Origin of the sequence: Stutzerimonas stutzeri, assembly GCF_018138085.1 — a bacterium.
GTDB classification, from domain to species: domain Bacteria; phylum Pseudomonadota; class Gammaproteobacteria; order Pseudomonadales; family Pseudomonadaceae; genus Stutzerimonas; species Stutzerimonas stutzeri_AI.
In genome coordinates, this window is sequence record NZ_CP073105.1 from 280,417 (window position 1) to 335,878 (window position 55,462).

The 55,462-nt window shown below is 63.0% G+C and carries 55 protein-coding genes (2 of these 55 running past the window's edge); 18 read left to right on the forward strand and 37 right to left on the reverse strand.

Annotated features, from left to right (window positions below; translation table 11 throughout):
* From KCX70_RS01370 to ubiE, 10 genes are all read right to left on the reverse strand, one after another.
* On the reverse strand, positions 1–180 hold the beginning of the coding sequence (locus KCX70_RS01370) for a UPF0158 family protein (RefSeq protein ID WP_102846358.1). The gene continues 240 nt to the left of window position 1, outside the view; only the first 180 of its 420 coding nucleotides appear in the window; its start codon is at positions 178–180; the stop codon falls past the left edge of the window.
* A 109-nt stretch (positions 181–289) separates the two neighbouring features.
* Positions 290–997 (reverse strand): 16S rRNA (uracil(1498)-N(3))-methyltransferase, encoded by a 708-nt coding sequence (locus tag KCX70_RS01375; protein WP_212619052.1) that lies wholly within the window; start codon positions 995–997, stop codon positions 290–292.
* A complete protein-coding gene (gene tatC, locus KCX70_RS01380; RefSeq protein WP_102846360.1) occupies positions 994–1,794 on the reverse strand; it encodes a twin-arginine translocase subunit TatC in 801 nt (266 codons plus the stop codon). The genes KCX70_RS01375 and tatC overlap by 4 nt, the downstream gene beginning before the upstream one ends.
* Positions 1,791–2,183, reverse strand: a complete 393-nt coding sequence (tatB, locus tag KCX70_RS01385) for a Sec-independent protein translocase protein TatB (protein WP_212619053.1) — start codon at positions 2,181–2,183, stop codon at positions 1,791–1,793. The genes tatC and tatB overlap by 4 nt, the downstream gene beginning before the upstream one ends.
* A gap of 6 nt (positions 2,184–2,189) precedes the next feature.
* The gene (gene tatA, locus KCX70_RS01390) at positions 2,190–2,420 is read right to left on the reverse strand and encodes a twin-arginine translocase TatA/TatE family subunit (protein WP_021207307.1); all 231 of its coding nucleotides are present in this window, start codon (positions 2,418–2,420) and stop codon (positions 2,190–2,192) included.
* 22 nt (positions 2,421–2,442) lie between these two features.
* Positions 2,443–2,775 (reverse strand): phosphoribosyl-ATP diphosphatase, encoded by a 333-nt coding sequence (locus KCX70_RS01395; protein ID WP_021207306.1) that lies wholly within the window; start codon positions 2,773–2,775, stop codon positions 2,443–2,445.
* Positions 2,768–3,163: a phosphoribosyl-AMP cyclohydrolase gene (gene hisI / locus KCX70_RS01400; protein ID WP_212619054.1), complete on the reverse strand. Its 396-nt coding sequence runs from the start codon at positions 3,161–3,163 to the stop codon at positions 2,768–2,770. Before hisI ends, KCX70_RS01395 begins: the two co-directional genes overlap by 8 nt.
* A 49-nt stretch (positions 3,164–3,212) precedes the next feature.
* Entirely contained in the window at positions 3,213–4,823 is a 1,611-nt protein-coding gene (ubiB, locus tag KCX70_RS01405; RefSeq protein WP_102846364.1) for a ubiquinone biosynthesis regulatory protein kinase UbiB, read from the reverse strand.
* Positions 4,820–5,443: a ubiquinone biosynthesis accessory factor UbiJ gene (locus KCX70_RS01410; RefSeq protein ID WP_212619055.1), complete on the reverse strand. Its 624-nt coding sequence runs from the start codon at positions 5,441–5,443 to the stop codon at positions 4,820–4,822. The genes ubiB and KCX70_RS01410 overlap by 4 nt, the downstream gene beginning before the upstream one ends.
* Positions 5,443–6,213 (reverse strand): bifunctional demethylmenaquinone methyltransferase/2-methoxy-6-polyprenyl-1,4-benzoquinol methylase UbiE, encoded by a 771-nt coding sequence (gene ubiE / locus KCX70_RS01415; RefSeq protein ID WP_102851730.1) that lies wholly within the window; start codon positions 6,211–6,213, stop codon positions 5,443–5,445. The genes KCX70_RS01410 and ubiE overlap by 1 nt, the downstream gene beginning before the upstream one ends.
* A gap of 387 nt (positions 6,214–6,600) precedes the next feature.
* Between ubiE and KCX70_RS01420 the strand changes: the two genes are divergently transcribed.
* The gene (locus KCX70_RS01420) at positions 6,601–6,879 is read left to right on the forward strand and encodes a polyhydroxyalkanoic acid system family protein (RefSeq protein ID WP_021207301.1); all 279 of its coding nucleotides are present in this window, start codon (positions 6,601–6,603) and stop codon (positions 6,877–6,879) included.
* Between the two features lie 21 nt (positions 6,880–6,900).
* Here the strand turns inward: KCX70_RS01420 and KCX70_RS01425 are convergent, their stop codons facing one another.
* The 4 genes from KCX70_RS01425 to trmL form a co-directional block, all read right to left on the reverse strand.
* On the reverse strand, positions 6,901–7,275 hold the full coding sequence (locus KCX70_RS01425) for a gamma-butyrobetaine hydroxylase-like domain-containing protein (protein WP_102846368.1): 375 nt from the start codon (positions 7,273–7,275) through the stop codon (positions 6,901–6,903).
* Positions 7,276–7,360: 85 nt separating this feature from the next.
* Positions 7,361–8,704, reverse strand: a complete 1,344-nt coding sequence (gene hslU, locus KCX70_RS01430; protein ID WP_102851726.1) for an ATP-dependent protease ATPase subunit HslU — start codon at positions 8,702–8,704, stop codon at positions 7,361–7,363.
* Positions 8,705–8,732: 28 nt separating this feature from the next.
* Complete coding sequence (gene hslV / locus KCX70_RS01435) at positions 8,733–9,269, reverse strand: ATP-dependent protease subunit HslV (RefSeq protein ID WP_021207298.1); 537 nt, start codon at positions 9,267–9,269, stop codon at positions 8,733–8,735.
* A 182-nt stretch (positions 9,270–9,451) separates the two neighbouring features.
* Positions 9,452–9,913, reverse strand: coding sequence for a tRNA (uridine(34)/cytosine(34)/5-carboxymethylaminomethyluridine(34)-2'-O)-methyltransferase TrmL (trmL, locus tag KCX70_RS01440; protein WP_021207297.1), 462 nt, complete (start codon positions 9,911–9,913; stop codon positions 9,452–9,454).
* Between trmL and KCX70_RS01445 the strand changes: the two genes are divergently transcribed.
* A complete protein-coding gene (locus KCX70_RS01445; protein ID WP_212619056.1) occupies positions 9,912–10,382 on the forward strand; it encodes a hypothetical protein in 471 nt (156 codons plus the stop codon). The genes trmL and KCX70_RS01445 overlap by 2 nt on opposite strands.
* A 33-nt stretch (positions 10,383–10,415) precedes the next feature.
* Here the strand turns inward: KCX70_RS01445 and ntrC are convergent, their stop codons facing one another.
* The 5 genes from ntrC to glnA all read right to left on the reverse strand — a co-directional run bounded on the left by ntrC (position 10,416) and on the right by glnA (position 15,920).
* Complete coding sequence (ntrC, locus tag KCX70_RS01450) at positions 10,416–11,852, reverse strand: nitrogen regulation protein NR(I) (protein WP_102846371.1); 1,437 nt, start codon at positions 11,850–11,852, stop codon at positions 10,416–10,418.
* Positions 11,849–12,931, reverse strand: coding sequence for a nitrogen regulation protein NR(II) (gene glnL, locus KCX70_RS01455; RefSeq protein ID WP_021207294.1), 1,083 nt, complete (start codon positions 12,929–12,931; stop codon positions 11,849–11,851). Before glnL ends, ntrC begins: the two co-directional genes overlap by 4 nt.
* A gap of 167 nt (positions 12,932–13,098) precedes the next feature.
* On the reverse strand, positions 13,099–13,740 hold the full coding sequence (locus tag KCX70_RS01460; protein ID WP_212619057.1) for a DUF4124 domain-containing protein: 642 nt from the start codon (positions 13,738–13,740) through the stop codon (positions 13,099–13,101).
* On the reverse strand, positions 13,737–14,330 hold the full coding sequence (locus KCX70_RS01465) for a DUF4124 domain-containing protein (RefSeq protein WP_212619058.1): 594 nt from the start codon (positions 14,328–14,330) through the stop codon (positions 13,737–13,739). The genes KCX70_RS01460 and KCX70_RS01465 overlap by 4 nt, the downstream gene beginning before the upstream one ends.
* 183 nt (positions 14,331–14,513) lie before the next feature.
* Positions 14,514–15,920, reverse strand: a complete 1,407-nt coding sequence (gene glnA / locus KCX70_RS01470) for a glutamate--ammonia ligase (RefSeq protein ID WP_021207291.1) — start codon at positions 15,918–15,920, stop codon at positions 14,514–14,516.
* A 341-nt stretch (positions 15,921–16,261) separates the two neighbouring features.
* Between glnA and thiI the strand changes: the two genes are divergently transcribed.
* The 3 genes from thiI (at position 16,262) to KCX70_RS01485 (ending at position 22,049) form a co-directional block, all read left to right on the forward strand.
* Positions 16,262–17,716 (forward strand): tRNA uracil 4-sulfurtransferase ThiI, encoded by a 1,455-nt coding sequence (gene thiI, locus KCX70_RS01475; RefSeq protein ID WP_212619059.1) that lies wholly within the window; start codon positions 16,262–16,264, stop codon positions 17,714–17,716.
* A 156-nt stretch (positions 17,717–17,872) separates the two neighbouring features.
* Positions 17,873–19,693, forward strand: a complete 1,821-nt coding sequence (gene typA, locus KCX70_RS01480) for a translational GTPase TypA (protein WP_212619060.1) — start codon at positions 17,873–17,875, stop codon at positions 19,691–19,693.
* Positions 19,694–20,087: 394 nt separating this feature from the next.
* Positions 20,088–22,049, forward strand: coding sequence for a HAMP domain-containing methyl-accepting chemotaxis protein (locus tag KCX70_RS01485; RefSeq protein ID WP_212619061.1), 1,962 nt, complete (start codon positions 20,088–20,090; stop codon positions 22,047–22,049).
* 63 nt (positions 22,050–22,112) lie between these two features.
* Here the strand turns inward: KCX70_RS01485 and pstB are convergent, their stop codons facing one another.
* The 5 genes from pstB to KCX70_RS01510 form a co-directional block, all read right to left on the reverse strand.
* Positions 22,113–22,886 (reverse strand): phosphate ABC transporter ATP-binding protein PstB, encoded by a 774-nt coding sequence (gene pstB, locus KCX70_RS01490; RefSeq protein WP_212619062.1) that lies wholly within the window; start codon positions 22,884–22,886, stop codon positions 22,113–22,115.
* A complete protein-coding gene (pstA, locus tag KCX70_RS01495) occupies positions 22,886–23,758 on the reverse strand; it encodes a phosphate ABC transporter permease PstA (RefSeq protein ID WP_102846378.1) in 873 nt (290 codons plus the stop codon). The genes pstB and pstA overlap by 1 nt, the downstream gene beginning before the upstream one ends.
* Positions 23,758–24,753, reverse strand: coding sequence for a phosphate ABC transporter permease subunit PstC (gene pstC / locus KCX70_RS01500; protein WP_212619063.1), 996 nt, complete (start codon positions 24,751–24,753; stop codon positions 23,758–23,760). Before pstC ends, pstA begins: the two co-directional genes overlap by 1 nt.
* A gap of 65 nt (positions 24,754–24,818) precedes the next feature.
* Complete coding sequence (gene pstS / locus KCX70_RS01505; RefSeq protein WP_021207284.1) at positions 24,819–25,832, reverse strand: phosphate ABC transporter substrate-binding protein PstS; 1,014 nt, start codon at positions 25,830–25,832, stop codon at positions 24,819–24,821.
* Positions 25,833–26,257: 425 nt separating this feature from the next.
* Positions 26,258–26,704, reverse strand: coding sequence for a DUF2147 domain-containing protein (locus KCX70_RS01510; RefSeq protein ID WP_212619064.1), 447 nt, complete (start codon positions 26,702–26,704; stop codon positions 26,258–26,260).
* A gap of 196 nt (positions 26,705–26,900) precedes the next feature.
* On the opposite strand from KCX70_RS01510, the gene KCX70_RS01515 reads away from it, so the two are divergent.
* The 5 genes from KCX70_RS01515 (at position 26,901) to KCX70_RS01535 (ending at position 31,039) form a co-directional block, all read left to right on the forward strand.
* The gene (locus tag KCX70_RS01515; protein WP_212619065.1) at positions 26,901–27,359 is read left to right on the forward strand and encodes a DUF3859 domain-containing protein; all 459 of its coding nucleotides are present in this window, start codon (positions 26,901–26,903) and stop codon (positions 27,357–27,359) included.
* Positions 27,360–27,490: 131 nt separating this feature from the next.
* Positions 27,491–27,811 carry a hypothetical protein gene (locus tag KCX70_RS01520; RefSeq protein ID WP_212619066.1) on the forward strand — a complete coding sequence of 107 codons (321 nt, stop codon included), beginning with the start codon at positions 27,491–27,493 and terminating at the stop codon, positions 27,809–27,811.
* A gap of 376 nt (positions 27,812–28,187) precedes the next feature.
* Positions 28,188–28,958: a substrate-binding periplasmic protein gene (locus KCX70_RS01525; protein WP_212619067.1), complete on the forward strand. Its 771-nt coding sequence runs from the start codon at positions 28,188–28,190 to the stop codon at positions 28,956–28,958.
* Positions 28,946–30,292, forward strand: a complete 1,347-nt coding sequence (locus tag KCX70_RS01530) for a GGDEF domain-containing protein (protein ID WP_212619068.1) — start codon at positions 28,946–28,948, stop codon at positions 30,290–30,292. The genes KCX70_RS01525 and KCX70_RS01530 overlap by 13 nt, the downstream gene beginning before the upstream one ends.
* A gap of 21 nt (positions 30,293–30,313) precedes the next feature.
* The gene (locus KCX70_RS01535) at positions 30,314–31,039 is read left to right on the forward strand and encodes a substrate-binding periplasmic protein (RefSeq protein WP_212619069.1); all 726 of its coding nucleotides are present in this window, start codon (positions 30,314–30,316) and stop codon (positions 31,037–31,039) included.
* Positions 31,040–31,058: 19 nt separating this feature from the next.
* On the opposite strand, the gene KCX70_RS01540 is transcribed toward KCX70_RS01535, so the two are convergent.
* The 3 genes from KCX70_RS01540 to KCX70_RS01550 form a co-directional block, all read right to left on the reverse strand.
* Complete coding sequence (locus tag KCX70_RS01540) at positions 31,059–33,878, reverse strand: AsmA family protein (protein ID WP_212619070.1); 2,820 nt, start codon at positions 33,876–33,878, stop codon at positions 31,059–31,061.
* A 236-nt stretch (positions 33,879–34,114) separates the two neighbouring features.
* A complete protein-coding gene (locus KCX70_RS01545) occupies positions 34,115–35,734 on the reverse strand; it encodes an NAD(P)/FAD-dependent oxidoreductase (RefSeq protein ID WP_212619071.1) in 1,620 nt (539 codons plus the stop codon).
* A 177-nt stretch (positions 35,735–35,911) separates the two neighbouring features.
* Positions 35,912–36,643 carry a carbonic anhydrase gene (locus KCX70_RS01550; RefSeq protein WP_212619072.1) on the reverse strand — a complete coding sequence of 244 codons (732 nt, stop codon included), beginning with the start codon at positions 36,641–36,643 and terminating at the stop codon, positions 35,912–35,914.
* Between the two features lie 337 nt (positions 36,644–36,980).
* Between KCX70_RS01550 and KCX70_RS01555 the strand changes: the two genes are divergently transcribed.
* Entirely contained in the window at positions 36,981–37,439 is a 459-nt protein-coding gene (locus tag KCX70_RS01555) for a DUF1456 family protein (RefSeq protein ID WP_212619073.1), read from the forward strand.
* Positions 37,440–37,499: 60 nt separating this feature from the next.
* Here KCX70_RS01555 and KCX70_RS01560 read toward each other — a convergent pair whose 3' ends face one another.
* On the reverse strand, positions 37,500–37,892 hold the full coding sequence (locus KCX70_RS01560; protein ID WP_212619074.1) for a DUF4168 domain-containing protein: 393 nt from the start codon (positions 37,890–37,892) through the stop codon (positions 37,500–37,502).
* A gap of 150 nt (positions 37,893–38,042) precedes the next feature.
* On the opposite strand from KCX70_RS01560, the gene KCX70_RS01565 reads away from it, so the two are divergent.
* Entirely contained in the window at positions 38,043–39,530 is a 1,488-nt protein-coding gene (locus tag KCX70_RS01565; protein ID WP_212619075.1) for a sensor histidine kinase, read from the forward strand.
* Entirely contained in the window at positions 39,517–40,917 is a 1,401-nt protein-coding gene (locus KCX70_RS01570; RefSeq protein WP_021207271.1) for a sigma-54-dependent transcriptional regulator, read from the forward strand. The genes KCX70_RS01565 and KCX70_RS01570 overlap by 14 nt, the downstream gene beginning before the upstream one ends.
* Positions 40,918–40,960: 43 nt before the next feature.
* On the opposite strand, the gene KCX70_RS01575 is transcribed toward KCX70_RS01570, so the two are convergent.
* The 3 genes from KCX70_RS01575 to KCX70_RS01585 all read right to left on the reverse strand — a co-directional run bounded on the left by KCX70_RS01575 (position 40,961) and on the right by KCX70_RS01585 (position 45,188).
* On the reverse strand, positions 40,961–43,330 hold the full coding sequence (locus KCX70_RS01575; protein ID WP_212619076.1) for a putative bifunctional diguanylate cyclase/phosphodiesterase: 2,370 nt from the start codon (positions 43,328–43,330) through the stop codon (positions 40,961–40,963).
* The gene (locus tag KCX70_RS01580) at positions 43,317–44,396 is read right to left on the reverse strand and encodes an ABC transporter substrate-binding protein (RefSeq protein ID WP_212620269.1); all 1,080 of its coding nucleotides are present in this window, start codon (positions 44,394–44,396) and stop codon (positions 43,317–43,319) included. Before KCX70_RS01580 ends, KCX70_RS01575 begins: the two co-directional genes overlap by 14 nt.
* Before the next feature lie 216 nt (positions 44,397–44,612).
* Positions 44,613–45,188 carry an antibiotic biosynthesis monooxygenase gene (locus KCX70_RS01585; RefSeq protein WP_212619077.1) on the reverse strand — a complete coding sequence of 192 codons (576 nt, stop codon included), beginning with the start codon at positions 45,186–45,188 and terminating at the stop codon, positions 44,613–44,615.
* Between the two features lie 481 nt (positions 45,189–45,669).
* Here KCX70_RS01585 and KCX70_RS01590 point away from each other — a divergent pair, with 481 nt between their 5' ends.
* The 5 genes from KCX70_RS01590 (at position 45,670) to KCX70_RS01610 (ending at position 50,190) form a co-directional block, all read left to right on the forward strand.
* The gene (locus tag KCX70_RS01590; RefSeq protein ID WP_212619078.1) at positions 45,670–47,220 is read left to right on the forward strand and encodes a T6SS phospholipase effector Tle1-like catalytic domain-containing protein; all 1,551 of its coding nucleotides are present in this window, start codon (positions 45,670–45,672) and stop codon (positions 47,218–47,220) included.
* The gene (locus KCX70_RS01595; RefSeq protein WP_212620270.1) at positions 47,220–47,879 is read left to right on the forward strand and encodes a DUF2931 family protein; all 660 of its coding nucleotides are present in this window, start codon (positions 47,220–47,222) and stop codon (positions 47,877–47,879) included. Before KCX70_RS01590 ends, KCX70_RS01595 begins: the two co-directional genes overlap by 1 nt.
* A 153-nt stretch (positions 47,880–48,032) precedes the next feature.
* On the forward strand, positions 48,033–48,653 hold the full coding sequence (locus tag KCX70_RS01600; RefSeq protein WP_212619079.1) for a CDP-alcohol phosphatidyltransferase family protein: 621 nt from the start codon (positions 48,033–48,035) through the stop codon (positions 48,651–48,653).
* Complete coding sequence (locus KCX70_RS01605) at positions 48,653–49,252, forward strand: lysophospholipid acyltransferase family protein (RefSeq protein WP_212619080.1); 600 nt, start codon at positions 48,653–48,655, stop codon at positions 49,250–49,252. The genes KCX70_RS01600 and KCX70_RS01605 overlap by 1 nt, the downstream gene beginning before the upstream one ends.
* Entirely contained in the window at positions 49,249–50,190 is a 942-nt protein-coding gene (locus KCX70_RS01610; protein ID WP_212619081.1) for a phosphatidate cytidylyltransferase, read from the forward strand. Before KCX70_RS01605 ends, KCX70_RS01610 begins: the two co-directional genes overlap by 4 nt.
* Positions 50,191–50,638: 448 nt before the next feature.
* Here KCX70_RS01610 and KCX70_RS01615 read toward each other — a convergent pair whose 3' ends face one another.
* From KCX70_RS01615 to KCX70_RS01640, 6 genes are all read right to left on the reverse strand, one after another.
* Entirely contained in the window at positions 50,639–51,034 is a 396-nt protein-coding gene (locus tag KCX70_RS01615; protein WP_212619082.1) for a hypothetical protein, read from the reverse strand.
* Between the two features lie 239 nt (positions 51,035–51,273).
* Positions 51,274–51,717 (reverse strand): ketosteroid isomerase-related protein, encoded by a 444-nt coding sequence (locus KCX70_RS01620; protein WP_021207264.1) that lies wholly within the window; start codon positions 51,715–51,717, stop codon positions 51,274–51,276.
* An 85-nt stretch (positions 51,718–51,802) separates the two neighbouring features.
* Positions 51,803–53,200, reverse strand: a complete 1,398-nt coding sequence (locus tag KCX70_RS01625) for an ATP-binding protein (RefSeq protein WP_212619083.1) — start codon at positions 53,198–53,200, stop codon at positions 51,803–51,805.
* Complete coding sequence (locus KCX70_RS01630) at positions 53,197–53,874, reverse strand: response regulator (protein ID WP_212619084.1); 678 nt, start codon at positions 53,872–53,874, stop codon at positions 53,197–53,199. Before KCX70_RS01630 ends, KCX70_RS01625 begins: the two co-directional genes overlap by 4 nt.
* Positions 53,875–53,943: 69 nt before the next feature.
* The gene (locus KCX70_RS01635) at positions 53,944–54,549 is read right to left on the reverse strand and encodes an outer membrane protein (protein WP_212619085.1); all 606 of its coding nucleotides are present in this window, start codon (positions 54,547–54,549) and stop codon (positions 53,944–53,946) included.
* A gap of 134 nt (positions 54,550–54,683) precedes the next feature.
* A protein-coding gene (locus KCX70_RS01640) for an SDR family oxidoreductase (protein ID WP_212619086.1) crosses the window boundary here: on the reverse strand, positions 54,684–55,462 show its 3' portion. Its footprint extends 232 nt past the window's final position; 779 of the gene's 1,011 nt are visible here — the last part of the coding sequence; its start codon lies beyond the right edge, outside the window — the gene reads right to left on this strand; the stop codon is at positions 54,684–54,686.

The following is a 55,462-nucleotide window of genomic DNA, read 5'->3' on the forward strand; positions in this document are numbered from 1 at the left end:
GGGTTCGATATGCAGAAAGCGGTCGTCCTGCACGTCATACTTTTCGTCCGCGCCGGGCACGGTTTCACCTGGGAACACGGCGCGAATTTCACCCGACTCCAGATCGAGATAATGCTCACTGGCGTCGCGGTTTTCCAACGCGTACTCCAGGCGGTGAAGGTCGATGGTCAGAGGTCGCATGGCGGTGACTGCTGTTTTTGGGGTTCAGTAGCTCTGACCGGCCTGCCGCGAATGCGTGCATTACGTTCATCGGTACGTTGCCGCCACGCGACGTGCGTACCGCTGTGGCTCAGAACAGGCGCGCCAGCAGGGCGCTGACCGCCGTTTCCACACGCAAGATGCGCTCGCCCAGTTGCACCGGCTGCAGGCCCGCCTCGGTGAGCTTTTCGACTTCGTAAGGAATCCAGCCGCCTTCCGGTCCGATCGCCAGGGTCACCGGGTCGGTGATCGCGCGCGGGCAGCTCGGATAGTCGCCCGGGTGGCCGACCAGTCCGCGGGTGCCCGCGGCCAGTTGCGGCAGGCGGTCTTCGACGAAGGGTTTGAAGCGCTTTTCGATGCTGACCTCGGGTAGCACCGTGTCACGCGCCTGTTCCAGGCCGAGCAGCAACTGTTCGCGAATCGCCTCCGGTTCCAGAAATGGCGTCTGCCAGAAACTCTTCTCTACCCGGTAGCTGTTGAGCAGGACAAGCCGCGGTACACCCATGCAGGCGACCGTCTGCAGCACGCGACGGAGCATCTTGGGTCTCGGTAGGGCCAGCAGCAAGGTGATCGGCAATTTGGCCGGTGGCGGTTGGGTCAGCACGATTTCCAGTTCGGCTTCGCCGGCCTCCAGGCGCAGCAGGCGGCCCTGGCCCATCGCGCCGCCCAGCAAGCCGACGCGCAGGGTTTCACCTGCTTCGGCGCGGTGCACGTCCTGAATATGGGTGAGGCGGCGGTCGCGCAGGACCACTCGGTCGGCGGTCACGAAATCGGCCGCCTCCAGTAGCAGCAGATTCACGGGCGCGAGGCGGGGGGCTGGTCGCCGCGGTGTGTCTCGTCGTCGGCGTCGCCGCGGAATTGCGCCTCGCGCTTCTGGACCATGCTGCCGCAGATCAGCCCGGCTTCGAACAGCAACCACATGGGCACCGCAAGCAGCGCTTGAGAGAACACGTCAGGAGGCGTGAGCACCATGCCGACCACGAAGCAGCCGACGATCACGTAGGGGCGGCTCTTGCGCAGGGTGGCGACGTCGACGATGCCGACCCAGATCAGCAGGAAAGTCGCTACGGGGATTTCGAAGGCCACGCCGAAAGCGAAGAACAGCGTCAGCACGAAATCCAGGTACTGGCCGATGTCGGTCATCATTGCCACGCCTTCGGGCGTCACGCTGGCGAAGAAGCCGAACATGATCGGGAACACGACGAAATAGGCGAAGGCCATGCCGCCGTAGAACAGGACGATGCTGGAAATCAGCAGCGGTACCGCAACGCGCTTCTCGTGCTTGTACAACCCGGGGGCGATGAAGCTCCATATCTGGTGCAGGATCACCGGCATCGACAGGAACAGCGCCACCATCATGGTCAGCTTGAAGGGCGTCAGGAATGGCGAGGCCACGCCCGTGGCGATCATCGTCGCGCCTTCTGGCAGGTAGGCGCGCAGCGGTGCAGCCACCAGGGCATAGATCTGCTGGGAGAAGTAGAACAGCGCGCCGAACAGCAGAAGGATGGCGACCACGCAACGCAGCAGCCGCTTGCGCAGCTCCGTCAGATGGGCGACCAGCGGCATTTCCTGATCATCGATGGAAGTATTGCTCATGGCTCAGCAGGTCTGTCCGGGCGGGGTACGGGGGGCGTTTCGGTTGGTTTGGCGGTTTCGGTCGGGGCCGGCGCCTCAAGATTGCTGGCGCCGGTTGGCGGCGTGGCCGATTGCGGAGAGCTGTTGCTGCCGGTGCCGGGCGAATTGGGCATGATGCTCTGCTTCATCTCCCGTTCCAGGTCGAGGATTCGCTCGTTATGCAGCTGCCGACGGATCTCGTCGGCGCCGATCTCGCGCTCGACCTCGGCCTTGATATTGGCAAAGCTGCGTTTGGCGCGGCCAATCCACAGCCCGGCCGTGCGCACCGCGCCCGGCAATCGCTCCGGGCCGAGGACGACCAGCGCCACCAGGCCGATCAGCAGCAGTTCGGTGAAGCCGATATCGAACATGGCGCCTCACTGCTTCTTCGTGGGATCTTCGACCTTGCGGGCCTCGGCATCGATGGTGTGGTTCTGCTTCTCTTCGACGCTGGGCTTTTCCTCATCGGTGCCCATGGACTTGCGGAAGCCCTTGATCGCGTCGCCGAGGTCCGAGCCCAGGCCCTTGAGGCGCTTGGTGCCGAAGAGCATGACCACGATGAGCAGAATGATCAGGAGCTGCCAGACGCTGATTCCACCAAAACCCATGCTGCGTTACTCCAGTTGAATGTCAGGATTGTGGACGTGCGGCCTTTTCCGCATGCCCGGAGAGACCGAAACGCCGGTCCAGTTCGTCCAGTACCGCCTGCGGATGCTGATCCAGTGCGGCCAGCATGACCAGGCTGTGAAACCACAGGTCGGCCGTTTCGTAGATGAGCTCGCTGGCGTCGCCACTGACGGCGGCGTCCTTGGCGGCCAGGATGGTTTCCACCGATTCCTCGCCGACTTTCTCGAGGATCTTGTTCAAACCCTTGTGATAGAGGCTGGCTACGTAAGAACTGTCCGCCGCGGCGCCCTTTCGGGCTTCCAGCACTTCAGCCAGGCGGGCAAAGGTGTCACTCATGTGTGTGCTCCCGGTAAATCGCCTGCGGATCCTTGAGGACCGGTTCGACGGTTTTCCAGTCGCCATTCTCGAATACCCTGTAGAAGCAGCTCTCGCGGCCGGTATGGCAGGCGATACCACCGATCTGTTCGACGCTCAGCACGATGACGTCGGCATCGCAATCCAGGCGCAGCTCATGCAGCTTTTGCACGTGTCCGGATTCTTCGCCCTTGCGCCACAGCTTGCCACGCGAACGTGACCAGTAGATGGCGCGGTTTTCCGTTGCGGTCAATGCCAGCGCCTCGCGGTTCATCCAGGCCATCATCAGGATGCGCCCGGTCTGGTGATCCTGGGCGATGGCCGGCACCAGGCCGTCCTCGTTCCAGTTTATTTCGTCCAACCAGTTCATCGAATTCTCCGGTCAATGCGCGCAGTGTGCCAGCCTCTCAGACGGCTGGCTATCGGCGTACCACGATGTAAATTCCGGCGCTCAGCATCAGCCAGGCCGGCCAGGTAGTCACTGCGGTGAAGCTGTCGGCTGCCGCGGCCACGGTCGCACCACCGCCCAGCAGAACGGCGCCAACGAGGCGCAGCGGCCAATGCCGATGATGTTCGCGCCAAGGTGGCGGCGGGTTGTTCGCGTGGGGGTTGGACATGCGTTCGAGCAGCTCGCGCGTCATGCCCGCCAGGTGGGGCAACTGCTCGATCTGCGCCTGGGCATTCTTCAGCAACTGTTTCGGGCTCATGCGCTCGCGCATCCAGCGCTCGAGGTAGGGTTGGCCGGTGGCCCAGAGATCCAGCTCGGGGTAGAGCTCACGGCCCAGCCCCTCGATATTGAGCAACGTCTTCTGCAACAGGACCAGCTGTGGCTGGACTTCCATGTTGAAGCGGCGGGCGACCTGGAACAGACGCACCAGCAACTGGCCGAAGGAGATGTCTTTCAGCGGTTTTTCGAAGATCGGCTCGCAGACGGTGCGAATCGCCGCCTCGAACTCATTCACTTTGGTCTCTGCGGGGACCCAGCCGGAATCGATATGCAGCTGTGCGACCTTGCGGTAGTCGCGCCTGAAGAAGGCCATCAGGTTACGTGCCAGGTAGTCCTGGTCTTCGGGCGTCAGGCTGCCGACGATGCCGAAATCCACCGCGATGTATCGCGGGTTCCACGGCTGGTGCGTGCTGACGAAGATATTGCCGGGATGCATGTCGGCGTGGAAGAAACTGTCGCGGAACACTTGCGTGAAGAAGATCTCGACGCCGCGTTCGGCCAGTTGCTTCATGTCGGTGCGCTGCTCGGCCAGGCGCTTCATGTCGGTGACCGGCACGCCGTAGATGCGCTCCATGACCAGCACCTGCGGGCGGCACAGGTCCCAGTAGACCTGGGGAATGTACAGCAGCGGCGAGCCCTGGAAATTGCGCCTGAGCTGACTGGCGTTAGCGGCCTCACGCAGCAGGTCGAGCTCGTCGTAGATGGTCTTGGCGTAATCGTCGACGACTTCGACCAAGTGCAGGCGACGGGCTTCGGTGGAGGCGCGCTCGGCGGTTTTGGCCAGCAGGAACAGCCAGGCGAGATCCTGGCTGATCACCGGGCGCAAATTCGGGCGAACCACCTTGACCACCACTTCCTCACCGCTGCGCAGCTTCGCCGCGTGCACCTGGGCGACCGAGGCGGAAGCCAGCGGCTTGCTGTCGAAGCGGGCGAAGATCTGGGCAACCGGCGCGCCCAGCTGGCGCTCGATCAATGCGGTGGCGACGGCTGAATCGAAGGGAGGTACGCGGTCCTGCAGCATCGCCAACTCTTCTGCGATATCTGGCGGCAGCAGATCGCGGCGGGTCGAGAGGATCTGCCCGAACTTGATGAAGATCGGCCCCAGCCCTTCCAGCGCCAGGCGCAACCGCGCGCCACGAGACAGCGCGGAGTGGCGCCGCGGCAGCCAGCGCCAGGGCAGCAGGAAGCTGGTCGCGCGCAGCCACCAGGGCATCGGCAGGTCGAGGATGATGTCATCCAGGCGGTAGCGGATCACCACGAGCAGGATGCGAAACAGGCGGCGTGCCGCGGCGAACAGCTTCATTCGGATCGGTCTGGTTTCAGGGAGTGGGCGAGCCGCTCGACTCGGGCTTCGAGTCGGTCGAGGTCGAGCTTGAGGCGATCCAGTTCGGCGAAGCGGGTTTCGGCTTCGGCGCTGCCCACCAGGGTTCGCGATTCTTCGTTGAGGTAATCGGCCAGGTCCTGGCGCAGGCTGCCGGCGCTCTGGCGCACCCATTCGGCCTGGCTGCGCATGCCGGAGCCGAGCACATGCGTGGCGACCGGGCCTAGTAGGCGGGACAGTTCATATTCCCAGTCCAGCTCCAGGTCCTGCAGCACTTCGGCCAGGCTCATCAACGCGCTGCTGTCGCCGTCGATTTCGATGTCCGGACCGTGCAGGATCGCTGTCTTGTTCCGACTGGTGGCCAGGCGAATCAAGCTACTGGCGGGCGCGCGCAGACGGCAGTCGGCTTCGCTGCCCCAATCGGCGGCCAGGCGCAGACCTTCACTGTCGGAGAGCACGAATACGCGCCACGCCGGAGCGCTGCAGTCGATCTCGATGATCCGACCGCCAAGGCGGGCCAGGCGCGGCAACGCGGTGGGATCCAGGCGCAGCGCGCGGTTGATGCCGCGCTCGGCGCCGGCAAGCAGGGCAGTGCGCAGCATCAGGGCTTGATGCCGCGGTGCAGGGCGACGATGCCGCCGGTCATGTTGTGGTAGGTCACGCGCTCGAAGCCGGCGTCGGCCATCATGCCCTTTAGCGTTTCCTGGTCCGGGTGCATGCGAATCGACTCGGCGAGATACCGGTAGCTTTCCGAGTCGTTGGTGATCAGCTTGCCCATCATCGGCAGCAGGCTGAACGAGTAGGCGTCGTACGCCTTGGAGAACAGCGGGTTGGTCGGCTTGGAAAATTCCAGCACCAGCAGCCGGCCGCCCGGCTTGAGCACGCGCAGCATGGAAGCGATGGCATCTTCTTTGTGCGTCACGTTGCGCAGGCCGAAGGCAATAGTGACCACGTCAAAGTAGTTGTCCGGGAAGGGCAGCTTCTCAGCATCGGCCTGGACGAACCTGACGTTTCCGGCCACGCCTTTGTCGAGCAGACGGTCACGTCCGACCTTGAGCATCGAAGCGTTGATGTCGGCCAGCACCACTTCCCCGGTCGGTCCGACGATGCGCGAAAACTGGCGGGTCAGGTCGCCGGTGCCACCGGCGATATCGAGGATGCGGTTGCCGTGACGCGCCCCGGACAGCTCGATGGTGAAGCGCTTCCAGAGGCGATGAACGCCGCCGGACATCAAGTCGTTCATCAGGTCGTACTTGGCGGCCACGGAATGGAATACCTCGGCCACCTTCTGCGCCTTCTCGCTTTCACGCACATTTTTGTAACCGAAGTGCGTGGTGGGCTCTGCGTCATGCTCTTTGCGGGGATCGGTCATGTCACTGTCACCGGAAGAATGTGCTCGGCATTCTAAACCTAAATGCGTCGTCGAGCGCGAAGCGGCGAGCGGCAAGTCAGCGCAGTACGGACCGGTGCGAGGCGCTGGCCGACAGCCGGCTGACGCTCGCGCTTGAGGCTGCGTGGCACTGCTGTTGTGGGAGCGGTCTTGACCGCGAGCTTCCCAGCGAAGCCTCGCCAGTAGGGGGGCACCAACATCCGGCGCCCATCCCGCCCGGCGATGGCCCGCCCCTCGGCCCGCAGCTCAACGCAACAATGTCGAGAAACCGTACCCGTTCGGCTCGGCACGCCTGCCGCCAACTCCGCTTCGTCAGCGCAGGCAACTGCTATAGTGCGCGCCTTTTTTATCCCGCAGCCAGGAGTTGCCATGGCCCGCATCGTAGTCGAGCGCACCCACACCCTTGGTCGCCAGGCCGCCCGAGAAAAGGCCGAGCAATTGGCGGCGAAACTGGTGAATGACTATGGCGTGCGCTGCGAGTGGCAGGGTGATGTGCTGGCGGTGCGCCGTAGCGGCGCCGATGGCCGCATCGAGGTCGGGGAGGATCGGGTACGGGTGCTGCTGAACCTTGGCCTGCTGCTGTCGGCAATGGGCAGCAGCGTTCAGGCGCAGATCGAACATGCGCTGGACAAGGCGCTGCAGGCGTAAGGGCCGGCCTGCGCCCCGAGCTCAGAGCATCAGCTTGACCGGGGAGATATCCGGGTCACGGGATTTGCCGGCGGCGGCGAGGGCATCGAGGTAATCGGCCCACATCTGTTGCTGGTTGGTCGCCAGCAGATGGAGGTAGTCCCAGGTATACAGGCCACTGTCGTGGCCGTCGCTGAAGGTCAGCTTCAACGCGTATTGGCCGGCCGGCTCGAGCCCTTCCAGTGCGACGTTGATCTTGCCGGCCTGCAGGATCGGATTGCCGTGACCCTGCACTTCGGCGGATGGTGAGTGGACCCGCAAGAATTCGGCCGGCAGCACATAACGCTGGTCGGGACCATATTCCAGCTCCAGCGTCCTGGAAGCCTTGTGCAGCTTGATGGCGGTGGGGATGTGCATGAGAACAACCGAAAAGAGGCTGGACGGCTGGAGGCTGAGCGAGGCTGCTTTTCGTCCAGCCTGCAGCCTCTAGCCGTCAGCCGGATTAGAGGATATACCGCGACAGGTCTTCGTCTTCGGCCAGCTCGCCGAGGTGGCTGTTGACGTAGTCCGTATCGATGCGGATCGGTTCACCGTTCTGCTGGCCGGCCAGGTCGCCGGCGCTGAACGAAACCTCTTCGAGCAGCCGCTCCAGCAAGGTGTGCAGGCGACGAGCGCCGATGTTCTCGGTCTTCTCGTTGACCTGCCAGGCGATCTGCGCCAGGCGCTTGATGCCGTCCTCGGTAAATTCGATGCCCAGCCCTTCGGTCTTCAGCAGCTCGCGATACTGCTCGGTGAGCGAGGCATGCGGCTCGGTGAGGATGCGCTCGAAGTCCTCGGGGGACAACGCCTTGAGCTCGACCCGGATCGGCAGGCGGCCCTGCAGTTCGGGCACCAGATCGCTGGGCTTGGAGAGGTGGAAGGCGCCCGAGGCGATGAACAGGATATGGTCGGTCTTGACCATGCCCAGCTTGGTGTTGACGGTGCTGCCCTCGATCAGCGGCAGCAGGTCGCGCTGCACGCCCTCGCGGGAGACGTCGGCACCGCCGGTATTGCCGCGCTTGGCGACCTTGTCGATCTCGTCGATGAAGACGATGCCGTTCTGCTCCACCGCTTCTAGCGCACGGGCCTTGAGCTCTTCCTCGTTGACCAGGCGCGCGGCTTCTTCGTCACGGACCAGTTTGAGCGCATCCTTGATCTTCAGCTTGCGGCTCTTCTTCTTGCCCTTGCCCATGTTGGAGAACAGGCTTTGCAGCTGGTTGGTCATCTCTTCCATGCCGGGCGGGGCCATGATCTCCACGCCGCCCGGATTCTCGGCGACCTCGATGTCGATTTCCTTGTCATCGAGCTGACCCTCACGCAAGCGCTTGCGGAATAGCTGCCGGGTATTGGAGTCGGTGCTTTGCACGGGCTCATCGCCGAAGCCTGCGGGACGCGCCTGGGGCAGCAAGGCGTCGAGGATGCGCTCTTCGGCGGCGTCCTCGGCGCGATGGCGCATCTTCACCACTTCCTGCTCGCGCAGCATCTTCAGGGCGGCATCGGCAAGATCGCGGATGATCGATTCGACATCCCTGCCTACATAACCGACTTCGGTAAATTTGGTCGCTTCCACCTTGATGAACGGGGCGTTGGCCAGCTTGGCCAGGCGACGGGCGATTTCGGTCTTGCCGACGCCGGTGGGACCGATCATCAGGATGTTCTTCGGGGTAACTTCCGGGCGCAGCTCGGCGGAGAGCTGCATTCGCCGCCAGCGATTGCGCAGGGCGATGGCTACGGCACGCTTGGCGTCGTCCTGGCCGATGATATGGCGGTTGAGTTCGTGGACGATCTCGCGGGGCGTCATGGACATGGTGCGGTACTCCGGGGCTCGAGGGCGATCAGTTCGCGCTGTCGAGCTCCTCGATGGTGAGATTCTGGTTGGTGAAGACACAAATGCTGCCGGCGATGTTCAGCGCGGTCTCGGCGATTTCCTGCGCGCTCATGTCATCACCGCCTTTGCGCATCAGCGCCATGGCCGCGGCCTGGGCGAAACCGCCGCCGGAGCCCATGGCGATCAGGTCATCCTCGGGCTGCACCACGTCGCCGTTACCGGTGATGATCAGCGAGGCGTCCTTGTTGGCGACGGCGAGCATGGCTTCCAGGCGGCTCAGTGAGCGGTCGGTGCGCCAATCCTTGGCCAGCTCGACGGCGGCACGGACAAGATGGCCCTGATGCTTTTCCAGCTGGCCTTCGAAGCGCTCGAACAAGGTAAAGGCATCGGCGGTGGCGCCAGCGAAGCCGGCCAGCACCTGGCCGTGATAGAGGCGGCGCACCTTCTTGGCGTTGCCTTTCATGACGGTGTTGCCGAGGGAAACCTGGCCGTCGCCGCCCATGACGACTTTGCCGTTGCGGCGGACTGAAACGATGGTGGTCAAAAGAGAACTCTCCACGCAGCGGGGCGATGAATGCCCGAATGCGCTTGATATGGGGGACTCTCCTGCGCATTTCAACCAATTGGGCGCGAAAGGTCGGAGCTGGACACGGCACCCTGTCTGGTTGCGCCTTCCAGAGGGGGCATGGCGCTGCGCCGATGGCTCCGAACGGGCGCCGCGATGGATCACTGCAAGGCGAAATCCAGCTGCCGCCAGGCCTCGTAGACGGCGACGGCGACGGTATTGGACAGGTTCAGGCTACGGCTGTCGGGGCGCATGGGCAGGCGCAGACGCTGCTCGTTGGGCAGTGCATCGCGAATTTCGGGTGGCAGGCCGCGGCTTTCCGGGCCGAACAGGAAGGCGTCGCCGCGCTCGAACCGCACCTGATGAAAGGGTTGCGAGCCCTTGGTGGTGAAGGCGAACAGGCGCGGCTGGCCGAGGCTCGCCAGGCAGCTGTCCAGATCGGCATGCCGCTTGAGCGGAGCGTACTCGTGATAATCGAGGCCGGCACGGCGCAGGCGCTTATCGTCCAGCTCGAAGCCCAGCGGTTCTATCAGGTGCAGACTGCAGCCGGCATTGGCGCAGAGCCTGATAATGTTGCCGGTATTCGGCGGAATCTCCGGTTGAAAAAGGATCACGTGGAACATGCGCGGCACCGACTCTGAAAACGACCGGCATTCTACTGCGGCAGGCGGTCCTGCGGCAGGCGACCCTGCGGCTGATGATCCGCTACCTCGCCTGCGCCGTCGCTTTTTCGCTGCGCTGGTTCTGCTCGGGTTGCTGTTCGGCTCGTTGCTGGGCCATCTGTTCCGGCCCGGGCCGGTGGAGCTGCTGCGCGTCGAGCCCGTGGCCAGCGGGTTGCAGCTGTGGTTCAGCCGCGAGCCGGAGCTTTATAGCGAGAATGTCGACGGCGCCGTGGGGATGCTATTTCAGGCTAAAGGTGGGGCTGATAGCGGACGAGTGAAGGTCGATGGCAGCGATGCCCGCTGGCGCGTGCAGGGTACGGAGAAGGGCCTGCTGCTGCATGTCGTTGCGACACGACCGCTGCAAGCCAGCTGGACGGGCAAGAAGGTCGACGACCAGTGGCGCCTGCAGTTAAGGGTCATGCCGCGTTAGGGCGCAGCCAGTAGACCACGCCCGTTCAGCCTCTCAGCCGTCGTCGCCTTCGTCCTCGTCGGCGGCGTCACCGCCCATGCCCAGTTCCTTGATCTTGCGCGTCAGGGTATTGCGGCCCCAGCCGAGCAGCAGCGCGGCATCGCGACGGCGACCAGCGGTGTGCTTGAGTGCGGTCTCGATCATGATTCGCTCAAACGCCGGCACGGCCTCGTCGAGCAGGTTGGACTGGCCGCGAGACAGCGCCAGGTCAGCCCATTGATGCAAGGCCTGTTCCCAGCTCTTTGCCGGCAGGGTGTCGGTAGGCTGGTTGAGCAGTTCCGGTGGCAGGTCGCTGACGTGGACCTCGCGCCCGGAGGCCATCACGGTGATCCAGCGGCAGGTATTTTCCAGCTGGCGGACGTTGCCCGGCCAGGGAAGGTTGCGCAGGTACTCCTCGGTTTCGGCTTTGAGCAGCTTGGTCTCGACCGCCAGTTCCTGGGCGGCGCTGGCGAGGAAGTGTCTGGCCAGCGCGGGGATGTCTTCGCGCCGATCGGACAGGCGCGGAATATGGATGCGGATGACGTTCAGGCGATGAAACAGGTCTTCGCGGAACTTGCCGGCCTGCACCAGCGTTTCCAGGTCCTGGTGGGTCGCGGCGATGATCCGCACATCGACCTTGACCGGTGTATGGCCGCCGACCCGGTAGAACTCTCCATCGGCCAGCACGCGCAACAGGCGAGTCTGGGTGTCGGCCGGCATGTCGCCGATCTCGTCGAGAAACAAGGTGCCGCCGTCGGCCTGCTCGAAGCGCCCGCGACGCTGGTTGGCTGCGCCAGTGAAGGCGCCTTTCTCGTGGCCGAACAGTTCGGATTCCATCAGGTCCTTGGGAATCGCCGCCATGTTCAGCGCGATGAACGGGGAGGCCGCTCGTGGACTGTGACGATGCAGCGCATGGGCGACCAGCTCCTTGCCGGTACCGGATTCGCCGTTGATCAGCACGGTGATGTTGGAGTGGCTGAGGCGGCCGATGGCGCGAAACACCTCCTGCATCGCCGGCGCCTCGCCGATGATCTCCGGCGTGTGGTGCTGGCGTGCCGGCTCCTGCAGGTTCTGCTGTTCCTGCGCGTGCTGGTTGGCTCGCTTGACCAGCGCCACGGCATCGTCGACGTCGAACGGCTTGGGCAGGTACTCGAAGGCGCCGCCCTGGTAGGAGGCGACCGCACTGTCGAGGTCTGAGTGCGCGGTCATGATGATGACCGGCAGACGCGGATACAGCTCACGGATCTGCTTGAGCAGGTCAAGGCCGCTGGTGCCCGGCATACGGATGTCGGAAATGATCACGTCCGGCTGCTGCCGCGACAGGCGGGCGAGCACGCCGTCGGCGCTGTCGAAACTTTGCGTGGCCATGCCGTCCTGCTGCAGAGCCTTTTCCAATACCCAGCGGATGGAGCGGTCGTCGTCGACGATCCAGACGTTTTCGCTTCGGCTCATACGGATGGGGCTCCTTGTTCCAGTGGCAGGAATATCGAGAACGCGGTGTGGCCGGGGTGGCTTTCGCATTCGATCAGGCCCTGGTGCTGGCTGATGATGTTCTGGGTGATGGCCAGGCCCAGCCCGGTTCCGTCCGGACGACCGCTGACCATCGGGTAGAAGAGCGTGTTCTGCAGTTCGGCCGGAATGCCGGGGCCGTTGTCGATGATCTCGATGCGCGCCACCAGGCGATGGCGTACATGGCCGATGGTGAACTGGCGCAGCGTGCGGGTGCGCAGCGTCAGCCGGCCGAGGCCCAGTTCGCATTGCCCGGCCAGCGCCTGCATGGCGTTGCGCATGATGTTGAGCACCGCCTGAATCATCTGTTCACGGTCAAGCAGCACTTCCGGAATGCTCGGATCATAGTCGCGCACCAAAATGAGGCTGCCTTGGCTTTCGGCCTCGATCAGGCTGGCCACATGTTCGAGCACTTCGTGGATATTGGTCATCGACAGGGACGGCAGTTTGTTCGAGCCGAGCATCCGGTCGACCAGGTTCCGCAGGCGATCGGCCTCCTCGATGATCACCTCGGTGTAGTCCTTTAAATGCTCCTCCGGCAGCTCGCGCGACAGTAATTGCGCCGCACCGCGAATGCCGCCGAGCGGGTTCTTGATCTCGTGGGCGAGGCCGCGCACCAGCAGCTTGGTGGTTTCGTGCGCTGACAGTTGCGCCTCTTCCTTGGTGATGCGCAGCAAGCGGTCGCGCGGCAGCACCTCGAGCAGCAGCTTGGTTTCCTGGCGGGTCAGGATCGGTGTGACGGCGTAGTCGACGGTCAGCGCCTGACCATTGGTCGAGGTCAGCGTCGCCTCGCGCTTGGTGAAGGGGTGCGCCTGCTCGACGGCCTGGCGCAGCGCGGCAAGTGCCTCGGACGATTCGGTGAACAGTTCGCTGATGAACTGGCCATGGCTGCGCTGACCGCTTACGGCCAGCAGCATTTCGGCGGCCGGATTCATGTATTCCAGGCGCAGCCGCGAATCGAGCAACAGCGTCGCGGTGGTCAGGTTCTCGATCAGCAGGCGCTGTAGGGCTTCGTTGATCATGGCTGTCTGCATCCGATGGGTAAGGCGGGAAATGCAAGAAGCAAACCAAGCTGCCTGATTTCGGCGCAACGCCGCAGGTACTAGCGCTCCAGCGCGGGGCATCGCGCAAAACAGATCGGGCCGATCAGGCGGGCGTTGCTTGTGCACCATTCAGGTGCATAGCATGATCACAGAAAGGGCACGAAGGGAATATCCCTCTTTTCCTTCGGCTTGTCCTTCAACGGACACTCGGGGCGAACGCCGTAATCGTCCTTTTTGCAAGGCCGGACCATGCGTCGCTGAGCCAGCGAGGTGCGCATCATATGGAAGGTGCGCGGTGGGCTGCTCTGCAAGGAGGTTCCGCTTTCGTCGATCACCTGCACGGTGAGCTGGTGGGTGCCGCGATCGATATTCTGCAATGCGAACTGGGGGCCGCCGCCGCCGAGCTCGGTGTCGCTGCCGTCCAACAGCAGACGATAGGCATGGCCCGGCAACAGTTCGGGTGTGCTGGCGACCTCCACCAGTAAGCCGCCTGCGTTGTCGCGAATGGTGGCGTCTGGCTGAGGCGTCAGGACTTCGAGTTGGCTGTAGCGGATCGTCGCGCTATCGGTTGTCGGAGCGGCTAATGGTTCCGGTGCCTGTATGGGCTGTGTTTCGGCGGGAGGCATGCTGTTGGTCGGCCGCGGTTTCACCAACTCGACTGCCCGCCCGCCGGGGCGATCGGTGAACACGCGATTGCCCTGTTCGTCGGTATAGCTGTAGATCTCGGCAGCGGCCGGCAGGGCGCATGCCAGCAGCGCGGCCGCGAGCGCTCGGCGGGCAGCGTTCAAGAGGCGGGCTTCGGCTTGGGCGTGGGAGTCGGTTTCGGGTTCGGTTTGGGCGGCACGGCTGGCTTGGGTCGCAATGCCGGGCTCGAGGTGTTGACCCGCTGCACGGTGAACTGCTCCTGCGCGCGCTGGATAACCTGTCCGCCGCTCAGCACTTCAACCTCGATCAAGTGCGTTCCCCGGTCGACATTGGTCAGTTGCAGCGATGTCGAGTTGCTCGGCTCTCCCTGGGGTTCGCCGTCGAGCAGAAAACGAATTCGATGATTTCGGCGTAGCGGCGGATCGAGCTGGGCATTGACTACGAAGGTGCCGTTGTTCGCACGCAGCGCTTGTTCGTCTGGAATGCCGCCGATGGACAGGCTGCGGTAAACCTGCTGTCGGTCGCCGGCCTGCTCTTCGGTCAGGGGAGGCGGGGCGTCCGGGACCTTGATGTCTACGGTATTGGCGGGCGGTAGCTCGACGGTTTCTGCCGCCACCCCTTCGGGCGGCTGGTTGGTGAACACCGTGTTGCCCTTATCGTCGGTGTATTTGTAGATCTGCGCCTGGGCCGGAATGGTGAGTGCGAGTAGCAGGCTGAACAATGCGATGCGCATGGGAAGCTCCGCGGAGTGAGTACGGGAAGCCTTGCACTGTGGCGGCGGGCAGGCAAGTACCAGCGTTGCGATTTGCGATCGGCGCCACTGCGCTGGCCCGTAGCGGTGTGGTGGTTCTGGGTCGCCTCGGTGCGGAAACGAAAAAGCCTCCCGAAGGAGGCCTTTTCTGTCACGCGGACTGGCTTAGACGCTGTAGTACAGGTCGTATTCCAGCGGGTGAACGAAGGTGCGGACCTTGATTTCTTCTTCGCTCTTCAGCTCGAGGTAGGCATCGATGAAGTCGTCGCTGAACACGCCGCCCTTGGTCAGGAACGCGCGGCCCTTGTCGAGTTCTTCCAGGGCTTCCTTCAGGCTGCCGCAAACCTGCGGGATCAGCTTGCCTTCTTCCGGCGGCAGATCGTAGAGGTTCTTGTCAGCGGCATCGCCGGGGTGAATCTTGTTCTGGATGCCGTCGAGGCCCGCCATCAGCAGTGCGGCGAAGCACAGGTACGGGTTGGCAGCCGGATCCGGGAAGCGCGCTTCGATACGGCGGGCTTTCGGGCTGGAGACGTAAGGGATACGGATCGAGGCGGACCGGTTGCGTGCCGAGTAGGCCAGCATGACCGGCGCTTCGAAGCCCGGAACCAGGCGCTTGTACGAGTTGGTCGACGGGTTGGTGAAGCCGTTCAGGGCCTTGCCGTGCTTGATGATGCCGCCGATGAAGTACAGGGCGGTCTCGGACAGGCCGGCATAGCCTTCGCCAGCGAAGGTGTTCTTGCCGTCCTTGGAGATCGACATGTGGACGTGCATACCCGAGCCGTTGTCGCCATAGAGCGGCTTGGGCATGAAGGTCGCGGTCTTGCCGTAGGCGTCGGCCACGTTGTGCACGCAGTACTTCAGGGTCTGAACTTCGTCAGCCTTGTTGACCAGCGTGTTGAACTTGACGCCGATTTCGTTCTGACCGGCAGTGGCCACTTCGTGGTGGTGTACTTCGACGACCAGACCCATTTCTTCCATGGCGTTGCACATGGCGGTACGGATTTCGTGGTCGTGATCGCACGGCGGAACCGGGAAGTAACCGCCTTTGACGGCTGGGCGATGGCCCTTGTTGCCGCCTTCGACGTCCTGGTCGGTCATCCAGGAACCCTGCTCGGAGTAGATCTTGAACATGGAGCCGGAGATGTCGGACTTGAACTTCACTTCGTCGAAGATGAAGAACTCGGGTTCCGGGCCAACGAATACGGTGTCGCCGATGCCGGTGGACTTGAGGAATTCTTCGGCGCGCTTGGCGATCGAGCGCGGGTCGCGGTCGTAGCCCTGCATGGTGCTCGGCTCGACGATGTCGCAGACCAGAATCAGGGTCGGCTCTTCGGTGAACGGATCCAGTACGGCGGTTTCGTCAACCGGCATCAGGATCATGTCGGAGGCTTCGATGCCCTTCCAGCCATGAATGGAGGAGCCGTCGAACATCTTGCCGTGTTCGAAGAAGTCTTCATCCTGAGCGTCACGCGCCGGGACAGTCACATGGTGCTGCTTGCCTTTGGTATCAGTGAAGCGCAGATCAATCCACTTCACATCGTAATCTTTGATCAGTTGAAGCGACTTCGACATGGTGTTCTCCAAGTGGTGGAAGCGTGACAGGGTTGCTTCCGAATCAGGGTGAAGCCGGGCGGCGATGTTCCGCCATGGCGACCTGCCTCACAAGAGAGCAAATTGCATGCCAGTGCTCCGTATTGGGTCTGGACGCCTATCTAGGGTGTTTGTTCGACGGTTGCCGCAGCGTGACAGGGCCGGCTTGTGAAAATGCGCACCTTATTGGTGCGCTGAAAGGTGGATTTGTTCAATTTAGGTGCATTGGGCTCGGCTTGGAGAAAACTGTCTAAAGCTTGATCAATTTCCGATATACTCCGCCCCCCTCTTTTTTACGCCTTGCCGGCGCACGCGCTGTTTCCATGAAACTGATCGTCAAAGTCTTCCCAGAAATCACCATCAAGAGCCCGCCGGTGCGCAAGGGCTTCATTCGCCAGTTGGCGAAGAACATCCGCACCGTGCTGCGCGACCTCGATCCCGAACTTCGGGTGGAAGGGGTGTGGGACAACGTCGAGGTGGAAACCGCCTGTAGCGAGCCGAAGCAGCTGCAAGAAATGATCGAGCGCCTGCGCTGCACGCCGGGCATCGCCCATTGCCTGGAAGTGCACGAGTATCCACTCGGCGACCTCGACGACCTGGTTGAGAAGTGCAAGGCGCATTTCGCCGATCGGCTTGCCGGCAAGATCTTCGCGGTGCGCTGCAAACGCGCCGGCAAGCACCCGTTCAGTTCCATGGACGTCGAGCGCCATGTCGGCAGCGAGCTGCGCGTTCAGTGCGGCGCCGCCGGCATCTCGCTGAAAGCGCCGGAGATCGAAGTGCGGATGGAAATCCGCGACCAGCGGCTGTTCATCGTCCATGCGCAGCACGACGGCATCGGTGGCTATCCGCTGGGCGCGCTGGAGCAGACCCTGGTGTTGATGTCCGGTGGTTTCGATTCCACCGTGGCGGCCTACCAGATGATGCGCCGCGGGCTGATGACCCACTTCTGCTTCTTCAACCTCGGTGGCCGCGCCCATGAGCTGGGCGTGATGGAAGTCGCCCACTATCTATGGAAGAAGTACGGTAGCTCGCACCGCGTGCTCTTTATTAGCGTGCCGTTCGAGGAAGTGGTGGGCGAAATCCTCGAGAAGGTCGACAACAGCCAGATGGGCGTGGTGCTCAAGCGCATGATGCTGCGCGCATCGACGCAGATCGCCGAGCGCCTGCATATCGATGCGCTGGTTACCGGCGAGGCGATCTCGCAGGTCTCCAGCCAGACGTTGCCGAACCTCTCGGTGATCGACTCGGCCACCGACATGCTGGTGCTGCGGCCACTGATCGCCAGCCACAAGCAGGACATCATCGACACTGCCTTCGAGATCGGCACCGCCGAGTTCGCCAAGCACATGCCCGAATACTGCGGGGTGATCTCGAAGAATCCGACGACCAAGGCCAAGCGCTACCGCGTCGAGCATGAAGAGAAGCAGTTCGACATGGCGGTACTGGAGCGGGCGCTGGCCAACGCCCGACAGGTCGCCATTGACCGCGTGATCGACGAACTCGGCCAGGACGTACAGGTAGAAGAAGTAGTCGAGGCGAGTGCCGGCCAGGTGGTGCTGGATATTCGCCACCCGGACCTGGCCGAGGACGAACCTCTGCAGCTGCAGGGCATCGAAGTGCACACGCTGCCTTTTTATGCGCTGAACAGCCGCTTCAAGGAACTGGATGCGAATCGCCAGTACCTGCTGTATTGCGATAAAGGTGTCATGAGCCGCCTGCATGCTCATCATTTGCTGAGCGAGGGGCATGTCAATGTGCGCGTTTATCGTCCGAGCTAAGCAGCCTGGCCTGCTGGGTGGCAGTATCCGCCACCGCCCTCCCGACCGTTGAAGTCACCGGGGTTGCCCCGGCTCCGTCTTCCGGATTCGCCTAGCGAGCCAACCATTTTTTTGCGGCAGGCCTACAGCCAGACGCTTTTACAGAGAAACAGACCTGTGATCGAGAATCTCCGCAACATCGCCATCATCGCCCACGTTGACCATGGCAAGACCACCCTCGTCGACAAACTCCTGCGCCTGTCCGGCACCCTGGACCGCAAAGAAGCGGAAAACGAGCGCGTGATGGACAGCAACGACCAGGAAAAGGAACGCGGCATCACCATCCTGGCGAAGAACACCGCGCTGAAGTGGAAGGACTACAACATCAACATCGTCGACACCCCCGGCCACGCCGACTTCGGCGGTGAGGTGGAGCGTGTCATGTCGATGGTCGACTCCGTGCTGCTGGTGGTCGATGCCCAGGACGGCCCGATGCCGCAGACCCGCTTCGTGACCCAGAAGGCGTTCAAGGCCGGCCTGCGTCCGATCGTCGTGGTGAACAAGGTCGACCGCCCGGGCGCGCGTCCGGACTGGGTCATCGACCAGATCTTCGACCTGTTCGACAACCTCGGCGCCACCGATGAGCAGCTGGACTTCCCGATCGTCTACGCCTCGGCCCTGAACGGCATCGCCGGCATGGACTACGAGAACATGGACGACAACATGGACGCCCTGTTCCAGGCGATCGTCGACCACGTCCCGGCGCCTGTCGTTGACGTCGATGGCCCGTTCCAGATGCAGATTTCCCAGCTGGACTACAACAGCTTCCTCGGCGTGATCGGTATCGGCCGTATCGCCCGCGGCACCGTCAAGTCCAACACCCCGGTGACCGCCATCGGCGCCGACGGCAAGAAGCGCAACGGCCGGATCCTCAAGATCATGGGCCACTCCGGTCTGCAGCGCGTCGAAGTACCCGAGGCCCAGGCCGGTGATATCGTCTGCGTCAGCGGCATGGACGAGCTGTACATTTCCGACACCCTCTGTGACCAGAACGCCGTCGAGGCCCTGCCGCCGCTGACCGTCGACCAGCCGACCGTGTCCATGACCTTCCAGGTCAACGACTCGCCGTTCGCCGGCAAGGAAGGCAAGTTCGTCACCAGCCGCAACATCAAGGACCGTCTGGACAAGGAGCTGCTGCACAACGTGGCGCTGCGCGTCGAGCAGGGCGACTCCCCGGAGAAGTTCAAGGTCTCCGGCCGTGGCGAACTGCACCTCTCGGTACTGATCGAAAACATGCGCCGTGAAGGCTTCGAACTGGCCGTCGGCCGCCCGGAAGTGGTGATCATCGAGAACGAGGCCGGCGAAAAGCAGGAGCCTTACGAGAACGTCACCATCGACATCGAAGAGCAGCATCAGGGCCCGGTGATGGAGCAGATGGGCCTGCGCAAGGGCGATCTGACCAACATGATCCCCGACGGCAAGGGCCGTATCCGCCTGGAATACACCATCCCGGCGCGCGGCCTGATCGGCTTCCGTAACAACTTCCTGACCCTGACCTCGGGTTCGGGCATCCTGACCTCGACCTTCAGCCACTACGGCGCGATCAAGGCCGGCGAAGTGACCAACCGCCAGAACGGCGTGCTGGTGTCCATGGCCACCGGTACCGCGCTGACCTATTCGCTGGAAACCCTGCAGGCACGCGGCAAGCTGTTCCTGGCACCGGGCGATGAGATCTACGAAGGCCAGCTGTGCGGCATCAACAGCCGTGACAACGACCTGGTGCTCAACCCCACCAAGGGCAAGAAGCTCGACAACATGCGTGCTTCCGGCAAGGACGAAGTCATCGCCCTGGTCCCGCCGATCAAATTCACCCTCGAGCAGGCGCTGGAGTTCATCGCCGACGACGAGCTTGTTGAAGTGACGCCGAAGTCGATTCGCCTGCGCAAGAAGCTGCTCAACGAAAACGACCGCAAGCGCTACGAGCGCGCCAAGGTCTGATGATCGAGCGGTAGTGAAGAAAGGCGCCTTAGGGCGCCTTTTTTTATGCGTGTGTCCCGTCCTGAATAAGGTTTATACCTTCACTTCGCTGCCCGCTGCCCGCTGCCCGCTGCCCGACGCAGCGCCTGTATTACCGACCCGGTGTACCGGCTGTCATAGCCCCCTCCTTTGCGAAAAAGCATGCCCGCTGACGGGCCGCCACGAGCCTCTCCGCGCCGAATTGAAAACAGGCGATCTGTTACCCCAAACGACATCGCCATCCCGGAAAGCGACCCCTTCGATGCTGATCCGGATAGTTCAGCTAAAAACAATTGCCATGCGGTCGACAGAATGAGAGACAGGCCTGCATGGCCAGGCGCCATTACCTTTGTCTCAACTCGGATGGAAGATGACGATGCTCGGTATCGCAACGGCCAGGCTGGCCAATATGGGAACGGCCACGAAGCTCGCCCTTGGCTTCGGCCTGGTCTTGCTGCTCACCGCCGTGGTCGCCATCGCTGGGCTGGCCGCCTTGCGTTCGGTGGATATGCGATTCGACGCACTCAAGCGCGTGTCGTCGATAAAAACCGAAGTCCTGTATATCCGCAGCATCGAGCAGCACTTCACCGAAAGCGGCGACGCTGAGCATGTAAAGGCGCTCAACGACAAGGTGGCCGCAACCTTGGCCAACGTTGCCGAGCTCAAGGCACAGCTGGGGGAGGCTCAACAACAGGGGCTCACCAGCGTCGAGCAAGCCCTCGGTGAATATCAGGATGCGTTCGCCCGCTTCGTGCAGGTTTCAGATGCCAAGACCATTGCGCTGGATTCCGCCTATTGGTCAGTGGTCAGCGCTTCCAACAGCCTCGACATCCTTCAGAGCGGGCTGGTCGAGGACGGGCTCTACGATCTCAAGGAATCCCAGGGGGAGCGAGGCGCCGAAATGGTCGGCCAGGGACAGCAGATCGCTCAGTTGTACAGCCTGATTCTCTCCGCACTCAATGAGGCCCGCCAGCGCACCCAGCAGCGCGACGAAGCGCCTGCCACGACGATCCAGCAGGCCCAGGCGGCGCTCGATCTTGCTAACGCGTTGATGGAAACGCTGGACCGCGGCATGTACGGTGCGGTGTTGACCGAGGTACTGGGCAACATCAAGTCGTTCAACGACAGGCTGGCCGATTACACCCAGGCATTGGGAGACGGTGCCCGCCTTTACACTGAAATGAACGCTCGTGCGGCCGGTGCACTCGAGGCTGCGGACAAGGCCTACCAGGCTCAGCAAGACGCCATGCAGGCCGATCTGGTCGCCAGCAGCAGCTTGATTCTGATTGCTTCCGGGTTGGCTTTGATCGTCGGCGTCATCGCCTCGCTGTTGATCACCCGCCTCATCGTCCGGCCATTGCGCGAAGTAATACAGGCTGCCAACCAGATCGCTCGGGGAGACCTGAGCGCGCAGATCGTGGTTAATCGTCGTGATGAGTTCGGCCAACTGATGCTGGCGATGCAGGAGATGTCGAAGAGCCTGCGCGGCATCGTCGGCCGCCTGCAAGGGGCGGTGACGCAAATCGCTGATTCCGCGGAGCAGGTCGCGGGCGTCACCGCCAAGGCCCGGGACGGTGTGTTGCGGCAACGGGTCGAGATCGATCAGGTCGCCACCGCGATGAACGAGATGTCCGCCACCGTTCAAGAGGTGGCCCGCAACGCCGAGGAGGCGGCCGGTTCCGCTCGGGTTGCCGACCGCACGGTTGGCGGCGGACATGCGATGGTCAAGCAAAGCATGGAGCGGGTAAATCAGCTGGTCGGTTCGGTTCAGGAAGCGGTCCGAGGCATCGATGCGCTGAGCGAAGAAAGCCAGAACATCGGCACCGTGCTTGACGTCATCAAGAGTGTTGCAGAACAGACCAACCTGCTCGCATTGAACGCCGCCATCGAGGCGGCGCGCGCCGGCGAGCAAGGGCGGGGGTTCGCGGTGGTGGCCGATGAGGTCCGCTCGCTAGCGCGGCGCACCCAGCAATCGACGGCTGAAATCCAACAGCTGGTCGACGCGCTGCAGAACGGCGCGAAGGCGTCGGTCAGGCAGATGCAGCAGAGCAATGATCTGGTCCAGCTGACCGCCACCGACGCGAACCAGACGGCGCTCGCCCTGAACGAGATCGCCGCCGCGGTATCCATCATTCAGCAGATGAACCAGCAGATCGCCACGGCCGCCGAGGAACAGACTGCGGTGGCCGAAGAGATCAACCGCAGTGTCATCAACATCCGGGACGTCGCTGACCTGTCGTTCAGGACGATGGACGAAACGACGAACTCCCTCGATCAGTTCAGGACGCTCAGCCATGAACTGCAGGCGTTGGCGGGGCATTTCCGCGTGGAGGGGTAGCGCACGATCGGGCTTCGGTAAATCGTGGTCTATCCCCAAACGCACGGACGCGCACGCCTTTGCTCAGCCAAAGCGGCCAGTAATGTAGTCCTCGGTCTGCTTCTGCTTGGGCTGGGTGAAGATGATGTCGGTCGAGCCGACCTCGATCAGTTCGCCCAGGTACATGAAAGCGGTGATGTCCGAGCAACGCGCGGCCTGCTGCATGTTGTGCGTCACTATGACCACGGTGAACTGTTCCTTGAGGTCGGTGATCAGCTGCTCGATCTTCATGGTCGAGATCGGGTCGAGTGCCGAGGTCGGCTCGTCGAGCAGCAGCACACGCGGGCGCAGGGCGATGGTGCGGGCGATGCACAGACGCTGCTGCTGCCCACCGGACAGGCCCAGCGCGCTTTGCTGCAGCTTGTCCTTGACCTCGTCCCAGAGCGCGGCGCCGCGCAGGGCCTGCTCGACGCGCTCCTGGGTTTCCCCGCGTGACAGCCGCTCGTGGTGGCGAATGCCGTAGGCGACGTTGTCGAAGATCGACATGGGGAAGGGCACGGGTTTCTGGAATACCATCCCGACGTTGCTGCGCAGGCGGCTCAGCGAATACTTCGGATCGAGGATATTCTCCCCGTCCAGCAGGATCTCGCCAGTTGCCGTCTGCCCCGGGTACTCGGCGTAGATGCGGTTGAAGATACGCAGCAGTGTCGACTTGCCGCAGCCCGAAGGGCCGATGATCGCGGTGATGCGGTTGGCCGGGATGTCGAGGCTGATGGATTTGAGCGCGACGTGCTGGCGGTACTGGAAACCGACGTTGCGTGCGCAAATTTCAGGCATGTGGTTCTGGAGATTGGTCATTACGCACCCTTCCGGCGGGAGAAGACGAAGCGGGACAGCAGGCTGAGCAGCAGCACGAACAGGGTCAGCAGCAGCGCGCCGGCCCAGGCCAGTGCCTGCCAACTTTCGAACGGGCTCATGGCGAACTGGAAGATGGTCACCGGCACACTGGCCATGGGCTTGAGCAGGTCGCCGTTCCAGAACTGGTTGCCGAACGCGGTGAACAGCAGCGGCGCGGTTTCGCCGGTGATCCGTGCCATCGACAGCAGCACCCCGGTCACCACGCCGGCTTTGGACGCGCGCAGCAATATCTGCAGCGTGACCTTCCAGCGCGGGATGCCGAGCGCCAGCGCCGCTTCGCGCAGCGAGGCGGGCTGCAGTTGCAGCATCTCATCGGTGGTCCGGGTAACGACCGGGACGACGAGCATGGCCAGTGCCAGGCCGCCGGCCAACCCGGAAAAGCTCACCGAACCGCCGGTGAGCTGGTTCATCGGGATGACGATGGCGGTGTAGACGAACAGGCCGATGACGATGGACGGTGCCGACAGCAGGATGTCATTGACGAAGCGCACCAGCGTGCCCAGGCGCGATGTGCGCGCGAACTCGGCCAGCCACAGGCCGGCGAGAATGCCGATTGGAGCACCGATGGCCAGGGCCAGCAGCGTCATCAGCACGCTGCCGAACAGGGCATTGGCGAGGCCGCCTTCGGCACCGGGCGGCGGGGTCATTTCGGTGAACAGATCAAGGCTCAGTGCGCTGCCGCCCTTGATCAGCGTCGTTAGCAGAATCCAGACCAGCCAGCCGAGTCCGATCAGCGCCGCTCCGCTGCTCAGCACCATGGCGAACGCGTTTTTCAACCGTCGTGTGCGGTAGAGATTTTCGTTGAGGTTCATCAGTTGCCCGCCCGGCGCGACATGCGGGCCAGCATCAGGCGGGCCAGCAACAGCACGATAAAGGTGACCACGAACAGCAGGAAGCCCAGCGCAATGAGCGATGAGCGATGCAGGTCGGTGTAGGCCTCGTTGAATTCGTTGGCGATCACCGAGGCAATCGAACTGCTCGGCATCAACAGCGACATCGACAGCTGGTGCGCGTTGCCGAGCACGAAGGTCACGGCCATCGTCTCGCCGAGCGCGCGGCCAAGCCCGAGAAAGATCCCGCCGACGACCGCTGAGCGCGTGTACGGCAGGACGATGTCCCAGCAGACCTCCCAGGTCGTCGAGCCGAGGGCGTATGCCGATTCCTTCAGCGCCGGCGGGACGGTACGAAACACCTCATACATCACCGAGGTGATGAACGGCAGGATCATGATCGCCAGGATGATGCCTGCGCTGAGCATCCCGATGCCCAGCGCCGGGCCCTGGAAGAACGCGCCGATCAGAGGCAGCGCGCCGAGATATTCGCTGATCACCGGGGAGAGGTACTGCGCCATGAAGGGGCCGAACACGAACAGGCCCCACATGCCGTAGATGATCGATGGAATCCCGGCCAGCAGCTCTACCGCCGAGGCCACCGGCGTGCGCAGCCAAGGCGGCGCGATCTCCGAAAGAAACAGCGCAATGCCGAAGCTGACCGGAACCGCCAGCACGAGCGCAATAAGGGAGGTCATCAGGGTGCCGTAGATCGGCACCAGTGCGCCGAACCGGCCATTGACCACATCCCACTCGCTGCTGGTCAGAAACGACCAGCCAAAGGTGGAAAAGGCCAGGCGGCCGCCCCAGAGGGTGGACGCGGCGGCACCGAGCATGACCGCCAGCACCAACAGGGCGGCCGTCAGCAGAATAAATCGAAACCAGCGATCGTGCCGCGTGTCGCTTTGGGCGCGGTGTTCGCGTTGGTCGCGTGTCAACGGCAGATGGGCGACCGGCATGGGATTGGCGGTGGGCATGAGGGAGTCCTAAAGCAAAGCACCCCGCGCCGTTACCGGAGCGGGGTGGTTACGGGCGCGGCCATTCAGTTCTTGAAATCGGACGACCAGTACGACTCGATCTTGTCGACCAGCGAGTCCGGCAGCGCGACATAGTCGAGCGCGGCGGCATCCTTCTGGCCGTTTTCCAGCGACCACTTGAAGAAATCGAAGGCGGCCTTGCTGCGCTCGGGGTTCTTCGGGTCCTTGTACATGATCACCCAGGTGGTGGCGGTGATCGGCCAGGCCTGCTCACCCGACGCATTGGTCATCAGCAGGTTGAAGTCCTTGGCGTTGCCCCAGTCGGCGGTGTCGGCGGCAGCCTGGAAGCTGTCGGAGTTTGGCTGGACGAATTTGCCGGCGGCATTCTTCAGCTGCGCGTGGGCCATCTTGTTCTGCAGGGCGTAGGCGTATTCGACGTAGCCGATCGAGTTCTTGATCTGCTTGACGTAGGCCGAGACGCCTTCGTTGCCCTTGCCGCCGACACCGGCCGGCCAGTTGACGGTGGTGCCGAAGTCGACCTTCTGCTTCCACTCCGGGCTCACCTTGGCCAGGTAGTTGGTGAAGTTATAGGAGGTGCCCGAGCCGTCCGAACGATGGACGACGGTGATCTTCTCAGCCGGCAGCTTGAGATCCGGGTTCAGCTTGGCGATGGCGGGGTCGTTCCAGGTCTTGATCTCGTCGAGGAAGATCTTGGCCAGCGTCTCGCCGTCGAGTTTGAGCTTGCCGGGCTCGATACCTTCGATATTCACCACCGGGACGATGCCACCGATGATGGTCGGGAACTGACCGAGGCCGGATTTCTGCAGGTCATCAGAGGACAGCGGGGCGTCGGAGGCGCCGAAGTCCACGGTGGCTGCCTTGATCTGGGCAATGCCGCCGCCCGAACCGATCGACTGGTAGTTGATGCGGTTGTCGGAGTGCTCGCTATAGGCTTGCGACCATTTGGAGAGGATCGGATAGACGAAGCTGGAGCCGGCACCGGTCACGTCGGTGGCATGCGCGAAGGAGCTCAGGCAAAGTGCCGACAGCAGAGCGGAGAGGCGGAAGGTGCGTCCCATGTACGTAACTCCTGGTTTCGGGCGGGGGTGGCCAGCACTCTAGGCCCGCTTTGTGAAACTAAGATGACGGTCATGTTGCAGATGGACGCGGCGAGACATGCGGTGGGCTGGCTATTGCTGGCGCGACGCGATGAGATGGCGGTGCGCTCAAGGGTTGCATTGCCGCGCCAGATACTCGCCTGGCGTAGCGCTACTGCTTAAGGGTTTAGGTCGGTTTGGCGAAGCCGCTGCCGGGACATATCGGGGAGCGGGGCGACCTGGCGGGCAGGGGTTTCGATAGTGGCTGATCGTCGCTGACGTCTGCTTCGATCAAGCGGGCCGCGCCATTACCGGCGCGGTGGTCAGCCCGCGGTATTTCCGTTTGCTGGTCCGAGCAGGATGCGCCGCCGGGGCGCGCCCCGGCAGAGGGCCGAGTGGCCCGCGGCTTACTGGCGAACCCAGGTCTGGGTGCGGCCCAGCGCTTCGATGCCTATGTAGCCGCGCATCTCCAACTTTTCGCCGCCGTCGAGTAGCGTCACCTTGGCACGGTAGGTCTTGCCCTTGGCCGGATCGAGAATGGTGCCGCCTGTCCAGACGCGTTCGCCGTCGGGCTTGAGTCCCCAGAGAATGGTCATGCCGGTGATGGGCTGGTCTTTGCGCTCGCCTTCGCAGGCGCTGCACACAGGATTTGGGCCATGGTCCGATTGCAGGATCTGCGCGACCTTGCCCGTCAATGTGCCGTCGGCGGCTTCTTGAATTTCGACAATGGACTTGGGTTTGCCGGTTTCGTCATCGATGGTCTGCCAGCGACCAGCGGGTGACTCGGCGGCGAAGGCCACGGACGTAAAGGTCAAGGGTAATGCCATCAATACGGCGGTAAACAGTGCGCGCATGGTTTCTCCTGGGATTATTCGAGGGCAGCGACTCTACCACTGCTTTCGACCCGTAGCGCCTCGCTGAGTTTGCGCCGTTAGTGCCAAGATCGAGGACTATCGGCGCGCGAAGCGCTGAATACCGGTGGCACACGGTGTGTCATGTCGCTGTCACGTCAGTGTCATAGGATCGCTGCTTTTCGGCTAGGAGCCCGTTATGCCTACTCTTCGTCCGTTGTTGTTCGCATTGTTATGGCCCGGTTTGGCGTGCGCCGAGGTACGGGTCGTGGGGCCGATCGAGGCTGGTGTGTTCGAAAGCGTCTATCAGGACCAGCAGCCTGGCGAGCATGTCCTCACCCGCAACGACCAGCGCATCCTCGAGGCTGATCACATACCGCTGAAAATCGGCACCAAGTTCGGCCTGCGCTACCGTCTGGACGACAAGCGCGCCGACGATACACCGCTCACGCTGCTCTATCTGACGCCCGGGGTGGTCGATCCGAGCGGCCAGCGGCACGACCGGTACGAAGTGGTACAGGAGCTGGTGCCCGATGCGCCGCAGGACGTCATGGCGTTCGAGTTCACCGAGACGCATGAGCTAGTGCCGGGTGAATGGCATTTCATGGTGTTCCAGGGCGATCGCAAACTGGCTGAGCAGCGCTTCCAGGTACGCTGATTCGCCCTGGCGATTGCCGCAGGTCAAGCTGGTATTGGCGCACTGCGTCCCGGTCAGATGGGCCGGAGCAGACTTGTCTTGGCGTCGGCTCCGCGCCATGCTTGCCGTCGGCTCAAAGAAGGAGTGCCGTGATGCAAGGAAGGCTGACCGTTCTGCTGTTGTGCATGTTGGCGTTTCAGGCGCATGGGGCGTTCAAGAAAGACGACGAGGCGTTCGCCCTCCGGCAGGCCGAACTGGAGCCGCGGTGCGAGGCGGCGCGGAGCGAGAAGTTGGCACCGCTGCGCGAAGCCGCCTTCCAGCAGTGCATGAACGCCAAGCGCGGCGCCGATACCGAAGCCGACTGCCGGCGCAAGACCGCTGGCGAGAATGGCAATCGGGTCGGCGGAACGCCACGCTTCTATGACCTGCCCGCCTGTGTCGAAGCCTTCGAGCACAAGCGCCAGCGCCGCTGATTGTTCCCCCTCGTACGCCCAGGACACATCAGGCGCAGCGTGTTCCCGCGGAATGCCCACGCACCTGGCACCGATGCTGATCGACATTCATTGAGCCGCAACCTCCGCACGCCAGCCTGCAAGCCGTTTCCCCTCGTGCCATTGCGATCCGTTCTCCGTTCGGTCATCAGCTGAACCGGACGAGGGGCTGCCGGATACCGGGTTAGCGCTGGCGGCGGGCGCCACCGTTCGTCGGTGCGCGGAGCTAAGGACAACCCGGCGTTCAAGTCTGTGCCCGAAGCGCCGAAAAAAGGAGTGCTTGAATGCTCTTTGAATGATGCCAGTATGATGGCGCTGCGCCCGTGCCTAGCTGACGCTCCGACCCAGAGGTCACCCGATGAACTCACCATCGTTCCGCCATCTGACGCTTGCCCTGTCGTTGCTCGCGTTGCTATTCGGTGGTCAGACGGCGTGCGCTCATGGGGGCCTTACCGTGGTCACCGAAGAGTTGCCGCCGTACAACATGACCCTCGGCGGCAAGCTGACCGGCATGAGCACCGAGGTGGTCCAAGCTGTGCTCAAGGAGGCGGGCGAGACGGCGCATATACAGTCGATGCCATGGGCGCGTGCCTACGACATCGCGCTCAATTCCGAGAAGGTGTTGATCTATTCCATTGCCCGCACGGCGCAACGCGAGACGCTGTTCAAGTGGGTGGGCGTGATCGCGCCAACACGTTGGTACCTGTTCTCGCTGCCTGGCACGCAGTTCAATCTGAAGAGTCTCGAAGACGCGCGTCAGTATCAGATCGCCACGGTGAAAGACGACGTCGGCGAGCAGTACCTGATCGACAAGGGCTTCGCCATCGGCCGCAACCTGCAGTCGAGCAACAAGTACGAACACAACTACGCCAAGCTCAAGGCAGGCCGCGTGGACCTGTGGATTTCCAACGAGTTGAACGCGCACTACCTGGTCCGCAAGGGCAGCGGAAATCCTCATGAAAACGCCGTGCCGCAGCTGAGCCTCGACGATCTCGGCGGTGCCAATGGCTTGTGCATGGCATTCAGCCGCAACACGCCGGACGAGGTGGTCGAACGCTTCCGTCACGCACTCGCGCGCGTGCGGGCCGATGGGCGTTACGACGCCATCGCCGCCAGATGGCTGAAATGAACGCCTATCAACCTGACTCCACCCCGGTCGTGCCGCGCCAGACCAGTTCGCTCGGCCGGCGTCTGGTACTGGTCACGCTGGGCTTCTGTCTGCTGTTCACCCTGGTCACGGTAGGCGTGCGGACCTGGTCGGCCTGGCAGCACGGCCTGGCGACGATGAATGCCGAACTCGCGCTGATCGATCAGGTGTTTCGGAGCAATCTGGCCAAAGCGATCTGGGAAATGGACAGCGACGCACTGCAAACCCAGCTCGACAGCGTCGCCCAGGCGGCGCCTATCGGTCGTGTCGAGCTGCAGATCATCCGTGCCGGGCGCGAGCCGGAGGTCATCGAGCGCGAGCGCGCGCAGCAGCCGGCCGAGCATCGGGCGCCGCGGCTGCATCATGTTCTGACCTACGTTCCCTACGCCGACGCCAGCGAAACGGTGGGCGAGCTGACGCTGGAAGGCAACGAAGGCGTGCTCTGGGATCGGCTGATCAGTGAGGTCACCGATATCGTCATCACCCAGATCATCCAGTCGCTGCTGCTCGCCGGCCTGATCATGTGGATGTTCAACCGCACCGTGACCCTGCACGTCCGCCGCATTGCCCGTCACCTGAGCCGGCTGACCCCCGACAACCTGGACAAGACCCTGCGCCTCGAACGCAGGATGACCGAGCGCGATGAGTTGAGCCTGCTGGAGTTGGGCGTCAACGGGCTGCAAGCCAAGCTTTCCACCTACCTCGAGCGCCAGCACCACGACGAACAGGCCCTGGCGGCCCATCGCGATCGCCTGGCCGAGCTGGTCGCAGAGCGCACCGCCGAGCTGCGCGCCGCCAACGTGCGGCTCGAAGAGCTGTCGCGCAGCGATCCGCTCACCGGCCTGGCCAACCGGCGTCACTTCGATGAACTCAAGGAGATCGAATTCCGCCGCGCGCTGCGCCAAGGCCTGCCGCTGACCGTACTGATGTGCGATGTGGATTTTTTCAAGCGCTACAACGACCACTACGGCCATGCGCAAGGGGACCATTGCTTGCAGGCCGTGGCCGAAACGCTCAGCAGTGTTTTCGCCCGTGCCGGCGAGGTGGTCGCGCGGCTCGGTGGCGAGGAGTTCGTGGTGCTGATGCCGGGCGTGGACGCCGAATCCGCCTGGCGCGCCGCCGTGAGGCTGCAGCAACGGCTGGCCGAGCGGGCACTGCCACACGCGGGCTCCGACGTGTCGTCCCAGGTAACCCTGAGCATCGGTCTGGCCGCGTTCGAGCCGGGCTGTATCGACCAATTCGACCAGCTGCTTCGCCGGGCGGATGAGGCTCTATATCGAGCCAAGACCCAGGGCCGCAACTGTATAGCTGTCTGACCGACTGTGAGGAACCATACAATGCGCCCGATTGCCTGGATCGCCTGCTCGCTGGGATTGCTCGGTATGACGCTGCAGGCCGCGCCGCTACGGGTCGTGACCGAGGATACGGCGTACAGCTATCTGCAAGATGGCCAGGTATCCGGCACCGCCAGCCAGGTGGTCGAAGCGACGCTCCAGCGCGCCGGGTTGACGGACTACCATGTCGCTCTCTACCCCTGGGCCCGTGCCTACGACATGGCGCTGAGCGAGCCCGGTGTGCTGATCTACCTGATCGCCCGGACACCCGAGCGTGAAGCCCTGTTCCGCTGGGTCGGCGAGATCATGCGCATCGAGTACCACTTCTACAAGCTGCGCTCGCGAGACGACATTCAGGTACCCGATCTGGAAGCGGCCAAGGCCTATCGAATCGGCGTGTTGCGTGAGGACGTCCGCCACCAGTACCTGCAGGCCAAGGGCTTTCATAAGATCGTGGTCGCCGCGCAGAACGGTGAAAACTTCAGGCGCCTGCTCAATGGTCAGGTCGATCTGGTGCCGATGCCCGAGCAGGACATCGTGGTGCTGTGCAACGAAGCCGGGATCGATCCGGCCAGCGTCGAGCGGGTGTTCACGCCCGACGCCGCCACACAACTCTATATGGCGTACAGCCGACAGACCGATGACGACGTCGTGTTACGCACCCAGGCCGCGTTCGAGCAACTGCAGGCCGAGGGCACGGTGGCTGAGCTGATGGTCGGCCGTCACTGATTCATGCCACCGGGCGAGCTCAAGGCCCGTTGCTCTGCTCGAACTCGTTGAGTGCCTTGCGGCAGCCGACCCCAGAGCCCTCTCCGAGCCCTGCTTCCAGCCAGGGCAGTATCGCCAGCGGCGGCGCGACCAGGGCGCCAGCCACACTCGCAACGGCACGGGCTGCCAATTCGCCGGTCACCACGCTGACCTGTGGGTTGCTCAGCGTGCCCTGAAGTTCCACCGGTGAGTTGCCGGAGAACAGGCTGATGTCCTTGGCGTGAGCCTCGAACGCCAGGTCCAGGCGTTCGCTGTCGAGCTTGATGGTGCCGCCACCCGTGATATTGCTGTCGGCGGTGCTGATGAAAAGCTGCTCCAGCTTCGCTATGCCATCTGTCGAGTCGAAACGCAGGTAGGTGCAATTCATTGGTACCTGTTCGGCATCAACGAGCGCGGCCAGCGCAGCCTCCCCTCCGTCCAGGCCGAGCAGTTCCACGGCGAGCGTATCCAGCTTCCCGCCGGACATCGCAAGTTCCAGCTGGCCGTCAAGTGCGGCCGCCATCTCGCCCAGTGATTGGCCTTCGAAGTTCAGCTCCAGCTGGCCGCCAATGGTTCCGGCCGAGTCCTGCGCGACCTGTGAGAGGTCGGCCTCGCGCAGCACGGGAGATAGATTGACGCTGGTGATATCCAGGTGCAGTTCGCCTGTGGGTTGCGGTGGCCTGATATCCAGGCGCAGCCGGCCGTTGGCTTTGCCTTTGCCGATGGCGAGGGACAAGGGTTCGGCCACTAGTACGCCTTCGTCCAGCTCGACTTTGAGGTCGACGGCGTTCAGAGGGATGTCCTTGGCTACCACGTTGTCCGCCTCGTAGCGGACGATGGCGTCGCGGTCGCGTAGCGCATCGAGGCCAAGCGATTTGTTGGAAAACACCTGTCCATCATCAGGATCTGTCGGTGTGCCGGGCGCTTTCAGATCCGAGGTGTGGAGGCTGTCCGAATGCAGATTGGCCCAGAGCATGGGACGACCGCCGAGGTCGACGCGAACGTCGCCGCTCAGGTCGCTCTGGCCCCACTGCGCACGAAGGTCCTGCAGCCGCAATTGCGGCTTCTCCCAGAGCAGCTGGCCGCGTAGCTGGTAGCTGGCCAGCGAAGGCAGGTTCAAGCCTGTCAGCGGGCGGAGGTTCGCCGGGTTCGGGCCTTCGAGCGAAATCGCGAGATCCGCCGCCTCCCACTGCAATGGATCGGTGATGGTGCCATTTATACTCAGGCGGCTTTCGCGCGACGTCGCCGAGCCTTCGACGGGATAGGGTTGATCACCGAAAAGATCTTCCAGCGCACCGACATCAAGTTCGAACTGCAGCGGCGCCTCGTTGCGCCAGGCCTCACCCGCCAAGTGCAGACCGGAGTCCGTGGAGGTCGCGTCCACTTCGATCCGCAGATGGCGTGCCGGATTCGCATAGCTCAGATGCGTGTCACTCAGACGTGCTGAGTCCTGCCCCAGCTGCGCATGCAACTCACCGTCCAGTGTGCCCAGCTTCGGATAGCCCGCCGGCTCAAGGGCGCGGCCCAGGTCCAGTTCCTCGACGGAGAGATCGACCGTTCCGCTCAGCGAGTTCTTCGTCAGGTCGAGGGCTCCGCTGGCGCTTATGGCTCCGTCGCCTTGAGCCGCATGCAATTGCTGGATCTGCAAACGCTGCTCGGCCAGGCTGCCCTTGAGCACTAGGTCACTCAACACCGCATCGCCATAGAGGAGCTGATCCAGGCTGAGGTCGACCTCGCCTCGATAGCGACGCAAAGGCTGCAGCAGGTTCCGGATACGCTGTTGCAGCGACTGCTCGTCACCAGTTACCTGCGACTGCGTGCTGTCCGGCTCCGCGTTGAGCAAGCGCATCACGCCCCAGCGATTGAGGTCGAGCCTGTTGCCTTGCAGGTGCACGGTCAGTTCCGGTGTCTCGCCGCGCTCAAGGACCAGCGAGCCGGTGAGATGACTGTCGCCCGTCTTCAGTTCCATGTCCTGCAATGCCCAGCGCTGCCCGTCACGCTTCAACCGGGTGCTGAAATCGAATGCCGGAACATCGATGGCCGGGCGATCGAAGCTCATCAGTTCGGCAGCTTCCGGCGCGCTCACCGACAACTCTCCTTGCAAGGCATCGAGCTGTGGCAGCTGCTTGGCTTCACCGGCGAACTGCGCCTGGATCTCACCCAGTTGCGCATCGAGCGTCACGGCATAGGGCGCACCGCTGGCCAAGGCCTGGGATGGGGGCTCGCCTGTCAGCCTCAACTCCAACGGTTTCCCCTGCACGCTACCCTGGCCCTCAATGGAGAGCTGGCGTTGGTCCGGGCCGTTATCGGTGGTGGCTATATCAAGCGTGAGCTCGACATCCAGCGCTGCGTCGCGATAGGTGAGCCGTCCGTTCTGGACGCGGATGGTATCGGGCTGGATAGGCGAGGTACTGTCGCTGGGGCTGTCTTCGTTTGCCAATGCTGCCCAGTTGGAGCGGCCATTCGCCTGCCGGGCCAGGTGGACTTCAGGTTGTTCGAGCGTCAACGATTGCAGGCTGAGGTTGCCGGTCAGCAGCGCGCCGACATCGATCTCTGCCTGCATGGCATCAAGCTTGAGCATAGACGGGTGTTCGGCCCACTCGGGGTTGGCGATTTCGACATTGCTTACGCTGACTCCCAGCGGAATGCCCCAGTCGACGTCGAGTTCCCCGATCTTTACCTCGCGGCCATCCAGGCGCTGACTCAGTTGGGCTTCGATCTTTTCCCGCGCCCACTGCGTTTGCACCAGCATTGCCGCAGTCACCGCGAGCAGCACCAGCGCTGCCAGCACGACTCCAAAGATTTTCGCTGCCTTCGCCACTATGCCTCCTGATCCGGTTTCGCTCGTGCGTGGTAAGGGAGGGTCAGCTGCAAGTGCATGCAGCTTGATAAGTGTCGACCCCTCAGCGCCCGGAAAAGGTCACCGCGAATTAGCCAGGCAGCCCCCTGGGCAACGGCAGTTGGCGCGCGGAAGCTACGAGCGACAGGTTTGATAGTCGCGATGGCAAGACGCAGAGACGGACGAGCGGCAGCGCCGTCGTCCGTGCTGAAAGGGGTTCAACCCTGGAGATCGGCCAGCATCGCCGTGGCTACCGCTTCGGCCACCTTGATGCCGTCGACCCCGGCGGAAAGGATGCCTCCGGCGTACCCGGCACCTTCGCCGGCTGGGTAAAGGCCGCGGGTATTGATGCTTTGCAGTGATTCATTGTCGCGCTTGATTCGTACCGGCGAGGAGGTACGCGTCTCGATCCCGGTAAGCACCGCGTCGGCACGATCGAAGCCGCGGATCTGCTTGCCGAAGGCCGGCAGCGCTTCGCGGATGGCCTCGATTGCGTAGTCGGGCAGCGACGGTGCCAGGTCGCCCAGGCGGACACCGGGCTTGTAGGACGGCTCGACCTCGCCGAATGCGCTGGATGCCCGGCCGCGGATGAAATCGCCGACCAACTGCCCCGGCGCGCAATAGTCGCTGCCACCCAGCTCGAAGGCGCGCGATTCCAGCCGTTCCTGCAGCTCGACGCCGGCCAGCGGGCCGCCGGGGAAATCCTCCTCCGGGCTGATGCCGACGACGATGCCGGCGTTGGCATTGCGCTCGTTGCGCGAATACTGGCTCATGCCGTTGGTGACCACGCGGTTGGGCTCGGAGGTCGCGGCGACCACGGTGCCGCCCGGGCACATGCAGAAGCTGTAGACCGCCCGGCCGTTCTTGGCGTGGTAAACCAGCTTGTAGTCGGCTGCGCCCAGCTCCGGATGGCCGGCGTATTTGCCCAGGCGCGCGTTATCGATCAGCGACTGTGGGTGCTCGATGCGGAAGCCCACGGCGAAGGGCTTGGCCTCGATGTAGACGCCGCGCTCGTGGAGCATGCGAAAGGTGTCGCGTGAACTGTGTCCGAGGGCGAGCACCACGTAGCGGCTGCGCAGCTCCTCCCCATCGGCCATGCGTACGCCCTGGATGCGCCCGTCCTCGATGATGAAGTCGACCACACGGCTATCGAAGCGCACCTCGCCGCCCAGTGTTTTGATCTCCTCGCGCATGGTCGAGACCACGCCGGTCAGGCGGAAGGTGCCGATGTGCGGCTTGCTGACGAACATGATCTCTTCCGGCGCGCCGGCGCGGACGAATTCGTGCATGACCTTGCGGCCGTAGAACTTCGGGTCCTTGATCTGGCTGTAGAGCTTGCCGTCGGAGAACAACCCGGCGCCGCCCTCGCCGAACTGCACGTTGGACTCGGGGCTCAGCACCTTCTTGCGCCACAGCGCCCAGGTGTCCTTGGTGCGGCTGCGCACATCACGGCCGCGCTCCAGCACGATCGGGCGGAAGCCCATCTGCGCCAGGGTCAGCGCGGCGAACAGGCCGCACGGGCCGAAGCCGATCACCAGCGGACGCTCGCTCAGCCCCTCGGGAGCCTGGCCGACCGGGTAATAGCCGGTGTCCGGCGAGACGCGGATATTGCGATCTTCAGCCAGGCGTCCAAGTACCTCGTCTTCGTCCGCGACGTCGGCGTCGATGATGTAGACGAAGGTGATCTCGCTGTTCTTCTTGCGCGCGTCATAGCTGCGCTTGAACACGCTGAAGTCGATTAGCTCGGCGTCTTTGATGCCCAGGCGTGCAGTGATGGCCTGGCGCAGGGCTTCGGCGGGATGATCGAGCGGCAGTTGCAGTTCGTTGATGCGAATCATGACGAGTCCTGGCCGGTGGCCCCGGCAGAGGTAAGGGCACGGCTCGATCCCCGGCATGGCCAGCCGCGAATCGAGGTGTCGGGAGTAAGCCGCGCAGTTTAGCCCCGTGGATGGGGCCTGTCATGCCGGTCGATGTGCTGCCCGAAGCGAGGTGCCCACCAACGCAAGAGATCGCCGCTATTGCAGCACGACCCTGGCGTTGAGCGGTTGCAGTGGGCGGTTGTTGGCATGGCCAACGGCGCGCTTCAGCTCGTCGATCTGCTCGCCGGAGGCGATGACCGGTTGCTTGAGCACCAGCCAGCGCACGCCTTCGGTGCAGGGCGGGGTGGTCAATGAGCCGCTGAACCGGTAGTAGTCCAGCGACTCGGGCAGCAACTCGGTGGCATTGGCTACGGGTGCGATCTGGCGGCTCTCGCCTGCCGTGGGCGGCGCGTTCCACAGGCGGGACAGGGCGGCGTTGGTGGCGCCTTCCTCGAACATCAGCGCCAGCACCGCGAGGTTGCCGTCCTTGTCCGCGTGCACCAGGTGCCCTTCGAGCGGATAGGATTTGCCCTCGACGCGGTTCTCGCTCGGTGCGTGGAAGTGGAACTGCAGCAATTGGTATGTGTTGCCGTCGAGGTGCAGGGCGCTCCCCGGTTCGTATACCACCTGGACGGTGTGCCCGTTGTTGACGACCTTGCTGGCGCCCGCCGCGTAACTCAACCGCAGTGGCGTCAGCTCGGCTTCGACGAAACCGCTGAGGTCGACAGGCGACTGGTTCTTGCCTTGGCAGGCACCGAATTCCGGGGTCAGTTTGGCCCAGTTTTCCGGCCCCGCGTCGCCCGAATAAGCCCAGTGGGTCCCGGGCGTAACAGCCCAGGCATTGGCACAGACAAGCAGGGCGGCGAGGCCCGGTAGGGTGTGTTTCATGAGATCTCCACTGCTTTTCACTATTGTTTTTAACGGAGCGAAGCCCGGGGATTGGCTTTCGTCTGTTGGACAAGCGCGCTGCCGGGTTGCTCACTCGGGTTCGAGTCGCCCGGCCATCGCGCGAAGCCCGGTTTCGGCAGGCTCTAGCGCAGCGGTGCGCTACGACTCGCCGGCCATTCGTCGCGCCACCTGCCAGGCCGGTTGGCGAGCCGGCTGTTTTGTCATCATCGAGGCTGCAATCGCCTATACTCGCGCGCCATTGGCCGTGACCCCAGGGCGCGGTGCTCGGCGACCCCGGTTGGTTTGCCTGGGTCGGTCACCTCAGAAGGGAACATTCATGCTCAACAACGATGTGATGCGCAGCCTGCGCTACATCCTCAACGTCAACGACGCCAAGATCGCCGAGATAACGCGGCTCACCGGTTGCGAGATTCCCGATTCCGAAGCGGTGGCCTATCTTAAGAAGGACGACGAGGACGGGTTCAAGCCCTGCCCCGACCGGATCATGGCGCACTTTCTCGACGGCCTGGTGATCTACAAGCGTGGCAAGGACGAGAGCCGGCCGACGCCGCCCATCGAGCTGCCGGTGACCAACAACACGGTGCTGAAGAAGCTGCGCGTGGCGTTCGAACTCAAGGAAGACGACATGCACGCGATCCTCAAGTCCGTCGACTTCCCGGTCTCGAAACCAGAGCTCAACGCGCTGTTCCGCAAGGCGGGGCATAGCAACTACCGGGTCTGCGGCGACCAGCTGTTGCGCAACTTCCTCAAGGGGCTGGCGCAACGCGGCCAGTGACTGCGTCCTGACACGAGAAAGCCCGGCTGATCAGCCGGGCTTTCTCGTTGTGCCAGCGCCTTAGCTCTGGATCATTGCGATGACCTTGTCACGCAGCTTCGGGTCGTTCTGCACGGCCTGGTTGATGGCGTTGTATTCCTCGATGCTCAGGTCGTTCTCCTGCACCGTATTCATCATTTTCTCGTTGGCCTGCTGCTGCAGCTGCTGGGCCTCGGCCGGGTCGCCGGTCTTTTCCAGCTTGGCGGTGAAGTCCTCGCGGATTTCCATGATTTCACCCAGCGAGTCGGCGAACTTCTCCAGCTTCTTGTCGCTGATGTCCGCTGCCTGTACTGCGGGGGCAGGCTGCGTCGCCGGCGCTGGGCTGGCCTGCTGAGCGGCCACCTGCGTGGCGCCGGCGGCCATCAGCAGCGCGGCGAAACTGGCGGAAACGAGGCGGGTGTTTAGCTTGGTCATGATCCGGTCCTGTCGTTGAGAGTTCACCAGTCAGGATTGCATCGCCCGTGCCAGAACGGGCATCTCGCCCCAAGTCTTTGATTTACATGAGTTCGCGCCGTTCGTCACAGCCGCGTCGACCGATCAAAGTAGCCTCTGTAGAGTGCCAATATGGCACATGTAGCAGTTTGGCAAGGTATCTCGACCCTGCGCGGCGCGCTGGTATTGAAGGTCGTCGTCCCGCTCGTCGCGATCATGTTCGGCTTCAGTTATCTGATGCTGTGGACGGTCGAGCGCAGCAGCGAGCGGCGTTTGCAGGAGGAGGTCGAGCTGGTCGCTCGGGCGGTGCGTCTGCCCCTGAGCGACAGCCTGGAGCGCAAGCACGATCGCACCATGCAACAGGTGCTCGAGTCCGTGCTCGGCGTCGGGCGCGTCTATGGCGCCTACCTGTACGACGACGAGGGCGAGCTGGTGGCCTATGCCGGGGCCATGCAGCCCGACCAGGACCAGTCCTCGATCCAGGAGCTCGCTGCGGACGGCAAGCGCCGCGGTGGCTATCAGCGCATTCGGGGGCAGGAGGTGTACTCGTATTTTCTGCCGCTGGAGCAGAGCGGCGGGCGCATCAACGGCCTGCTGCAGGTGACGCGCCGCTGGAGCGACTTCGAGCGTGATACCCGACGCCTGCGGGTCACCGCTGGCATTTCGTCCGGGCTGCTGTCGCTGCTGGCGGTCGGCATCGTGCTGTTTGGACACTGGTCGGCCATCGGCCGGCATCTGCAGCAGCTCACCCAGAGCATGGCGCGGGTGACGGGCGGCGAACGGCAACACCGCGCGCCACGCAGCGGACCGGCGGAAATCGCGGCGCTTGGCCAGGCGCTCAACCGCATGCTCGACAGCATCGCCGAAGCCGAGCAGCAGATGGCCGAACAGAAGGCCCGGGAAGCCGAGCTGGAAGCGCGTTTGCGCCGCTCGCAGCAACTGGCCGCCGTAGGGCGTCTGGCCGCTGGCGTCGCCCACGAGCTGGGCAGCCCGCTCAGCGTGATCGATGGCAAGGCCCAGCGTGTGTTGCGCAGCGAAACGCTGGACGACGCCCCGCGCAAGGGGCTGCTGCAGATCCGCAGCCAGGTGCAACGCTTGAGTGAAATCGTCCGACAGCTGCTGGAGTTCGGTCGCGCAGCCGGGCGACCGGTGCGGCGCATGCCGGCCGACGTGCTCGCCCATTCCGCCGCCGCGGCCGTCGCCGACGAGCTGGCCAGCCTCGAGGTGCGGCTGGATCTGCAGGCGCCACCGGACACGCTGTATTGCGAGGTCGACCCGCCGCGTTTCGAGCAGGCCCTGACCAATTTGTTGCGCAACGCCGCCCAGGCCAGCCCCGGCGGCCAGGTGCGCCTGCGCTGGTGGCAGGACGACAACTGTCTGCTGTTCCAGGTCGAAGACGACGGTCCGGGGGTTGCCGAGCAGGACCGTGCGGCGCTGTTCGAGCCCTTCTTCACCACCAAACCGGTGGGCAAGGGCAGCGGTCTGGGCCTGGCGGTCGCGCATGGCGTGGTGTCCGAAAGCGGTGGGCGCATCGAACTGGTGGACAGCCCGCTGGGTGGCGCGGCGTTTCGTATTTCTCTGGCGTTGGCCGATGAGGAGCATGGCGATGCAAACGGATGACAGCAGCCCGCAGCGGGTGCTGGTGGTGGAGGACGACGACAGCCTGCGTCAGTTGCTGGTCGAAGAGCTGGAGGATCGCGCCCTGCAGGTGCGCTCCGTGGCCAGCGCCGAAGACGCGGTGCCGCTGCTGGAAAGCTGGGAGCCGGACCTGGTGGTCAGCGACCTGCGCCTGCCGGGTGCCGACGGCATGGCGCTGCTGCGGCGGGTCAAGGCGATGCAGGCGGCGCCGGCGTTTTTGGTGATCACCGCATTCGGCAGCATTCAGCAGGCCGTCGCGGCGCTCAAGGAGGGCGCCGACGAGTTTCTCACCAAGCCGTTGGACCTCGAACATCTCGGCCTGGCCGTCTCGCGCGCGCTGGAGACGCGCCACTTGCGTGACGAGGTGCGGCGCTTCCAGCAACTGCTCAGCGATGATCGCTTTCACGGCATGCTCGGCCGCAGCCGGGTGATGCGCAGCCTGTTCGATCAGATCCGCCAGCTGGCGCGCGCGGCCGGTCCGGTATTGGTGATTGGCGAGAGCGGCACCGGCAAGGAACTGGTCGCCCGCGCCGTGCACGCCGAAAGTGATCGGGCGCAGCGGCCGTTTCTGGCGATCAATTGCGCAGGATTACCGGCCGAGCTGCTGGAAAGCGAGTTCTTCGGGCATGCCGCGGGCGCCTTTACCGGGGCCAATCGTGCCCACCGGGGGCTGTTCCAGCAGGCCGACGGCGGCACCCTGTTTCTCGACGAGATAGGCGAGATGCCGATGCCGCTGCAGGCCAAGCTGCTGCGAGTCCTGCAGGAGGGCACCATCCGCCCGGTGGGTGGCGAGCGTGAGTTGAGCGTGGATGTGCGCATCATCGCCGCCAGCAACCGGCCGCTGGAAACCGCGGCCGGGCGCGAGTCGTTTCGTGAAGACCTGTTCTTCCGCCTCGAGACGTTCATCTTGCAGGTGCCGCCGCTGCGTGACCGCGAGGAAGACCGCGAGCTGCTCGCCGCCGGCTTCGTCGCGCACTTCGCCGCCCGTGACGGCCGTCCGGTGCGCGGGCTGTCGCGCGCGGCGCTGGAGCAGCTCAGGCGCTATCCGTTCCCCGGCAACGTACGCGAGCTGCAAAATGCCATGGAGCGCGCCGTCACCTTCTGCCACGGGCGCAACATCGAACTCGAACATCTGCCGACGCGCATTGCCAGCTATCAGGAAACCGCGCCGGAGGCGGATGCCCATGCGCTGCTCGGGCTGATGATCGACGGGCCGCTGCTGCCGACGCTGGATGAGCTGGAGATGCGCTATATCCGCCACGTGCTCGAGCGGGTCGAAGGCAACAAGCGCCGTGCGGCCGCCCTGCTCGGCATCGGCCGGCGCACACTGTACCGGCGTCTGGGCGAACAGGAGCGGGATGAGGACTGATCCCTGCTGGCCGACCCGCGCTGTGCATCGCGGCTGGCGCGGCTCAGCTCGGGGCGAGCGTCGGCGCGTGCAATGCTTGGAGATGCAGCCCGCTTTGCGAGCGATCGCGGACGGCCACCCACTCGGCCAGTGCCGGCACCGAGCGCGGCGGCGAGATCAGGTAGCCTTGGAACAGGTCGCAGCCGGCGCGCAGTAGCGCGGACTGCTTTTCCAGCGTGTCCACGCCTTCGGCATTGACCCGCTTGCCCTGGGCCTGGCAGAACGCGACGATCGCCCCGAGGCTCTCCTGCATGTCAGGGCGGGTCAGGCGCTCGATGATGGCCATGTCCAGCTTGATGGTGTCGGCCGGGTATTCGAGCAGCTGCTGGATCGAGGTGTAACCGACGCCGAAATCATCGATGGCCACGCGGAAACCGGCCATGCGAATGGCGCGCACCACCGCCATGGTGTGGTTGCTAAGCTCGGCGGCGTAGGTTTCGGTCAGCTCGATCTCGATGCGGCTGGAGCAGATGCCGTAATGCGCGGCGCGCTCGATCAGGTAATCGCAGAGGCGGTCATCGGTCAGCTGTGCCGAGGACACGTTGATCGCCAGGATCACCCCCTCGCCGAACAGCCTGACCAGTTCCGGATAGCCCGCCAGCGCATGGTCGATCACCCAGCTGTCGATTTTCGGAAACAGCCCCGCCCGCTCGGCGATGGGGATGAATTCGCCCGGCGATACCGTGCCCAGTAGCGGCGAATGCCAGCGCAGCAGCACCTCGCAACTGACGACCCGCCCCTCGCGATCCACCGCCGGCATGTAGACCAGGCGGAATTGCTGGTCGCCGTCGAGCTGGCGCAACTGGTCTTCGACCAGGCGGATGCGCTGGTTGCGCTGTTCCAGCTTGGCCGAGAAGGCCACCGCGACGTTCTTGCCCTCGGCTTTCGCCTGGTACATCGCCGTGTCGGCACGGGTCAGCAATTGGGTGATGGAGTCGGCATCGGCCGGGTACCACGCCGTGCCGATGCTGACGCTGACGGGGAAGAGACGATCGTCCAGCGCGAAGCCACCGCGGCATAGCGCGAGTATGGCGTCGGTCAGGCTCGGCAGGCTGTCACTGTCGGGGTCGGCCATCAGCAGGACGGCGAACTCGTCACCGGACAAGCGGGCAAACGCCGTTTCGGTGTTCGGATGGGCTCGATGATGGCGCTGGAGCACGCCCTGTACCCGTTTGGCGAAGATCTTCAGCAGCGCGTCGCCAGCATCGTGGCCGTGCTGGTCGTTGACCTGCTTGAAATTGTCCAGGTCGAGAAACAGCAGGGCCAGTTGTCGGCCGCTCTGCATGCACTGGTCGTACATGGTGCTGGCCTGCACGCTGAAGTGGGCGCGGTTGCTGATCAGGGTCAGGCTGTCGGTCCAGGAGATGTCCTGGATGCGTTGCAGTGCCGCCGTGTTGCGCTCGTGGAGCGTCTTCATGTTCAACGTCAACCGGCCGATCTCGCCGCCGTCGCTGGGTTCATCGAGAGCGTCGCGGCGGCACAGCAGCAGGTCGGTGAGCTGGCTGTCCAGCTGGCTGATCGGGTCGGTGACATAGCGACGAATCAGCAGCAGCAACAGGCCGATGGTGATCAGGCCGATCAGTGAGCCGCCAATGATGAACGCCAGGCTCAGGGTCCACAGCCGGTCGGCGATGTAATCTGGCGCTGGGGTCAGCCGCGCATGCAGCGAGCGCGACAGTTCGACCTCGGCCGACAACCCGCCAGGCGCGGGCGGCAGGTTCGGGGCGATTTCCACCGCCGCGCCGTATTCCTGTTCTAGACGCTGCTTGAGGCTGAGCAGGCGCTCCGGCCGTACGGCCAGCTGCAGGGCGAAGGCCGCCTCACGCTGGCTGGGCAGCGGGCGGCTGTTGGAGGCTGACAGAAGGAAATCGGTATTGAGCAACAGCGGCCCGCCGTCGGCGTCGGCCAGGTAGGTCATCTCGCCGGGATCCGTTGCACGCCTGGCGTCGAGGATTACCTGCTGCTGTCGGGTGTTGATGGTGGCGAATGGCGACAGGCTGCTTTCGAAATAGTAGGCCACGGCGCCATCGGGCTGGACGATGGCGAAGGAGACGAACGACAGCCGACTGGTCGAGAGCGAGCGGATGCTTTGCTGAATGCGCAGGCCGAGCGTCTCGTTGCGGTAGGCGGTGTTGGACTCACGGAGAAACAGCCGCAGTGCCTGGCTGTCGATGATCGAGTAGAGCACGCTGCGGCTGAACGCCTCGTAATCCATGTAGGCGGACTTCAAGGCTGACAGCTGCTGCGTCAGGCGTGCCTGTTCGAGGCCCAGCAACGAGGCTCGCTGGGTCAGGTAGGCGGTGGTCGCGGCGAGTAGCTGGATGATCAGAATGACCGGGAAGATCACCAGCAGGGCGCGTTTACCGAGCGTCATGGGCGTTTATCAGCGCACTGATGATGCGCCGCCGTGTCTGCGTCGCTTCCAGGGGGCGCGACTCGTAGACCTGGCTGCGTCCCAGTACCTCTTCAGGCGGGTAAATGCTCGGATCTTGCCGAATCGCCTCGGGCAACAACGCCTGAGCCGCGGCGTTGGGGGTGGCGACGGCAAGTTGCGCGGCGTTCAGCGCGGCGATCTCGGGGTCGCTGATGAAATTCAGGAAGCGATAGGCCAGCGCCTTGTTCGGCGTATTGGCCGGGATCGACAGGCAGTCGACCCAGAGCAGGGTGCCTTCGTCTGGGACCACATAGCGCCAGGGCTCTCCCTCGATGCCCTCGACCTCGTTGAGTACCAGCTGGTCGCCACTGTAGGCCAGGGCCATGTCAGCCTGGTCGATAAGGCGCGGGTCTCGCAGCGAGGTGATCGCGTATTCGTAGGTCAGTACCGTGCTCGACTGCCCCTGAAGCATGGCGAAGGCCGCCCTGAGTTCGTCATTGCTGGAGGTATTGATCGAATGCTGCTGGTAGATCAGCGGCGCGGCCAGGACGTCTTCGTGGTCTTCCATCATGATGATGTGCGGCGTCTGGCTCTCGGCCGGCTTCAGCAGTTCGGCCCAGGATCGCGGCGCGTGATCGAGGCGATCGATGCGGTAAGCGATACCCAGCGTCCCCCACAGATAGGGAATGCTGTAGGGGCCGCAACTGTCTCGCCAGCGCTTTGAGACGTGGCGCAGGTTCGGCAGCTTCTTATCCTCGATGGGGTCGAGCAGGGCGCGCTCGCCGAAGCGGCCGGAACTGATTCGCTCGGTCAGCGCCAGGTCTATCTGGTGCTCCGGCTTGGCGAGTACCTCGTCGCGTTTGTCACCACTGTCGAAATAGATCTGCTGGATGGTCACGGCCGTTTCGGCCTGCCAGCGCTCAATCACCGCCTCGCTCAGATATTCCTCCCAGTTCAGCAGGGTCAGGGTTTGTGCAGCGCGCACCGCCGGTGCGGGAACCAGCAAGCTGGCGGCGACCAGGACGGCACCGCAGAGGCGCCGCACCTGAGGCGAAGCCGGGATCATGTTGTTCATCGATTGCTCCATCCACTGTGTCCTTGCCTGGATCGACTCGCTGAGGCCGGCTAAGCGTGGCGATGCCGGACGCCCGACAGTTCAGCTCGACGGTTGTCGAGCAGTGCTGGCTGAGGACGGGCAAGTTGTCGGCGCGCCGTGGTGGCACTTTAATGACGTCAGACGAATGGCGGCAATGCTTTTTGATGGCTTTTTGCTTTCATCCGATCAGCGGGCGGAGACCGGCTGTTTCGTAGCAGGCGTTTGCGGGCGACGCGGGGCGTGCAGCCAGGACGCCAGCAGGCGCGTGGACAGTGGTATGAACAGGTAGGTCATCAGCGGGGTCAGGGCCAAGGTGCTGAGCAGTATGCGCGCCACCAGGCTGAGCTCGCCGAGCAGGTTGCCGAACAGCGCGTTGAACAGCAGCGAGACCGGAAAGAACGCCAGCCAGATCGCTACACTTTGCTTCCAGCGCGGCGGCGGTGGGCTGTCCGTACCGCCGAACCAGGCATCGATACCTCGGGCGCGGTGCTCATAGGGCTGGCCGAACAATTCACTGCCACGTTGCAGCCAGGCCCGGCGCGAAGCCGAATGCTCCCAAGTGTCGAGGGTCTGTTCGTCAGCGAAGCGGAAGACGATCTGGAATTCGTCGTCACCAGGCGGTGGGGCCAGCACGCCGGAGCCGAGGTAGCCGGGAAAATCCGCGGCCAGCTGTTCGCCTTCGTGTAGCCAGGCGAGTAGATCGTGGTAGCGGCCATCGCGCACGCGGCGGGCCACCATCAGGGTGACGGGTTCGGTAGACATGGTGTATCTCCAGCATCAGGCCGGCCACCCGGATAGGGCATTCGGCAAACGCAGCGCCGGGGTGATGGGCTGCGGCATAAGTCAGGCAAGGATCATGCCCTGGCCTTCAGCACGCGCCAGACCTTGTGAGGTCGGCACATCCGAAGGCGACGGCGCACTATACGGAGATTTTTTGCACTTGGAAGGGGCGTCCGCTGCAGAAATCGGGGCGACGGTGGCGCTTGGCAGCCGAGGCCGATTAACGCGTTCCGGTTGCGCCTTCCGGAAAGATATCCGTCGCCAAGCAAAGGCAGCTCCGTGCGTCTGATGCAGGATACGGCGCAGAACCGCAACGCCAGCTGCGCACTTTGTGACCGACGCGCTTGATACGATCACTACGCTCAGTCCTACTGGCGGCCATGGCGGGGCGAGACGTGTCCCGATGACGCCAATCGCCGCCTATATACGAGCGGAAAACTTCCAACCAAGGATGGTGGAAACAATGAGCGGTTACGTACCCAATATCCCCAGGACCAAGCGCGACGCCGAGCTGAAGGACGCCCAGCCCGTCGATATCCATGCCGAGCGCTGGGCTGAATACGAGAGACACGGCAGCCAACCGGCCACATCACCCGAGAAGATCAAGCTGGCCTTGCGTATCGGCGTGTTCTTCGATGGCACCCTCAATAACGCCACCAACGCCGCGCTCGGCCTGGCATGTGGCGCTCATCACCCGATAGCGGCCGAGGATCTGGATTCCAACTGCAAGCCCTATATGGCTGAGCCGGATAGCAGCTATGGGAATGATGTGACCAATGTGCGGAAGCTCATGAGCCTGCACGTCGATCAGACCGACGCCGAAGATGCAGGCCCGCAGAAACATGTTTCGCTGAGTGTTTATGTCGAAGGTATCGGTACGCAGAGCGGTGAGGAAGACAGCGCACTGGGTTATGCCATGGGCCGGGGGGCTACCGGCGTTCGCAACTGCGTTCAGCGGGCGTTTACCATGATCGGCGCGGCTATCGGCCGTGCCAGGGAGGCAAATCCTGGCGGTGACATTACTGCGCTGACCTTCGATGCCTTTGGTTTCAGCCGCGGTGCCGCAGCGGCAAGGCATTTCGCCAACGAAGTGGTCAAAGGCCGGCAGGGTCCGCTCGGTGCGGCTTTGCAAGGTAAAGCGCGCGCTTTCAGCAAGAATTTCATCGACCGCTACGGATATGACATCAACATCGGTTTTATCGGCCTGTTCGATACCGTCGCTTCGGTGGGCGGCTTGGCTAATCTGGGTAACGTCAGAAGCGCTACCGCACCGGGGTTGAACCTGTATCTGCCGAGCAAGTACTTCGCGAACGTGGTCCAGTTGGTGGCACGCGACGAGATACGTGCCAACTTTCCACTGAGCGAGGTCAGCCCGGATCATCCTGAAATCATCTTGCCGGGCGTGCACTCGGACATCGGCGGTGGCTACCTGGACGACGCCGAAGAGCGAGTGCTGGTCGCCCCGATGCAGGCGCTGGTGGTAGGTCAGCGCGTCGATGTGACGACAACCTCAATTTACCAGGACGCAGCCGACGCCAGGCAGAGGATGATCGCCGCGGGCTGGCCGGCGTCCATGCTGGAAATCGTCACCCCGGAGGCGCGGTTGCTGCCGGTAGATCCGCAGGATCGGTTGGCGCCGCGGCAAAAGCGCGTATATGCCGGTCTGCAACTCAAGCGTCGGGTCAGTGGCGCGTTATCGCGAGTTTATCTGCGCGTCATGCATGAGTTGGCAAGAAGACATGGCGTTAGATTTGACGATATTCCTGATGAACCGCAGTATCTTATTCCCGATGAACTGGCGGAACTATGCGACCGTTTCACTCGCGGCGACTATAGGCTGACCGATCGCGAAGAAGCTGTTCTAAAGCATCGTTATATACATTTTTCTGCACATTGGAATAATCCACTCGGAAAGAAAAGCTCTGGTGGGCTTAAGTTGATCTACTTCAATGCGCCTAATGCCGGAGGCGTGCGCCAATTCCATCCTCACGTAGCCGAATGGACTTTACTGTGATTAGAACTGTTCTTGCTCTGGTAGGGCTGTTGTCTCTATCGGGATGCCAGCCAATAGATCCACTATCAGGTGAACATGATCCAAAGGACCCATGGTGGAGTTTGGAATTCTTTGCGCCGCTTTACATGACCGGTTGGGTCGAGGCGAGCTGGGTCGAGGATATCCACGGCAAATTCTTCGATCATGGCACTGGTGGAATTATCGGTACTGGTAATCACGGCTATGACACTGAGCTGGCTAGAGGTTGGCCGAGGGGCAAGTCAGGGAGTATTCATGGAGTTGTCGGCGCGGACCTGCCCAAGCGAGTCTATGTCCGTTGGCAATCCATAGTGGAGCCGCAAACCTATCGGGTATGGATCGATATTCCCGAGGAAGCTCGTCAGCTCATGCATACCTCGACTCATCGGCGTTGCCCGGAAACACCAGACCAACCGGCCCTTTATTTAGCGGCTCTTCATCTGGGTTTGGCACCGGGCGGTATTGTGCAGGTATGGACCCGCGATGAATGCAACAGGCCGGTCAAGGTAGCCCGTGCGCAGGCGGAGATCGAGCCGCTCGGGCCTTCGCAAGGGAAGACTGAAGGGCGCTACGCTTACAAGATCAACGAAAAAACCAAGCGCTATATCGACAAGTACGGCATTCCATATGGAAGTTGGTAGAAGTATAGAAGCAAATATGCAGATAAGTACGTCCCGCTTATTTGCGCGGTATAACGAGCCGGCTTGGGCTGGGCACTGTTTTATCAATAGAAGCCAGATACAGCCGTCGCTGTAAATTCAAATATCGATAACTACCAGGTGAGGGAACACCGAATGCAAGACAACCGAAGACCCGTTACATCTCGATCTCAGCGTTGGGCAATGAACCTTGCCACGTATTTGATCAACCAAGGCATCTCCCCTAATCAAATTTCAGTTGCGAGTATCGGATTCGCGGCCGCGGCGGCTGCAAGTCTGCTGACGTCTACCGGTGCCCTCGCTTCTCTTGTGGCTATCGTGTTCATCCAGCTCAGGCTGGTATGCAACCTGCTCGACGGGATGGTGGCCATCGAAGGCGGCAAGCACTCGGCCTTGGGCAGCCTGTACAACGAGTTTCCGGATCGCATCGCGGACAGCCTGCTGATCGTCACGCTTGGTTATGCGGTCGCCGAACCCTCGCTTGGCTGGTTTGCCGCGCTTGCCGCCGCTTTGACGGCCTACGTGCGGGTATTTGGCGGATCGCTTGGGCTCAAGCAAACCTTCGCCGGTCCCATGGCCAAGCAGCATCGCATGGCGGTCATGACGGCTGGCCTGGCGCTGAATATCCCAGAGTTCCTTTTGTTCTCCACGCACCATGGCCTGTTTGCAGCGCTGATCATCATCGCGGCTGGTTCCGTCGTGACCTGTATCACCCGCACCCGAACAGTTGCCGGTCAGTTGAAGGAAGCGACGTGATGTGGATTTCCACCCTGTTGATCTCGATTCTGCGACTACTGCTGGGTGCCAGCGCTCGCTTCGAAAGCACGCCAGACCTGTCCGGTCAGCGCATCTATTTCGCCAATCACGCCAGCCATATCGACACGCTGGCAATCATGGCAGCCCTGCCCAAGGAAGCGAGGCTCAACACCAAGCCCCTTGCGGCAGCCGATTACTGGGGCAAGAACAGGTTCCTGCGATACATCGCAACGCGCGGGCTCAACTCCGTGCTTATCGATCGCCAACCGAAGGACGGCGAAGATCCTCTGGAGCCAGTGCGTCAGGCCATGGCACAGGGTTGTTCGGTGATCATCTTTCCGGAAGGGACACGCAGGTTCCAGGCGCTTCCTGGCGAGTTCAAATCCGGACTTTACCGGCTCCACAAGGCGTTTCCGCAAGCGCGCCTGGTCCCCATCTATCTGGACAACCTTTACCGCTCGATGCCGAAAGGCAAGCACGTGCCCCTGCCGATCATCTGCACCATTCGGATCGGCGATCCGCTTGCGGTTGTAGAGAACGAAGAGATCGGCGATTTCCTGAACAGAGCCCGCGAAGCGGTGGTGAGGCTAGCCCAATGATCGAGAACAAGTTTTATGTGCTGATGGCCGGGGTCATTTCCCTGTTGGCAGTGGCCACCGTCACGGGGCTGATTCTGAAGCGCTTCGCCAAGTCGGAAGGCTCGATTGCAACGGTCGACAATCTGAATCTACGAATCAACGCCTGGTGGTCGATGATCGCGATCTTCGTCGCTTCGTACCTGCTGGGCAGCACGGCGACGGTCGTGCTGTTCGCGTTCATATCGCTGTTCGCGTTGCGAGAGTTCATCACGTTGACGCCGACCCGTCTGGGCGATCACAACGCCTTGTTCGCAGCCTTCTTTATCCTCATTCCTTTGCAGTACGTGTTCATCGGTATTCACTGGTATTCGATGGTCACGCTGCTGATTCCGGTTTATGCCTTCCTGTTCCTGCCTTCGATTGCCGTGCTGTCGCAGGAAACCGATGGCTTTCTCGAGCGCGCGGCCAAGATTCAATGGGGCGTCATGATCACGGTGTACTGCATCAGCCACGCACCGGCGCTGCTCATTCTCGATCTCGAAGGCTTTGAAGGGCAGAACGCCCTGCTGCTGTTCTACCTGATGTTCGTCGTTCAGATCAGCGATGTGCTGCAGTACGTGTTCGGGAAACTGTTCGGAAAAACCAAGGTTGCGCCTATCGTCAGCCCCTCCAAGACGATAGAAGGGCTGGTCGGCGGCGGCTTGGCGGCAATGCTGGCGGGCGGCGGCATGTATTGGCTCACACCGTTCAGCTTCTACCAGTCGATGGCCATGTCCTTCGTGATCGTGGTGATGGGTTTTCTGGGCGGCCTGACGCTCTCGGCGATCAAGCGCAGCCTGCAAGCCAAGGACTGGGGCACCATGATCAAAGGCCACGGCGGCATGCTAGATCGGATGGACTCGGTGTGTTTCGCCGCGCCGGTATTCTTCCATCTCACCCGTTATTTCTTCTCGGCTTGATCGCTGCCACGCTGATAAATCCGTGCCTCGACAGGACGGCTAACGGTCACCTGACGCAGGTGACCAGTGCCTTGTCGATGTCACGCAGTTATCGAACTCGTCCTTAACAGGTCCGCCGGGCGACCACCGTCGCCTTTGGAGCAGGCCGATCAACCCTCCACGGAACGCCTTCTGGCGGGTGTCCTTGTGCGTGCCGGCGTTCTGGCGTCGGTCAGGTGATTAGCTTCATCGGGAAATAGGCAGCGTGATCGCTTGTTTATTGCGGAAAGCTATTTTCGAGTATCCCCAACATCAACACTTTAGTCCAAGCGTTGTTATTAACTTGCTTGGTGGTTAGCATGTCTTAAGAGTTGTTACAAGGCGAGCATTGAGACTAATAGTTCAGCGGGTAGTTTATGGCCGCAAAACAAAAAAGGCGCCTACGGCGCCTTGAATTGAAGCGTTACATTCAGACCGTACCGAGTCCGGTACGATCGCTACCATCTTCCGCGAGCAGTTGTCCGAGCGGAGTACGTTCGAAACCATCGTCCGCCACTTGATCCGCTTGGGGCGTCAGATCGAATCCGTCTTCAGCGACCTGGTCTGCTTGCGGCGTGAAGTCGAAGCCGTCTTCTGCAATCTGCCCACAGATCGGGGTGAGATCGAAGCCGTCTTCAGCAAGTTGTTCACCCAGTGGTGTGCGATCGAAGCTGCTTTCCGAAAGGGTGCGATCGCCGGATATCGGTGCCTGCACGGTCGAGGCGCCCTGCGCTTCGCCCACGATGGGTTGCGGATGGCTTGGCGGTATCGCGAAGGCTGTCGATGCGACGCCGGCCAGAATTACGCTTGCAATGAGCTTTTTCATGAGGATGTCCTCGGTAGTAGTTGGGTACGGGACCTATGCTACGGACGAAGACGAATTGGACAAACGCGAGCGTATCAATAGTACAAATCGACGGCTGTGATATTCGTTGGCGGCGGGGCTATTGATTAAATCAGCCAATAATTTAATTCAATTAAATCGATAGTTGTTAGCAGCTTGCCCTGTTGTTAGTTGCCGCGGCTGGGTTGGCGGTTGCGATCGCCGCCATGCCGACTGGACCGTCAGGGCAAGGCTTTCTCGGCGTAGGTGCGCGTTGCCAAGCCGAGCTGGGCGCGGAAGCTTTCCATGTCGAACATGGTGCAAATCTCGCGAATCTGCTGGCCAGGCGTCAGGGTCCAGAACGCCATCGCGGAAATGCTCAGCACCTTGTCGCTGGGCGGGTAGCCGAACGCGGGTGTTTCGATGGTCCCGATCAGGGTGCTCCAGGTCACCACCTTGTCGCCCTCGGCAATGCACTCTTCGACGACCACTTCGAGATCGGGCATGGCGCTCCGAATCTCGGCGACCATCGCGGCAAACGCGGGGCTGGCCATCGGGTGGCCGACGAAGGAGCTCTTGTAGAGAAAATCCTTGCTGTGCAACTGCTCGGCAAGCGCCAGGTGCCCACGGTTCCAGGTCAGTTCGATGTGTTGGCGGACCAGGCGTTTGTTGTCGTCCAGTGACATCTTTCTTATCCGGTAGAAGGGCGGAGCTGCAACTGTAGCAGCCGGTACCAGGAGCCGGCATCCATCGGCAGAGCGTGTTGTCCTGTCAGTCGAGCGGCAGGCAAAGTCGGAACGCCGCGCCGCCGAGCTCGGAGTCATCCAGCCTGAGCTCGCCGTCGTAACTGTCGATGATGTCCTTTACCACCGCCAGGCCGATGCCCTGACCTGGGTGCTGGGCGTCCAGTCGTTCTCCGCGGCGCAGAATGCGCGCGCGCTGGTCGACCGGGACGCCGGGCCCATCGTCTTCGATGCTCAGCATCAGATGGTCGGGATGCTGCTTTAGGCTGATGCGCACCTGGTGGAGGCAAAGCCGGTAGGCATTTTCCAGCAGATTACCGAGCAGCTCCATCAGCGCACCCTGCTCCAGCGGCAGGGTGGCCTTTGCTGGGATCTGCAGCTCGACCTGCACGCGTTTGTCCTGGTAGACCTTGTCCAGCGTGCTGCACAGGCGAACCAGCAACGGTTGCAGCGCAACCCGGTGGCGCACCAGGCCGCTCTGGCCGAGGCTCGCACGTTGCAGTTGATAGCCGATCTGCTGGCTCATGCGCTCGATCTGGGCGCGCATGACGCGGGACTGCTCGCGGTTGTCCGGCTGGGTACTGATCACTTCGCCGACGCTTTGTAGAACGGTCAGCGGCGTTTTCAGGCTGTGGGCCAGATCGCCGAGGGAATTGCGGTACTGCTCGCGCTGGCGGCGTTCACCATCGAGCAACCGGTTCAGCGAGCGAGTCAGGCGCAGGAGCTCACGTGGATGCTGGTCGCTGAGTCGATCCAGCCGGCCCGCCTCCACCTGATCGAGCTCATGGCTGAGGCGTTTCAGCGAGCGGAAGCCCCAGGTCAGGCCCAGCCAGAGCAGCGTCAGCAATACCAGCAGACCGCCGCCGAGCCAGAGGTAGAGCTGGCGACGAAATTCTTCGAACAGGCTGCGATATTCGCTGGTGGGTTGCATGGTGACGAAGCTGAACGCCTGGCGTTCGTCATCGGTCAGGCGCAGCTCGACGTCGTAGACGAAGTACTCGACACCGTCGGCGTCGCGGACCCGCCTGAATTCGGTGATGTGGTCGTTCAGGCGCGGTTGGTAGTCGATGCTTTCGTCCTCGGCCGAACGTGACTGCCAGAGTCTCTTGCCTTGCGGATCGTAGATATAGCCCAGCAGCTTGGCATCGGGCAGATCGAACTCTTCATCGGGCAGCCGATCCGGCATGATCAGCCGGCCGCCTTCGATGCGTGACGCGGTGATCAGGGTGTTGGCGTCGGCCGCCAGGCGCTCCTCAATGATACGCTCGAAGGCGAGGCTGAACGCGGCCTGTATCACCGGAAGCAGGGCGAGCATGAACAGGACGGCGAGGCCGGTTGCCCCCAACATCAGCCGCAGGCGCAGCGACATACTGCCGTTACGTGCGGCTCTTGCCAGCACCAGGCAACGGCCCCAGCGACGACTCATCGGCAGCGCTCGGTGAACAGATAGCCCAGGCCACGAACGGTATCGATGGGCTTCAGCCCGCCGTGGGCATCCAGTTTGCGCCGCAACCGGCCGACCAGCACTTCGATGACGTTGGCGTCACGCTCGTTGTCGTCCGGGTAGAGCTGCTCCATCAGGCGTTCCTTGGCGACCACCTGCTGCTGGTGACGCATCAGGTATTCGAGTATGCGGTACTCGAAGGCGGTCAGCGGCAGGGGCTCGTCATTGACCATTGCCTGCTTGCGGTTGAGGTCGAGCTTCAACGGGCCGGCCTCGATGCTCGCCTGGGTAAAGCCGGACGAGCGTCGCAGCAGCGCGTTGAGCCGCGCCTCCAGTTCCTCGAACTGGAAGGGTTTGACCACGTAGTCGTCGGCGCCGGCGGCCAGGCCTTCGACCTTGTCCTGCCAGTTACCGCGCGCGGTGAGGATGAGGATGGGAAAGCGCTCGCCATTGCTGCGTAGCTGGCGGATCAGGTCCAGGCCGGAGATGCCCGGCAGGCCGAGATCAATCACCGCGAGGTCATGATTGAACTCGCGGGTCTGGTATAGCGCTTCTTCGGCATCGGCGACCGCGTCGACCACGTGCCCGCTTTCGCTCAGGCGAGTCAGTAGGTGGTGGCGCAGCAGCGCCTCGTCTTCCACCACCAGCACTTTCATGGGCGGCTCCTGTCATGCAGACGGCCGGGACAATCCCCGGCCGTGTTCCTGTCGATGCAAGCGTGCAGCTTAGAACTTGTAGTTCACGCCGAGGTAGGCCTGCTTGGTGCTATGCAGGTCGATCGAACCGATCTTGCCGACACCGCGCTCGGAGACTTCGGTACCGGCATTGCTGCGCAGGTAACGGTAACCGGCTTCGATCGATGTGTTATTGCCGACGTCTTGCAGGACACCGGCCTGCAGACCCACCAGGTAACCGATGTCGCTGTCGCGGCTGTAGCCGCTGGACTCGTTTTCGAGCTTGGTCAGCCCGGCGCTGGCACCGCCGAACAGGCGGGTGGTTTCACCGATCGGCAGGAACATGTCGTAGCTGCCGATCAGGTTCTGCTGACGCAGCTTGAGCGAGCTGCCGTAGTCGTCGGATACGTTTTCGTAGGTGGCATAGTAGCGCGCCTCGTCAGTCATCTGACCGGCACGGATGCCCCAGGTGCCGCTGTTCTTGAAGGTGTCATCGAAGCGGTTCGCGCCCGGCATGTTCTGCTTCAGGCTGCTGGAGCGATCCATGTTGACGGTGCTCTTGCCCCAGGTGAGGCCGGCGAAATTGTCGGCGGCTTGGGCGCCGAGGGTGAAAACGCTCAGGGTGGTGGCGATGGCCAGGGTGTGCAGCTTGTTCATGTGTCGCTCCTTTGCAGGCGTGGAAAATTTACGTCTCCATCCTGCCTGCGGGGCGCTGAACGGCTCCTGAACCCTGGCTGAACCTGAGCTGAACGATGGCGCAGCCGGTGCAAGCTGGCTGCGCCATCGATCCGCTAGCGCCCGCGACGCCCGAACAAGGCGACCAACGCCGCCGCGCCCACGGCCACCGCAGCGGTGGTCGCGAGCGGATGCTGCGTGGCACGGGTGTACAGGCTGCGCGTCAGCACCATGCCGGGATAGCTGCCGCTGGCGCTGCCGTCACCTGCGCTGCCGACGTCGCTGGCATGGAGCGCGCCGCGGGGGTGTCGATCCGGGCGGCCGCTCTTGATGGTGTCGTAGACGAAGGTGCGGTTGATCCAGTCGGCTAGGTGCGGCGCGTTCTGCGCGAGCCGCGAAAGCAGCTTGGCATTGCCGATGTAGACGTCGCGCTGCGGGTGCTCGGCAGCATGGAGGATCGCGCGGGCGACGACTTCGGGTGCGTAGACGGGCGGCGGAAATACCGGCGCGCTGGGCAGGTAGTTCTTGGAGTGGTCCATGAACTGCGTGTCGGTCGAGGAGGGACGCACGAGCGTGACCGACACCGGCGTGCGCGACTTCTGCAGCTCCACCCGCAGCACGTCGGTCATGGCCTTGATCGCATGCTTGCTGGCGCTGTAGCTGCTGTGGAAGGGCAGCGCATTGGCCGACTCGACACTGCCGATGTTGATCAGCGCACCGCCCTTGTCGCGCAGGTGTTTGACGGCGATGGAGGAGCCGTAGTGCGTGCCCCAGAAGTTGGTCTGCATCACCTGTTGGTGATCTTCGTCGCTGACCTCGTCGAAGCGCCCCCAGACCGAACTGCCGGCGTTGTTGATCCAGGTGTCGAAGCCACCGAAGCGGGCGATCGTCTCGC

Bases quoted from the DNA above. Each gene is read 5' to 3' on its own strand.
- tatC (WP_102846360.1), bottom strand. From the start codon at position 1,794: ATGAGCAATACTTCCATCGATGATCAGGAAATGCCGCTGGTCGCCCAT.
- tatB (WP_212619053.1), bottom strand. From the start codon at position 2,183: ATGTTCGATATCGGCTTCACCGAACTGCTGCTGATCGGCCTGGTGGCG.
- tatA (WP_021207307.1), bottom strand. From the start codon at position 2,420: ATGGGTTTTGGTGGAATCAGCGTCTGGCAGCTCCTGATCATTCTGCTC.
- KCX70_RS01395 (WP_021207306.1), bottom strand. From the start codon at position 2,775: ATGAGTGACACCTTTGCCCGCCTGGCTGAAGTGCTGGAAGCCCGAAAG.
- hisI (WP_212619054.1), bottom strand. From the start codon at position 3,163: ATGAACTGGTTGGACGAAATAAACTGGAACGAGGACGGCCTGGTGCCG.
- ubiB (WP_102846364.1), bottom strand. From the start codon at position 4,823: ATGAAGCTGTTCGCCGCGGCACGCCGCCTGTTTCGCATCCTGCTCGTG.
- KCX70_RS01410 (WP_212619055.1), bottom strand. From the start codon at position 5,443: ATGCTGCGCACTGCCCTGCTTGCCGGCGCCGAGCGCGGCATCAACCGC.
- ubiE (WP_102851730.1), bottom strand. From the start codon at position 6,213: ATGACCGATCCCCGCAAAGAGCATGACGCAGAGCCCACCACGCACTTC.
- KCX70_RS01420 (WP_021207301.1), top strand. From the start codon at position 6,601: ATGGCCCGCATCGTAGTCGAGCGCACCCACACCCTTGGTCGCCAGGCC.
- KCX70_RS01425 (WP_102846368.1), bottom strand. From the start codon at position 7,275: ATGCACATCCCCACCGCCATCAAGCTGCACAAGGCTTCCAGGACGCTG.
- hslU (WP_102851726.1), bottom strand. From the start codon at position 8,704: ATGTCCATGACGCCCCGCGAGATCGTCCACGAACTCAACCGCCATATC.
- KCX70_RS01445 (WP_212619056.1), top strand. From the start codon at position 9,912: ATGCGCGGCACCGACTCTGAAAACGACCGGCATTCTACTGCGGCAGGC.
- trmL (WP_021207297.1), bottom strand. From the start codon at position 9,913: ATGTTCCACGTGATCCTTTTTCAACCGGAGATTCCGCCGAATACCGGC.
- ntrC (WP_102846371.1), bottom strand. From the start codon at position 11,852: ATGAGCCGAAGCGAAAACGTCTGGATCGTCGACGACGACCGCTCCATC.
- glnL (WP_021207294.1), bottom strand. From the start codon at position 12,931: ATGATCAACGAAGCCCTACAGCGCCTGCTGATCGAGAACCTGACCACC.
- KCX70_RS01465 (WP_212619058.1), bottom strand. From the start codon at position 14,330: ATGCGCATCGCATTGTTCAGCCTGCTACTCGCACTCACCATTCCGGCC.
- glnA (WP_021207291.1), bottom strand. From the start codon at position 15,920: ATGTCGAAGTCGCTTCAACTGATCAAAGATTACGATGTGAAGTGGATT.
- thiI (WP_212619059.1), top strand. From the start codon at position 16,262: ATGAAACTGATCGTCAAAGTCTTCCCAGAAATCACCATCAAGAGCCCG.
- KCX70_RS01485 (WP_212619061.1), top strand. From the start codon at position 20,088: ATGCTCGGTATCGCAACGGCCAGGCTGGCCAATATGGGAACGGCCACG.
- pstB (WP_212619062.1), bottom strand. From the start codon at position 22,886: ATGACCAATCTCCAGAACCACATGCCTGAAATTTGCGCACGCAACGTC.
- pstA (WP_102846378.1), bottom strand. From the start codon at position 23,758: ATGAACCTCAACGAAAATCTCTACCGCACACGACGGTTGAAAAACGCG.
- pstC (WP_212619063.1), bottom strand. From the start codon at position 24,753: ATGCCCACCGCCAATCCCATGCCGGTCGCCCATCTGCCGTTGACACGC.
- pstS (WP_021207284.1), bottom strand. From the start codon at position 25,832: ATGGGACGCACCTTCCGCCTCTCCGCTCTGCTGTCGGCACTTTGCCTG.
- KCX70_RS01510 (WP_212619064.1), bottom strand. From the start codon at position 26,704: ATGCGCGCACTGTTTACCGCCGTATTGATGGCATTACCCTTGACCTTT.
- KCX70_RS01515 (WP_212619065.1), top strand. From the start codon at position 26,901: ATGCCTACTCTTCGTCCGTTGTTGTTCGCATTGTTATGGCCCGGTTTG.
- KCX70_RS01520 (WP_212619066.1), top strand. From the start codon at position 27,491: ATGCAAGGAAGGCTGACCGTTCTGCTGTTGTGCATGTTGGCGTTTCAG.
- KCX70_RS01525 (WP_212619067.1), top strand. From the start codon at position 28,188: ATGAACTCACCATCGTTCCGCCATCTGACGCTTGCCCTGTCGTTGCTC.
- KCX70_RS01530 (WP_212619068.1), top strand. From the start codon at position 28,946: ATGGCTGAAATGAACGCCTATCAACCTGACTCCACCCCGGTCGTGCCG.
- KCX70_RS01535 (WP_212619069.1), top strand. From the start codon at position 30,314: ATGCGCCCGATTGCCTGGATCGCCTGCTCGCTGGGATTGCTCGGTATG.
- KCX70_RS01545 (WP_212619071.1), bottom strand. From the start codon at position 35,734: ATGATTCGCATCAACGAACTGCAACTGCCGCTCGATCATCCCGCCGAA.
- KCX70_RS01550 (WP_212619072.1), bottom strand. From the start codon at position 36,643: ATGAAACACACCCTACCGGGCCTCGCCGCCCTGCTTGTCTGTGCCAAT.
- KCX70_RS01555 (WP_212619073.1), top strand. From the start codon at position 36,981: ATGCTCAACAACGATGTGATGCGCAGCCTGCGCTACATCCTCAACGTC.
- KCX70_RS01560 (WP_212619074.1), bottom strand. From the start codon at position 37,892: ATGACCAAGCTAAACACCCGCCTCGTTTCCGCCAGTTTCGCCGCGCTG.
- KCX70_RS01565 (WP_212619075.1), top strand. From the start codon at position 38,043: ATGGCACATGTAGCAGTTTGGCAAGGTATCTCGACCCTGCGCGGCGCG.
- KCX70_RS01570 (WP_021207271.1), top strand. From the start codon at position 39,517: ATGCAAACGGATGACAGCAGCCCGCAGCGGGTGCTGGTGGTGGAGGAC.
- KCX70_RS01575 (WP_212619076.1), bottom strand. From the start codon at position 43,330: ATGACGCTCGGTAAACGCGCCCTGCTGGTGATCTTCCCGGTCATTCTG.
- KCX70_RS01580 (WP_212620269.1), bottom strand. From the start codon at position 44,396: ATGATCCCGGCTTCGCCTCAGGTGCGGCGCCTCTGCGGTGCCGTCCTG.
- KCX70_RS01585 (WP_212619077.1), bottom strand. From the start codon at position 45,188: ATGTCTACCGAACCCGTCACCCTGATGGTGGCCCGCCGCGTGCGCGAT.
- KCX70_RS01590 (WP_212619078.1), top strand. From the start codon at position 45,670: ATGAGCGGTTACGTACCCAATATCCCCAGGACCAAGCGCGACGCCGAG.
- KCX70_RS01600 (WP_212619079.1), top strand. From the start codon at position 48,033: ATGCAAGACAACCGAAGACCCGTTACATCTCGATCTCAGCGTTGGGCA.
- KCX70_RS01605 (WP_212619080.1), top strand. From the start codon at position 48,653: ATGTGGATTTCCACCCTGTTGATCTCGATTCTGCGACTACTGCTGGGT.
- KCX70_RS01610 (WP_212619081.1), top strand. From the start codon at position 49,249: ATGATCGAGAACAAGTTTTATGTGCTGATGGCCGGGGTCATTTCCCTG.
- KCX70_RS01615 (WP_212619082.1), bottom strand. From the start codon at position 51,034: ATGAAAAAGCTCATTGCAAGCGTAATTCTGGCCGGCGTCGCATCGACA.
- KCX70_RS01620 (WP_021207264.1), bottom strand. From the start codon at position 51,717: ATGTCACTGGACGACAACAAACGCCTGGTCCGCCAACACATCGAACTG.
- KCX70_RS01625 (WP_212619083.1), bottom strand. From the start codon at position 53,200: ATGAGTCGTCGCTGGGGCCGTTGCCTGGTGCTGGCAAGAGCCGCACGT.
- KCX70_RS01630 (WP_212619084.1), bottom strand. From the start codon at position 53,874: ATGAAAGTGCTGGTGGTGGAAGACGAGGCGCTGCTGCGCCACCACCTA.
- KCX70_RS01635 (WP_212619085.1), bottom strand. From the start codon at position 54,549: ATGAACAAGCTGCACACCCTGGCCATCGCCACCACCCTGAGCGTTTTC.